We start from the raw sequence: 48,748 nt of genomic DNA, 5'->3' as shown, positions 1-48,748 counted from the left end.
ACCTAGAACCTAGAACCTAGAACCTAGAACCTAGAACCTAGAACCTAGAACCTAGAACCTAGAACCTAGAACCTAGAGGGAATTTTATGAAACTCGAAGATATTCGTCGTGAATACCTGCAAGATGCGTTGAGCGAAGAGATTTTACTCGATGATCCATTCAAACAGTTTGAAACTTGGCTTGAGCATGCGGTAGCAAGTAAACTGCCAGATCCAACGGCGATGGTGGTGGCAACGGTTGATGAAACTGGCCAGCCTTCACAGCGTATTGTGTTATTAAAGCATCTTGATGATAACGGTTTTGTATTTTTTACCAATACCGGTTCGCGTAAAGCGCAAGAGCTAAAAGGGAATAACAAAATCTGTTTGCATTTCCCGTGGCATCATATGGAACGTCAAGTTATTGTTTATGGCGAAGCGCAGCCGTTACCTACCTCTGCGGTGGCAAAATACTTTTTATCACGGCCAAAAGAAAGCCAGTTAGCAGCATGGGCGTCAGCACAAAGCCGGCCAGTTTCGTCGCGTAAAGTATTGATGGAAACCTTTGCTAATATGAAAAACAAATTTGCTAAGGGTGAAATTCCACTACCTGATTTTTGGGGCGGCTACTGTGTCGTACCGACTAAAATTGAGTTTTGGCAAGGTGGTGCGCATCGCTTGCATGACCGCTTTATGTATCAGCGTCAAGCTGATAACAGTTGGCAAATTACTCGTTTAAATCCATAAGCTGTTATGGCGTTTATTGATTCACACTGCCATTTAGACTTTACTGAATTTGATGCTGACCGCGCACAACTAATTAGCCTGTGTCAGCAGCATAACATTGAAAAACTCATCGTGCCGGGGGTTACCTTGGCGCAATCCCATGCGTTAATCGCATTTGCCGCGCAGCATGCAAATGTTCGTATTGCCGCCGGTTTACATCCTTACTTTTTAGCTGAGTATCAACCTAGCCATTTAGCGGCCATAACTGAATTTGCAGAGCAACATCACTCGCAGCTTATCGCCATTGGTGAGTGCGGTATCGACCGCAGTATTGATGACCTAGCCTTACAAACACAGATATTTGAGCATCATATCGTGCTTGCTAATCAGCTTGAGTTGCCCTTGATTGTGCACCACCGACAAAGCCATGACTTAATCGCCCAAGCATTCAAACGCTGCCAGCCTAAATTTGGTGGGGTTATTCATGCCTTTTCAGGTTCAATGCAACAAGCACAGTACTATATTAAGCACGGTTTTAAGCTTGGTGTAGGTGGGGTGATCACCTATGAGCGAGCGCAAAAGACTCGTAGTGTTGTTACTGCCTTGGCGGCTGAGTATTTAGTGCTGGAGACAGATTCACCCTCAATGCCACTGGCGGGGTTTCAAGGGCAAATTAATACGCCATTGCAGCTGCCTTTAGTGTTTGCGCAACTGTGCGAGTTAAAGCAGCTTAAAGATCAAGAACAAGGGCTTTTTGAGCAACAACTTTATGAGTCGTGTTCAGCACTTTTTCGAATATAACGATTAACCTGCCAGCGTTTTAAACCACGCCCTAATTGCCATGTAAAAATACAGGTGATCACTAACATCAATAGAACTTGGCGGCCTAAGTCATGAAAACTGCTATGGCTAGTTGCCACTGCTGAGCGCGTTAAATAGGTGATTGTAACAAAACCCAACGGGCGATTATCATCACTAATAATAGGCTCAACAAACGGCGTTTTTAGTTTACTAATGCCTGGGGTTGAATTCGGTAACTTGCCTAGTAAATGATGTGTTTGCCAATTATCGCTACTGGCAATAAGGACACCTTGCTGATCGTAAATCGTTGCCGCTAATACAAACTCATCTTTGCTAATACTATTACATAAGGCGGTCAGCTCAGGTTTGTTTTTTTCAAGCATCGGTGTTTTTGCATTAAGTGCCATAAAGCGGGTTAAGCTTTTTGCTGTGCTGTCGGCATTATCATAAAGTAATTGATGGCTTTGAAAACTACTATTAACCGCTACCCAAGTCAGTAACAAAAAGCATGCCGCAGCAATGCTTAATCGCACTAGGCGTTGCCTAAGGGATGCTGAAATAGGGTTTTTAAGATGGTTATTTTTCATAGTCACCGTTTGCGCTGCTGACAGCTTTTACTTTTGATGTTACAACTAGGCCTAACTATAACCTTAAATCCCCCTCAATGGCGAGTTAACTGTTATTTTACAGGGGAGACATTAGTATCATTTTTGGAGTCATCATGACATTGGAGCGCATTGCGAGCCTTTCATCAGAGCAATTGGCAATGCAGTTGCCGTTAGGTAAATGGTATCACTATCAAGATGCCTTAGAAGAGCACGTGAGCTTACCTAGCGATCCGCAAGGGGTGTTTAGCATTGCTTTTGCTGGGGACTTTAACGGCCAGCAATTAACCAGGATTGTGCAGTTTTTAGCACAACAGCAATTTACAGTCGCTGCAATATGCCGTTATCAGCCTGATGCAAGCTTATCGCCGGCATTGTGTTTTTATACTGATACCGCAAAAGCGAGCATTAACCCTTTAGTAATGAATGAGTTTGCGCATCCAAACGGTTTTCAGCTTGTCCAGATCAGTAAGCCACCGAGCCTAACCAGCCCTGGCTTATTGGTAATGGATATGGACTCAACCGCTATCACCATTGAGTGTATTGACGAAATAGCTCGTCTAGCTGATGTTTACGACGATGTCGCCGCGGTAACCGCACAGGCAATGGCTGGTAAGTTAGATTTTAGTGAAAGTTTGCATCAACGAGTAGCAAAACTCGCAGGGATTGAGCAAAGTTTAATTGATGAGCTTAAAAATAGCTTACCACTAATGCCTGGGATAAAAGAGTTATGCCAAGTGTTAAAACAACATAATTGGTATTTAGCCATTGCCTCAGGTGGCTTTGTGCCATTTGCCGAGCAAGTGCAGCAGCTCATTGATTTAGATGAAGTACATGCTAATGTGCTTGAGTTTAAAGATGACAAACTCACCGGTAAAGTGCTTGGTACTATTGTTGATGCGCAGCAAAAGTCGGTGGTACTTCGTAACTTACAGCAGCAGCTAAGTTTACCCACTCAACAAACAGTAGCAATCGGCGATGGCGCCAATGATTTAACCATGATGGCGGCGGCAGGGCTCGGTGTTGCAGTTCATGGCAAGCCAAAAGTGGTTGAGCAAGCACAAGCCGCCATTTGCCAGGGTTCGCTACTACAGCTGCTTTACTTACTTACCATCCCTATGGCTGAGTAATTAACTGAGCCGTTTTAACCAAATCTGCTTACGCTTATTCATTTCTTCTATCAGTTCAGCTGGTAAATCTAAATGACTAAGCGTTTCATCGGTTATATCAACCATGTCACCCACGCCTGCGACCGACCACAACGCTTCTTCAAGATCTTTGGCTTTATGCAGCGCATATTGGCTTACGTATTTTAGCTCGTTAGCTAAGTAGTCGGTATCAGGGCGACCAGTACGCGAAATATAAACACGCATTATAAATAGCAATTCTGACTTAAGGCCTTTCTTTAAAAAGAGTAGTTGAGGGGCAAAGTCATCAGTTGCGCTGCATTTACTTTTTACAGCCTCTTCGATGGTTGATTTTTTTGGATCAAAACGAATAAACAGTGTGAAAGGTAAGGGCGGATCTTGGCGGCTACGGTCTTTTATTTGTGGTGTGATCACCTCATTGATTTGCTCCGCTGATAAAAACGCATCAATGCTGGTGGTTTCATTAAGCAAGCCATAATTTTGCAAAATAATATGTAATGGACTTGCGTATAACCCTTGGCCGATTGCGCCGGTTTTAAAATGCGCCGCCTCTTTATGTAAATAAAACGGAAATTGGCACACACTTTTCGTCACCATATTTCTCAGTGCCGTTGAAAGCCCAGGCACTTTTGGTGCTTCTTCAGATACTTTTAATTTGTCTTTATTGTTTTCGATTAACTGAGTAAAAAATTTCACCCCTTCGTGTGGGTTGTCAGCAATTCGAGAGGCTTTTAAATTGATGGTGGTTAACGACTTACTGACTGCCATTACTTCGTATTTTAATTTGCTAAGCGTATGCTTTTTAGTTATTTTTTGCAGCTCAGGCAAGCTTAACTCAACAATGTCACCTTTTTGCAGCGTTACCGGTTGGCTGCATTCTATTTGCAATCCCATCACTGAAAAATCACGACTATGGGCAATCTGTGGTTGCTCATCTTTAGTCGTTAATAGCACATCTGTTTTATACAAGTATCGCTTGTGTGAGCGCAGGTTTACGTATTCTAAATCAACGGCTTCAAGTTTAGGTGGGGTTTTATGTTTGCCATGACCAAAGCGTTTGAGTTGATTAACAATATTTTTATCGTAACTAAAACTTTGATAATGAGCCTGTTCTGCTGCGGTGCCAATCGCGGTTAAGATCAGCAAATATTTTACGTCTTTGATCATTCCTTGCACACGAGGCGAAGGCGGCTTGTTTAATTTTTCAATATCTTTGCCAGCGGTATTCGGTAAACTCAGTGGAATAAATGAGTCTTCAGGATGGCTTGGCATTAACTGCACTTTAAAACATTGCCAGCTGTCTTTTTGACTACCAAAACCAAAAAATAGCGCGCTTAATTGCGGCTCTGCTGCCAGCTCACTGCGTGTTGCCGAATAGTAATATATTTTTCCTGCTACTACATGGGTAAAGGTATATAAATATTCTTCTTTCACTTGGGCTGGGTTGTTTAACAGCTCGGCTAAACGTTGTTGATTTAAAATAGTGTATAAACACGATAGCTTGCGTTCATCACAAAAATAGCGCTGAATGAAAATATTGTTTTCAGTGGTAAGCACTAGGCTCGGATAGAGCTTGTCATTTTGCAGGCTAAAAAAGGTAAACAAGGATGTAACACGTGGAATATAATACTGCTCATAACCTTTTGAGACCACGGCATCTAAGGTGTTATCTAAATTCACTTTATAACGGCGTTTATTGCCATGAATAAAGCTTTCTAAAAACTCATCGAATTTCGCATTGTTTTCTATAAAGGTACGTTTTAGCCGCACATGGTTAAACTCTGCCGATATTTTTTCAACCGCAACAATTTCGTATTGAATACCGTTTTTTAAACCCAGCTCAAAATCTTGTTCAAGTCCCACTAAGCGTAGTCCAAGCAATTGACCTTTTTTGACCTGATAGCGAGGCGACAGCTTTATTTTTGCGCCACTTAAAGAAATATCAGAGGTGGTGGCTGCGATGGTATTGTCTTTGCTCAACTCCACCGTGATCTTGATTGAATAGTTCATCCGCTCTTCACGGCGGCTTTCATAAGAGGCAAACTTAATAACCTGACAGTCTAATTGTTGTTCGTTTTGTTGTTCAGGTTGTTTTGCTTGTTCAGCCGCTTTTTTTTGCATTACACGGTGGTTGTTATCGGTATTCATGACGGCTTCATATACTGCAAGAGTATAACCACCATGACGTTTTATGGCTTTTTCGAATACCGCAATGGCGGTTTCATCCATAAAATGCTGCTTGCCATCATATTCATAAGGTTTTACTTGGCCAGTTACTTGGCCGCGTAAATCAATAAAGCGAGCAATGGGTTGCGATAAGCGTGACATTTCCATCTTGATCAAGAACTGCTCAGGCTTGGTCAGGCCTGCTGTTTTTGATTTAAAGATCGTGTCAAATTTGGCATTACCTAAATACGATTTAAGTTCGTCAACCAAACTTTCGTATTTCAGTAGAATGTCTTCAGTCATTTATAAAACCATCACCGTCTATTCTAAAAAGTTGGTATACTACGTGAGTATTTATACACTCTCTTGGGTGCTGGTTTGCAGCATAGTGAATGTAATGAACTACCATCTTTAATTTTTATTATTTGAATTCAGTATGAAATTGCCAAATTAATGGCTTATTACTTTAATTTTAGGATCAAAAGTCCAAGCAAAAAATATTAAGCAAAAAGTATGCCCTAAACATAAAAGTAAATAACGCTGCTTTTATATAACTCGATTGTGGCGTTGATTTGCCTAGTTGGCAAGGTCAATATTCGACAACCGAGCACAGTATGGCAAACTAGTATTAACATAAATTAATTCAAAATGACGAATATAGGCAAAAGTTAATGGCAAAAGCGGCAAAAGTAGAATTTGTTTGTACCGAATGTGGTATGAACTATCAGCGCTGGCAAGGGCAGTGTCGCTGTGGCGCATGGAACACCTTAGCCGAATTTAAACCCTCCGCAGGGCAAACTAAAAAAGCAGCAGCGCGCAGTGTTGTTGGTGGTTATGCCGGTGGTGTGGGTGGCGGTTCTAAAAAAATTAACGACATCACAACCACTGAAGCAGAAAAGCAACTCACCGGTATTGGCGAACTCGACCGAGTATTATCCGGCGGCGTTACCACAGGCTCTGTAAATATTATTTCCGGTGACCCAGGTGCTGGTAAAACTACGTTATTGTCGGACTTAGTGGCACGCATGTCACAACGTATGCCATCACTTTATTGCACCGCGGAAGAGTCATTATCGCAATTTAAAAACCGAGTTAATCGCTTAAAGCTCGATTACAACCCTGACGAACTGTATTTATTATCAGAAACCAGCGTTGAAACCATTATCGAAGAGCTTGAAAAAAATAAAATCAAGTTTGCAGTGATCGACTCCATTCAAGCGGTTGTTACTGATACCGCTAACGGCAGCCCAGGCTCACCATCGCAAGTTAAAAGTGCTGCGCAAGCGCTGACACAGTACTGCAAGCAAAACGATGTCACTATGTTTATCATCGCCCATGTAAATAAAAACAATGAAATAGCGGGACCGCAAACTTTAGTGCACATTGTTGATGCGCTATTACACATAGACACTAACGACGGGCAAATTCGTACTTTACGGGCTAATAAAAACCGTTTTGGTGATATCGACACTGTGGGTATTTTTAGAATGTGTGAGCGCGGTATGCTCAGTGTAGATAACCCAAGTGAAATCTTTTTATCGGGCTCAAGCACCGATTCGCCAGGTTCTACGATCACCTGTATTCGCAAAGGTAACCGTAATTTATTATTAGAAATTCAATGTTTAACCACAGAAACAGAGGCTGAGTTTCCACAGCGAGTGTGTGTAGGTTTAAACATGAACCGGATAAAAATGTTGACCGGTATTTTGCGCAAACACACTAAAACCAAAATCTTTCACGATACCTTTTTTAATATTGTAGGCGGGCTGAGGATTGATGAAACTGAAACCTGCATCGATTTAGCGCTAGTAACTGCTTTGCTCAGTAGCTTAAATGAATTTGTGGTGCCACGTACAACCTGCATAATGGGCGAGCTGAGCTTAAATGGCGATGTACGGCCAATCGATAGTGGTGTGCCGCGCGTTAAAGAAGCCGCACAACACGGTTTTACCGAAATATTTATTCCATTTCGCAACTACCATAAATCAATGGAAGGACTGGGCGCTAAAATCACGCCGGTTAAAACAGTGCACGAGCTACTAAGTTTAATTAATTAGCAATGGGGGCGCTTTAGTTCCCCTAATGAACGCAAGCCCTTACCAAAGCTATTATTGAATGATACGCTTAGGAAAATTTTTAGTATAAAGCATGGCCATAATCAGCTTGGCTATAAATAGAAAAGTAATAAGGAAATAGAATGAAAAAACTCGCAATTGTTGCCGTTGTTGTTGCCGCTGCAATCGGTGGCGTTAGCTACGCAAATCACGCACTGACACAGGAAGTGAAAGTAGAAGTTGATCGTCAGCTAGCACTGATGAACCAACAAATGGGCATGACAGCCAGCTATGAAGATATCTCGGCGAGCATATTTGGTCAAAGCGTAGAAATCTCTAATATGGTGATCACAGGTTTTGATCAGCAAGCTGTCGCTAATATTGCGAGCATTGAAGTCTCAGGATACGAAACCGATAAAATCGCGCCACGTACCGAGCTGACAATTAAAAACTTTACCTTTAGCGATCACTTTTTAGCACAGCTACCAGATGATGCTAATAATAACCTTGCCTCTGCCAGCTACGATTTACACACCTTGATGAACTACGATGAAAAATCAGGGGATAGCGATATCGACTTTGCGCTTAATGCTAAAAATATTGTAGGCCTTAATTTTAACTTAGGTCTAGCAAAATCAACCGCACTGATGAATGCGTCATTAGCGCTTAGTAAAATGCAGCAAGAGTTAGGCGCACAACAGCCAACTTTAGAGCAGCAGCTACAGCAACAAACCATCATGATGGAAGCACTTTCAGAGCTTGAACCGCGCAGCATTGAAATAGCCTTAAAAGATGAAGGTGAATTTAAAACATTAGTAGAGCAAGCACTTGAAAAGCAAGGTATGACGCTAGAGCAAATGCAGCAAATGGTCGACATGCAGCTACAGCAAGCCCCTGTTAGTAAAGAACTGGGCGAAGCGATTAAAAACTTCACGCAAGGCTTAAGCTCATTAACCGTGTCAGCAAGCTTGCCAGAAGGGCAAACCATGACCGAAATTAACCAACAGATCTTCACCCTAATGGGGCAACCAGAAGAGCTGGCCAAGTTTATAAATTTAAAAGCGAAGGGCGAATAATAGCTGTCAGCTATCAGCCTTAAGCTGTCAGTTTAAGACAGCGATAGTTTTGAGTTATTTGAAAGCGCGAGTTTATCTCGCGCTTTTTTGTTGGGTGATTTTAGGGATTAGGAGCTAGGTTTTAGGCGTAAGGTGCTAGGAAAAACCAGAGCAGTTCGGTGTTAAATTTATCATCGTAGATTGTGGTTCAGAGCAACGAAACCCAATAGTGAAAGAGTAAAACTGAGTGATGGTTTCAAGGTGAAAACCGACGTTGATATAGGTTTAGGATAATGACTTATTGAATAATAAAGCTGTTGTTTGCTCCCATATTCAGGAAAATGAGCGACACGCGTATATTTTTCCATTTAGCTTTGCTTGAAGATAATAGAAAACTTCGTGATAGTAATACCTTAGATAATTTGTTAAAACTGTGTAAAGTATAATTATGATTGTGGTCTGAGCTGAAATATCCGCCCTTCGCGCACTATAAAATGGTTATGTTTTTTGAGGAAATATGGATATACAGAAAGTCACCACAGCAGAGGTTTTACCCATTAGGCATCGAGTTTTATGGCCTGATAAATCGCCTTCATTTTGTGAAGTGGATGGCGATGAATTGGCGACACATTACGGTGCGTTTACTGGCGGTAAGTTGGTCTGCGTGGCATCTGTTTATAAAAACGCTCAAGAGGCAAGACTTAGAAAGTTCGCAACGCTACCTGATTATCAAGGGCAAGGAATAGGCTCTAAGGTTATAGAACACCTAGTTTGTGATTTAAAGCGAGCACAAGTGAATTACTTCTGGTGTGACGCTCGAACTTCAGCAATTTCCTTTTATCAAAAATTTGGATTGTACGTTGAAGGAAATGAGTTTCAAAAGTCAGGTGTTTCGTATTTCAAAATGTCAGTTTCGTGGGAGTAGTAGCCACAAACATATCAAGCAATTTAAGCAGACAGTCAACGCTTGGCATTTTCAACTCGGTTTGGTTTTAGTCTTAGGTGGTAAATTTGAGTGTGCTGGTAGCGTTGTCAGCTACTTAATTGGGCGTTATATTTCAAGGAGGATTCAGGTTGTTATTTCCAGTTTTAGAGACAAACCGCTTAAAGCTAGACAAATTATCTAGAGAAGATTCGAATAGTTTATTTGAGTTGTTCTCGAACAATTCAGTTGTCGAATATTACGATCTGGAAGCTTTTACTGAAGTGTCCCAAGCGAGTAATTTAATAGAATTCTTTAATTCTCGCTTTGAAGAAAACTCTGGTATTCGTTGGGCTATTCGTCTAAAAGAAACAAATCAACTTATCGGGACTTGTGGTTTTAATACTTGGAGTCCTAAAATGAAAAATGCAGTTCTTGGATATGATTTATTGCCTAAATATTGGAGTATGGGTTTTACCACTGAAGCCGTTCATCGAATAGTCAAAGCGGCATTTTTAGGTGAGCTATCTTGCGGTGAACTTAACCGTATACAAGGTGATACTGTTCCGGGAAACTTAGCATCTGAATTGCTTCTTCTAAAAGTTGGGTTCAAAGAGGAAGGCATAAGGCGTCAAAGTGGTTACTGGAAAAATCAGTTTCACGATCTTAAATGCTTTGGGCTAATAAAGTCCGAGTATATTGAAATATAATCGGGTAGCCGGAGGTCTCTAACCTCCAGCCCCACACCACCCATCATGCACTTTTTATTAACAGGAAGTGCAATGGGCGATTCATCTCCCGTAATGAATATTGATCCAAATACCTCTCAATGACGCTAAACCTTGTGACGCTAGATAGTCATTGCCTAGCGCAATGTTAATTCCTTTTTTACAAGGGCCTTCGCTTCCAAGCGCCTACTTTTGGTACTGGTGATACCACAGGCTATGGCTAGTCTCTCACTGACCCCCAATTTCATTAAACTGCGTACTTTAGTGCGTGCTATACCTTACAGAGCTTCATTGTCTCCAGTAGCACATTCTTACTCTACGGTGGATCCAGTGATCTAAATCCACCGTTAGCTGATAAGCGTTGGCTAGTAGATAATAGGCGCAAATACTTCGTGAGTTTAGAATTTGTTTTACTCTAAAGCGCAGCGTCTCTTAACCTCTTTGTGAATAATTCACTAAATTTTTTTGCACAAAGAGAAGGGAATGAGAAGAAAATGAGGATGAACTTGAAGGCTAATATTGGCATGCGTAACACGATGCATTAAGAAAGGTAAGTCCTCATCATCTTAAATAAGCCACTCAAACATCTGTAATACCTTCCAAAATGCCAATTAACGTAACAGCAAACCCTCTTTTTATATTTTACGTAAAATCAAAGTAACTAATTGAATCAAAATAGGAACTCGGCTATGGTTTATGCATCAATAAAAATAAATTAAAAACGAGTTACTCTACAGCCTCGTTATGTGTATGAATGGAGTTTGGCATGGATGAATCAGCTTGGAATCACTTTGCTAAGTTATGTGCGCCTAAATTTAGCGAGTGCACATTTAAAGATGAGCTATTGGTTAAGTGCAGTGGAGACGAAAAATTAGCAGCTGTTATCTTTTATCAAACGCAGTTAAATGCTCTCAAATGGATGAATAAAAGTATTCCTGCCCTAGGTAATAAAACACCATTAAAAAGTGTATTAACACAACCATCTAAGTTAAAGTCGGTTTTGATTTCTATGGCGTAAAATACACATAACACATATGAGCCTTAACTCTGTCAATAGGCAATAGTGTTTTTTTTGACCGTTTTTATAAATTGACGGTCAATTAAAAATCAATAAACAAATTCGTTTACTTCGTCTGTCGATGCGGCTGTTAAGCAACTAGCTTACGCAAGGCTTTAGCTGAATTAAAAGCCTGCTTGATTTAAATTAACAGCTCTTTCATTTTTTACTTGCCACTTGCCACTTGCCACTTGCCACTTGCCACTTGCCACTTGCCACCTGCTCTCGCTCTAGCAGCTTTTTATTTATTCGGGTATCATCTGCGCAACTTTGATTATCAGTTGCTATTTATGACCACGTTAAGTGCCAAGGAAAATATTCAAGCCATTGTTAAGGCGATTAAAGCTGAAGAAGCCAAGCTTCGTCAAAAGCATCCGTTATTAGCCCATCAAAATACTATCGGGATGGCTATTTTATTATTATCACTCGGTGCGTTAATTGGCGTTGGCGCGCTTTATTACTTTGCTATTATCCCCGCGTGGTTATGTATTATTTTAGCGGCCATTGCTGCGTCAATTTCCCACGAGCTTGAACACGACCTGATCCATAAACAGTATTTTAGTAACCAGCCATTTTTACATAATTTTATGATGCTAACGGTGTGGCTAATGCGGCCTAATACAATCAGTCCGTGGTATCGCCGTAAAATGCATTTACACCACCATAAAGTATCGGGCACTGAACAAGATTTAGAAGAGCGATTAGTGGGTAACGGTATTAAAAACCCATTGCTTCGAGCCTTAGTTATCGTTGATGGTTTGCTTGGCCTTTTAGTTAATGCAAAACGTTTTAGTAAAGAAATTAAAGGCTTTAGCTTTTTGAAAGTGTTTAATGCTGGTTTCCCGGTAACTACCGCGTACTTTGCAATTTTATACAGTGTTATTGTGTTTCACTTGGTTAATTTATTTGTGCCACTGGCAGCAAGCTCGCCAGAGTTTGTGCTAGATATTATGGCAGTGTTTGAGTTTTTAATGGTGGTATTGGTTGTACCTAATATTGTGCGCTCTAGTTCGCTTAACTTTGTTACTTCATCAATGCATTATTATGGTGGCGTTAATAACATGCTGGAACAAACCCATGTTTTAACGAGTCGTTTGTTTGCACCATTTAACTTATTTTGCTTTAACTTTGGTCATACCCATACTATTCATCATTTTGTGCCAAACCAGCCGTTTTATTTACGCCAAATGATCAGCAAGAAAGTGCTTGAGGTAATGAAAAAACACGGTGTTCGCTTTAATGATTTTGCCAGTATCAAACAGGCAAATCGTTATCAGGCTTCTTAATACCTAGGTGCAAATTACTAATTGACCTCAAGCTAAGTTAAGGTTTTAAGGTTGTTATCTAACTCAATATTTAGATAACAACTATGAACCTTAATCAAATCACTTTACCTGTCACTGACATCGAAAAAGCAAATCAATTTTACTTGGCTATGGGCTTTACACAAATTGTAAAAACGGATCATTACTCACGTTTTGAATGCGCTAATAAAGCCACATTTTCTTTGTTATTAACCGATGATGCGTTCAGTAATGGCGCGGTTATATACTTTGAAAGCGAAGAACTAGAAAAGTGGGTTGTCTCCTTAAAAGCTAAGGGCTTTGAGTTTGAATCAGCGATCACCGAGCAGCGTTACTTATGGCGAGAAACGGTGTTAAAAGACCCATCAGGCAATAAAATTAAACTTTATTGGGCGGGATGTAATCGGCTGAATCCACCTTGGCGAGTTGAAATTATAGATTGATCGTATTTTTGCTCTATCGGGTATAAAGGTATTTTGCAAAAGAGTCTGTTATGTTTGATAGTGGCCAAGTGTCTAGAATCATCGAGATGGCGTGGGAAGATCGCACGCCATTTGAAGCAATCGAAAGTCTATATGGTTTAAATCATTCTCAGCTAGTTAATTTTATGCGCGACAATATCTCATCGGGTTCGTTTAAAGTATGGCGTAAGCGCCATGCTGGCCGCACAACAAAACATTTAAAATTACGCAATCCCGCTATTATGCGCAGCCACTGTAAAACCCAGTATAAAAACCGTTAATGGCATGAAAAGAGTGTTGAATATAGCCTGTTATTTGACGTAAAGTTGCTAATCATTATACGGCTAAAATTTAATTTAGGGATTACTATGCAAATTACCGGACGTTGTCATTGTGGTGAGGTTACTTACCACGCCGAAGTCGATGAAGATAAAGTAATAAACTGCCATTGCACGGACTGCCAAATTATCGCAAGTGCGCCATTTCGCACTGTGGTTATATCTCACCCTAATGCGGTGACGTTTACTGCAGCTGCGCCGAAAGAATATATAAAAACAGCCGAAAGTGGTAATAAGCGTGCACAGGGGTTTTGTGGTAATTGCGGCACCTCTTTATACGCCACCTCAGTTGGCGAGGGCGATAAAATTTATGGCTTACGTGTCGGCGCTGTTGAACAGCGTGAGCAACTTATCCCTAAAGCACAAATTTGGTGTCGTTCAAGCCCCACTTGGCTAAAACAGCTAAACAGTATAACTGGCTTTGACACTGTGCCTTAAGCGGTTAACTTTGTTTTTAGATCAAACTATGCATGCGCTAACAGCTTTGCAAAAGATACGTTAGCGCGCATTGCTACATCAATATCTGCTTTTATAGCTAATGAATTAATCACAGTATTTATGTGAGCCACCTCAAATTGTGAATCCAGACATACCGCCAAATGCTCCTGAAGTTGGCTGGTAAAATTATCATCTACTGCCAGCGCGCCTAACTTGATTACTAAAAGACACTGTGGGGAAAGATTGTTATTAACTGTATTTAAGTGAGTTATCTTGGTTTGCTTAATCTGTTGCTCTACCAGTTTGCAGCTATTTGGCAGTTTTTGTAAGCATATTTGTTTAAGCACATTGAGGCTGTTTAATACTCTAGGTTGGCCAATATAACTAACCATGTAAGAAAATGTGCTATTAAGCTCATCAATCGTCAGTCCTTTATCTAGCCCTTCGATTAGTACACTTCTTAGCCTGTATAATTCCCCCATTGCTGCAAGGGCTGCAATAGCGGCAACAAGTGAATATTTTGTGTGATTATTTACTTTAAGCATAATGTCTCTTTAAAGATTAAATTGTTCAAAAGCAAAAATATCGCAATCGGTAAGCGTTATCCTAGGCTGTTTAAAATAGTGTGTAGAGAAGTGAGTTATTAGTGTTTTTAGGGTGATAATGTGTCAGTGCATCGATATGCCTGAGCGAATATTTATTATTACTGATAATTGCAAAATGTGTTTGTTAAAACCAATGTGTTTTTTGCCTAAAACAACAGATCATGCTTGTTATTAATATTTATTATTATGCTTAGTGCTAAGCTTGGACTATAAAATGATGACGTTAATTTAAGACATGATGAGTAACAAACAAATCCTAACAGGATCCGTATTGGCAGTGGCAACACAAGACGGCATTTTTAATACCGAAATAGCAGCATTGACTTTAGTTAGGCGCAGCAAAGTGTCTGAGCCTATGCCATGTGTTTATGGGCTTGGTTTAGGCGTGACAGTGCAAGGGGGGAAGCGCGTTACCTTGGGCGAAGATATTTATGATTATGCAGAAGGGCAAACATTAGTGGCCTCTGTAGATGTGCCAGTTGTTAGCCATATTACCTCTGCCTCTGTGCAGCGACCTTTTTTAGGGTTGCATTTAAGTTTAGACAGTAAAGTACTAGGCCAAGCGGTTGCCAATATGGATTTTAATGATCAATACAACAACACTCGTCAAAGTGCTATGTCGGTGGTGGATGCTGATGACGGTATTTTAGATGCTATTAATAGACTCATTAGGTTACTAAAAGAACCACAGCTGATCCCTTTAGTTGCGCCTTTAATTCAAGAAGAGATTGTTTTTCGATTGTTACAAAGCCCGCATAGTTATCAGTTAAGGCAAATAGTAACTGCGGGATCAGCAAGCCAAAAAATAGCTAAAATTCTCTATTGGCTTAAACAAAATTATAAAGATGATTTTTCGATCGTGGATTTAGCTGCTGAGGCACATATGAGTGAGTCAACATTTCGCCAGCATTTTCGAGAAGTGACTAAACTCAGTCCTTTGCAATATATTAAAAACTTACGCTTACAAGAGGCAAGACAGTTAATGCTGAATCAGCGCCTTGATGCGAATACGGCAGCTTTGCAAGTAGGCTATGAAAGTGCTTCTCAATTTAGCCGTGAGTACACACGATTTTTTGGCCGTCCACCGCTCAAAGATATAAATGCATTGCGTTTAAGCAATGCATTTTTTTAGGCGTGCAGGTTAGCTAGTTTTGCTATTTGTCATGGTGATATTGCGACCACCTAAATAACCAAATATTGCACATAATGCACTGGCAAAGGCGCATAACCACAAGGTGGTTGTCCAATTACCAGAGTAACTATGTAAAGCTCCTGCGATAATAGGCCCTGAGGCGGCAAGTAAGTAACCTAAACACTGCGCCATACCTGAAAGCGATGTGGCTTGTTGGGTATCATGCGTACGTAAGCTAATAAACGACAAACCTAAAATAAAGCAGGCGCCTGAGCAAAACCCTAAGGTTACCGCCCACACACTAGCAAACTCAGGTAAATAAAGCAGCCCAAGAGAGCATGTAGCAGCGATTAATGCTAACAAGCTGGTTAAAATTCGTTGATCTTTAAGCTTTGCTAACAGCGGGATTAAGATAATACCAGGGACTGCTGACGCGACTTGAAAGGCGCCTTGTAGTGCGCCTGCATGCTGAGCTGTATGGCCACCTTCAATCAAAATGCTCGGTAACCAGCCAATCATGATGTAGGTAAAAAATGAGTTTAAGCCAAGCAGTAAAGTAATTTGCCAAGCAAGCGCTTCGTGCCAAACTTTGTTGCTGTTAACACTCGCCAGTAGATCTTTGGTGGGCTTGGTATGTAATTTTAACTGCGGTAGCCAAACAACAATGCTCACTATTGTCAGCAGCCCGTAAGATGCTAAAGCAAGTTGCCAGCCGATATTTTTATATTCAGCCAAAGGAATAATTAGAGCAGCATAACTGCCACCAAAAATACCCATCGCCAGTACATAAGTAGAGGTCATTACCGCCACTTTATGTGGGAAGTCACGCTTAATTAAACTCGGTAACAGCACGTTACCAATTGCGATACCAACACCTATGATAGCGGTGCCTAAATACAACATTGTGACAGAATCAATTAACCGTGACGAAAGCCCTAGGCCAATCAAAATAAGTGCGATAAATAACGATATTTCCAAGCCTTGCTTTTTAGCTAAGCTGGCTGCCATTGGGCTTGCCAGTGCAAAGGCAATTAACGGCAAAGTAGTGAGCATGCCGGCTTGAGAAGGCGTTAAAGCAAAGCTCAAGATAATTTGCTCAAGCACAGGCGCAATGCCTGTAACCGGCGCGCGTAAGTTAGCAGCAATAAAGATAATGCCTAAAATTAAAATAGCAGAAGAAAAAGTAGTTCTTTTAATGGCAGTTGAGTTCAAAACTAAAATCATCAATAACAAAGAGGGAGCGCAATTATAACTCAGCACTCGTGACGTAGATATTAAATGGGATGAATAGACCTTTATTCAAAAAAATTAACCCCACTTTTTAAAGTCATCCGTTTATAGCCTTAGTGATCCCCATTTGATATACAACAAGGTGACTTTATGAATAACAAAATTAGTAACACCCAACCAATTAATTTGCGTTTAACTGTGTTGAGCCTCGCGGTGATAGTGGGGTTAGCTGGCTGTGAGCAAAGTGCGCAACGTGAGGTTAATGAACAACAAGCTCAAAAAAACAGTGCAGAAAAGACTGACCAAAATGATGAACAGCAATTAGAGTTACAAGTGCAAACAAAGCAGAGGCAAAACGCCATAAGTTATGCAGCAATGTCTCAAAGAATGCCTCAAGCAATACCTCAAGCAATGCCGCAAGGGATGATGGATGCAAGTGTTGCTATGCAGCGGCCGATATTACAGCCGGTGCCGCCAGCCCCATTTGATGACGTAGTCTTTGAGTCAGAGCAAGATCGTGAAAATTATTTAAAATCTCAGCAGAACCCGGTTAAACAAACTGTCACTGAGCCGGTATCTACTTTCTCAATCGATGTAGACACCGGCAGTTACAGTAATACTCGTAGAATGTTAAATATGGGGCAGCTGCCGCCAAGTGATGCGGTACGCGAAGAAGCTTTTATTAACTATTTTGATTATGACTACAGTGCGCCTGAAACTATCAGCACACCGTTTAAGGTGCATACTGAGGTTGCAACGGCGCCTTGGAATGAGCATCGCCAATTACTTAAAATTGGCATTAAGGGTTTTGAAATTGAAAAAGCTGATTTAAAAGCGGCGAATTTAGTGTTTTTACTGGATGTATCTGGCTCTATGAATGCGCCAAATAAGTTACCCTTATTAAAAACCAGTTTAACCATGCTAACTAAGCAATTGGATGAAAATGATTCTGTTGCCATTGTGGTGTATGCCGGAGCCGCAGGTGTGGTATTGCCTGCAACCAAAGGTAATGATCAACAAGCTATCAGCGCAGCGTTAGATAAACTGGCCGCAGGCGGTTCAACAAATGGCGAGCAAGGTATAGAGCTTGCGTATCAAATAGCACAGCAGAACTTTAAAAAAGAGGGTATTAATCGGGTGATTTTAGCCACTGACGGCGACTTTAATGTAGGCATGCAATCAGTTGATGAACTCAAAGAGCTGGTGGCTGCAAAGCGCAAAACGGGCGTTGCACTGACCACACTTGGCTTTGGCCAAGGTAACTATAATGATGGCTTAATGGAGCAACTCGCTAATATTGGCAACGGCCAACATGCGTATATTGATAACATTAACGAAGCACGAAAAGTGCTGGTTGATGAGCTTAGTAGTACCATGCAAATTATTGCCAAAGATGTCAAAATTCAGGTGGAGTTTAATCCTCAGCAGGTCGCTGAGTACCGGTTAATTGGTTATCAAAACCGTATGCTTGCCAGTGAAGACTTTAATAACGATAAGGTTGATGCCGCAGAGCTCGGAGCTGGGCACACCGTAACTGCGCTGTATGAAATAACTTTAGCGGATTCTGAGCATAAACAAATAGATGAACTGCGTTATCAGTCTGAAATAAACGAGAAACAGACGACAAGAAATGAGTTGGCGTTTGTCAAAGTCCGTTATAAAGAGCCTGACGCCGAGCAAAGCAAGTTGCTGACTCAAGCTATTAGCAATGACAAAATTCAGCCTTTATCGCAAGCCAGTTTCGACTTTAAATTTGCCGCGGCAGTGGCTGGTTTTGCCCAGTTATTAAAAGGTGCAAAATATACAGGAGACTGGCAGTATGAAGATTGCGCTAAATTGGCAACTACTAACAAAGGCATAGACACATTTGGCTATCGTAGTGAGTTTGTGCAACTCGTTAATAATGCCGCGGCATTGTAATTAGGACATTATGACAGAACTAGCTGATGAGCAATTAATGTTGAGTTATGGGCAAGGCGATGTACAGGCTTTTACCCAGCTGTACCTGCGCCATAAAAATAGCTTATATCGTTATTTTTTACGCCAGTGTGCAAGCGTGCAAGTGGCTGAAGAGCTCTATCAAGAAGTCTGGAATAAGCTAATAAAAGCGCGCTCACAGTATCAAGTGAGCGCCAAATTTACTACTTGGCTGTATCGTATTGCCCACAATGAATTGATTGATCATTACCGCCGCACTGGTACACAAAACAAATGGCTTGAGAGCGATAATCAAGACATTGAAATTACCGAATTTGCTGATCATAACAATCAATCAGATACTAAAAAACTTGAGCTGGAGCAACAAGCAGCGCAGTTAAAAGTATGCCTAGCGCAATTGCCCCGAGAGCAAAAAGAAGCGTTTTTACTCAAACACGAAGCTGATTTTACCCTCAAAGAAATTGCCGAATTAGTGGTAGAAACAACTGAAAATATCAAAAGCCGCATTCGTTACGCGCAAGCCAAGCTAAAGCATTGTATCAAGTATAAATTGGAGACTAACAATGAGCGATAAGTTAACCAGCGACGATATTGCTTCACTTTATAAGCATGGTGCAACGGAGCAACCAAGCGTACAACTTGATGAACGAATATTAAAACGCGCAGCAGATGACATGACTGCTAATAAAGTAACCCCAATTCATAAATCTAAGCGCTTTTATCAAACTTGGTATGGGCAATTATCTACTGCGGCATCACTGGTGTTAGTTGCCGTTTTATATGTGCAAAATACCGATCAGTATCTTAGTCCGTCAGAGACAATCAAAGAGCGGCAAATTTTAAACGATGAACAAAACGCTACAGCACCAGAGGCTGCGTTTGAAATAATGCCAAGCGAAGCGCAAGAGCAAGCTCCAACTCAAACAATGCAATTAAAACAAACCCAGCAGCGTCAACGTAGTGAAAAAATGGTTGGAAGGCAATTTGAAGCACAAAGCATGGCAGCTAAAAGTGAGCTTTTAGCAGAACTTGAAATTATCACCGCAGAGGTGGCGAATAAATTTAAGCGCATAGATACATTGATTGCTGATGGTGAAACAACCGCCGCTAAAGCTCAGCTTGTTGAATTATTAGCAGCGCACCCCGAACTCAAGGTGCACTTAAATGAGCAATATAAACAGCTATTACAGTAAAATATAATCTGTTTATGTTCGCTATATGGCGAACTCAAGCTAGGTAGCTACCAAGCGTAACTTGCTGAGAACATAATATTACGTGGTCTCCCTGGAAAATAACGGTCGCCAGTAAAGCTGGTGTAATCGGCGCGTTCAGCATAAGCGGCATCAAATAGATTATTAATGCGTGCTGTTAACTTTAGTTGCTCAGTGACTTGCCAAGCCCCGCGTAAATTAATTAAATCATGGCCGTCATAGCTGTGTAGGTTTTCAGGGTCGGTAAAATAATCACTAACATGATGCCATTCAATCGCAGCGAGGGTGTTATTGGTGACTTGCCAGTTAGCTTGGAAGTTGGCGATATTACGTGGTGCTGTGTCTATATCGTTACCGTTAATGTTTACTCCAGATAAAACTTGGTTATAGTCGTAGGTGTGCACCGCATGGCTTGCAGCAAGGGCCAGTTGAAGCGACTGGGTAAGTTGATAATCCAGCTCAAGTTCAATACCTCGGTGCTGGGTTTGGCCATCATTAATGGTAAAAAAGTCACTGTCGCGAAAGATCACGTTTTGTTTATTCATCGCATACGCAGAGACCACATAGTGCAGTTGTTGGTATTGCCCTTTGAGGCCCACTTCTAGATTGTCTGCGGTTTCAGGTTCTAGATCAGCCACTTGTTGTTCGCGCTGTAGCTGGTAAAGTTCAGCCGCTTGCGGCGCACGGTAACCGCGAGATAGGTTTGCATATAAATAATTATCGTCACTGAGTTGATAACTCAGGCCAAGCTTTGGCGAGGTGTTGGTAAATTTATTTTCGCCACTTGGCGGGCGCGAGTAACGACAACCGCCAAATCCACATTCGTTGCCATTCTCGTTAGTGCGACCAGCCAGCATATTATTGGTGTAGTCGTAATCAAGCTGCTCAAAGCGTGCGCCTAAACTGATAGCGAGTTGCTGCCATTGCCAATCAAGGCTAATAAAAGGCGCGATAAGCGTACTATTTACATCGTAATCGTAATGCTTACCTTGGGGTACTGTAGCGACTAAAAATGCTGAACCTTGGGTTGGCTCATCTTGATATTGGAGAAAGTCAGCACGGGTATATTCGCTGTCTAGCCCTAAATTAATAGTTAATTCGTTTGAATACACATGTTGCCAAAGTGATTGAATACCAACGCCGTTTTGGCTGTTTTCTTCAAGCGGTGTGCCCGGCAAAAAGTGCTTAAAAAAGGTCATGCTCTGGTTGCGAACATAAGGAGTAATGGTGAGCGTATTTTTCTCGGTTTGCCACTGCACCTTTGACCAAAGCCGAAATGAGCGGGCTTTTCTAAATGCATCAGGGTCAAAATTTTGCTGGGCTATTTCATCGTCTTTATAACTTTCAAAGCCTTCAATAAATCCGGCAGTTTTTTGATCTAAGTGGGTGTAACTAAGCCCAGTAGTAATAGCGAGGTCATCATTTGTATAACGATGACGTAAGTTGAGTTTTTCTTGGTCGACGCTTTCATCATCACGGTAGCCGCTATCGCGAGTGACACTGGCATTGATACCAAATCCTTGGTTGCCTAAATCTTTTCCGCTACGCAATTTGAACCGGTTGTAACCGTAAGAGCCTAAATCAACGCCGAGTAAGTGCTCATCATAAGTGGTATCTGGTGTGATCACATTAATCACGCCATGTACTGCATTGGAGCCGTAAAGGGCGGAGCCTGGGCCTTTTAAAACTTCAACGCGCTCGGCCATTTCAGTGTGGGCTTCAAATAACTCATTGATATTACAAAAGCCTGCAGCACGCAGTGGAATACCATCTTCAGCCGTTAAGATCCCACCGCATGCGCCAGCCCCAGAAAGTACAGGGGAGCGCAGTGCGGGCAAATATTCTTGACCATTGCCATGTTGTACATTGGCACCAGCGACTTGCTTTAATACTTGCTCGATATGGGTCGGTGCGATTAAATCTAACTGCGCTTTAGTGATACTGCTTATTACTAAAGGTAGCGGATCGGCGCTAACGTCAACCCGAGACGCTGTGGTGGTAATGCGTTCAATGTTGGGGTTTTGTTGCTGACTTAACCCTTCACAGCTTATAAGTAACAACGGGATTGCAATTAATGAGCGCATTATTTTTCCTAAGCAATTGAATTATTTAATCGAGCGTAAAGGTAACAACTCTTATTCCTAGAGGCAATCATCATAAGGTGAATTGCTGCGTAACGCGGCATTGCTGAACAAACACCTCATCGTGGCTGACTAAAATAAAGCTGCCAGTAAAGTCAGCCAAATTTTGCGCAAGATGTTGTTTGTTTGCCAAGTCTAGATGGTTATCGGGTTCATCGAGTAACAGTAAATAGTCTGCGGCATTTTGCGCGGCAATTAGCATCGCTAACTGCATGCTCTCGCCACCGCTGAGTTGGTTTATTCGTCGATATACATCATCGCCTTTGAAACCAATATTCGCCAGTAAGTGCCGTATTGCTTGTAGTTTAAGGTGGCAGTGTGCCTCTAACGCTTTTACTAAACTGTGACTAGCGGTTAAAAAAGAGCAATGTTGGTCAATATAAAGTACCTTACTGTTTAATTGAATGGCCGCTGATACGCATGATTTTGTAGATTCACTAATCATCCTCAGTAGCGTTGATTTACCTGAGCCATTTGGCCCTGCAATATGTAATTTATCACCACTGTTAATTTGTAAGGTCACAGGATTTTTACTACAACCATAGGGTAAGCAAAGCTTATCAATAAACAGTAAGCGTTTATTGCTGGTGGGTTGGCTGAACTTTAACTTTCGTTCAATATTATCTGGCAGTTGCTGTTTTAGCTGTTGTTGCTTTTTGGCTAACGCATCAAACTTTGCTGAAGCTAAGCGCTCATTAGCGCCTTTACTTGCCTGCGCACTATTTTTGTTAAAATCTAACATGACTTTAGGTTGACTGGCACTGCTGCGGTGTTTATTACCTTGTGCGGCTCTTTGTTGTGCTTTTTCATGGTTAATTTGGGTTTGCTGTTGGTGCCTTTTTTGCTCTTTTGCTAAGTGATTTATTTGTTTAACGAGCGCCATTTGTTGCAGCGATTTTTGTTGGCAAAAATGCTGATAGTTACCGGTTTCGTAATGGCTACCAAGGTTGTTTAACTCAATGATAGCGTCGCAGTGATCAAGTAATAAACAATCATGGCTAACAATTACTACTTGGCCTTTAAACGCATGCAATTGTGTAATTAACCACAGCTTTGCTGCTTGGTCTAAATGATTACTTGGTTCATCTAAAATCAGTAAATCAGGCTGTGCTTGCAATGCACAATAGAGCGTTAAACACCGCTGCTGGCCGGGGCTCAAATGGCTAACCGGGGTCGCTAATGGCGCTTTAATAGCTAAGCTTAACAGCTGTTGTTGATAATTTTGCTCACATAACCAATCGTCGCCTACCAATGCAAAATCAGCCTCAGCAATGCTCCCGTGACTAATACGTGCAAGAGCTGCCAACTTTTTATCTATCCCTAACAGTTGGGCAATGGTGTTAGTTGAGTCTTGTAAATAATGATCACTTAATTGCAGTTGTGTCACGATTAAACGCGTGCCGCTAAACTCAACATGTCCGGTACTCGGTTGTTGTTGGTTTGCCAATATACTCACCAATATTGATTTTCCGCTGCCATTAGCGCCGATAATCGCGGTGAGCTTTTCGTTGATTGAAAAGTTAAGCTGGTTAAATTGTACATGGCCATCAGGGTGTTGATAGCTTAAATTGTGGATGTGTAATGACTGCATAATGCCTCTGGAGTCAGCAGGGCATGGCGCGCAAAGCAATTAAAATTAACGAGCTATCGTTAAATTGATAGCAAGAGATATGACGAATTTTGCGCCCACTAACCCTGTAAATTCAAAAAATAAAAACGAATTTCAACAGGTGTTAGTTATTCATTAATGCGCAAACTCCAATAAGGTAAGTGAGTAAATAGTATACGAATATATCGTGAGTTGTCAGCCTATTTTTATTATTTTTTTGTTTTACTGCATTTTTATTTTTCTTTTGAATAAAGCTAACTAATTGTTTGTTAAAACACAAAACTGTAAGTGCTCACTATCTTTACAATGTTTACAATTCCTTTCATATTTCATTCAGGCAGACTTGTTAGGCTTTAGCTATTCACACAGATTATGCTAGGAAGTAACGATGAATAAATTAATCCCCTTGTCTTTGGCTGTACTTGGTTTGGGCCTATTACCGTTTGCAGCAAGCGCTAAGCACGAGCGCGAACATGACCGTTATGAACACCGCCACGAGCATCGTCATGAGCATAAAAAGCACAGTAAAAAGCATCATAAAAAATATTATAAAAAACACCGTAAGTCTGCATACTATAAACAGTTGCCGCCGGGTTTATACAAGAAAGTAGGCTACGGGCATGGTTTGCCGCCGGGTTGGTACAAGAAATATCATCGTGGCGATCGCCTTGATAGAGATATTTATCGTCGAGGTCGAGTGATAGAGCGCCATGACCGAAAGGGCCTAGTTTTATTGCAAGTTGATGATCAACTGATCCATTTAGTGCATGACACTCGAGAGATCCTTTCGATTGTCACTCGTCACTAAATTTTTACAAAGCCACAATTGAGTGCTGGATTATTTACCTTACTTCATAACATGTTCAGTCATTATTGCTATTCTTTAAATGAGTTAAATAGGGAGTAAAATTATGAAAGCACTGATATCCATGGCTTTGCTTGGTTTAGTACTTTGCAGCGGCGCAGCTGTTGCAAAAAGTGATAACCATGACAAAGACAAAAATAAAGGCAAAGGAAGCTTACCACCAGGGTTGCAAAAGAAAGTTGATAATGGTGGTCAATTGCCTCCTGGTTGGCAAAAAAAATACCATAAAGGTGATAGGTTAGATGATGATATTTATCGTCATGGTCGAGTTATCAAACCGATAGACCGTGATGGTCGTATTACCATTGAAATCGACGATACCATCATCCATATGGTGCATGACACTCGCGAAATTTTGTCGATTTTAAGTCGCTATTAGTAATAACTAGTGTATAAAAAATACTAGCCAATATTGCTGTTGGCTAGTACTTCTAATGGTTATTTTAAAGTGCTAAAGTTCTTCTTTAAGGAATTATAAAAAGAATAACTAATTACTATGCACACTTTTATTAAAACGCATTTTCATCTTAAAACACTTATTAGTCTCGTTTTGCTCACCTCAATTGGTAGCGCCTCTGCGAATAGCGCTTTTGAAAAAGGTGTTGTTGAAAAAACGTATACACCAGCACAAATTATTGAGAATAAAAATGAAAGCTTTCCAAAAAGTTATAGCGGGTCACGGCTAGAAGGTTGGGCTTTACTCTCTTACGTGGTTGCTAAAGATGGATCAGTTAATGATATTGAAGTGATCAGTCACTCGGCTGTTGTAGATACTCAAGCTGAAGCGCAGCGCTATTTAAATAACTTAGTTTTTAGCTCAGCAATCAAGGGTGAACAAGCTGTTGAGAGTGGTTATTTATTTACTTATCAAGCGGGTAAATATTTTACTGGTTATGCTAATGATAAAGCGAGCCGAGGCTTTATCAGTGGCTATGATGACGTTAACACTTTAATTAAAGAGAAAAATTTTAAAGAGGCTGAACTTGAACTCGCACAGCTTTTTACTGATCATACTAAAAATACCGCAGAGCAAGCTTTGTTTGCATGGCTAAAAAGCCAGTTTTACTATTTTCAGCAACAGTGGCAAGGTTTTGATGAACAAGTAAAAGTCGCCTATTTGTTACGTGCGCAATTACCAACAGATCTTCATTATACTGTGGTAAAAAGTGCGTTGCAGTGGTTTATTTATAAGCAAGATTTTTACCTAGCGTACAACGCAATAAACTCCCTTGGGAAGATTGAAGGTAAAGTATTTACTAATGAAAATAAGCTCGCTACGACAAAACAAGTTGATGAGCTATTAGCTCAAACAACGGTGATAAATACAGAAATTACACTTCATGATCAGCAAGTTGACTATATTTCCTTATCACGCGCTAATATTGTGTTAGAAAATGCTCAAAATCTGGAGCTAGTTGAGCTTAGATGTGCAAATCAAGTGGTTAAGTTTAGCCCATCAAAACAGATAGCGTATGCGGTTGATCCCGCTAGCAGACGATGCGGTTTATTACTTAAGTCTAGAAAATCCGAGCAGATCACGTTAACTCAAACGGGTGAAATAATAGTTGGTTTGTCAGACTATTAATGATCGGCAATACTTATTGTGAGAATTAGCGAGGAATATAATTTCCTTACTAATTCTCATCCTCTTGCACTGCATAACGCCAGCCTTTAAAGACTAAGCGACTTGCTGAGCCTGAAGAACCGTTATTACCAGTGCTTACATTACCTAGTGCGGTATCGTAGTGAATACCGCCGGCACCTGATACATTTACCGTGTTACCTAACACTGAGCCTTTAAAGCCAACTGCCGAATTTATTTCAACATGACTATTGGGTGCGTAAATAACGGCGTAAACTTGCTCAGTGCCACCAGAAAAGCTCACGCCAGTACCAGCACCGGCATAATTGCTATAAATGCTAAACACTGGTTTGCCTTGCGCTGTAATACCATTTGCGGGAGTATAAACTTGCGCACCGCCACCAACGTTAAACTTACCCTGAATTATGATAGTTAAGCTGCTTTGCTCTGGGATAGTCAGCGAGCTTGCCCCATCCATTGTAAAATCACCTTGTACAAAAAGAGTGGCGTGGTGGTTTTCTTTAACCGTTAAATGACCTTTAATGCTGATATTATCAAAATAAATAATCTCAGTTGGTTTTTCTAAAAAGCGCGTTGATTGCGCGGTTATATCGCCATCGGGTGTGCTTGCATTATCAACTAAAAACTCTGCTTTGCTAGTGTGTAGTTGCAGATGATCGCCTTTGCCTGAGCCACTAATGTATAAATCTTGGTAGTTATTTACTGGATCATCTAAGTCATTGATCGCGTGGTCGATACTCAGTGGATCGCAACTCGTAGTACCACTGGCAGCGCCATCGTCAGCAAAGTCTATTTTTTTCACTGGCGTAATGGTATCAATCACCAGTGGTGGGGACGTTTTATAAGGTGCGCGGTTATACTCAGGGGTTTCACCAGTAAAGCGGCCTTTACCTAAATAACGTAAATCATCGTTGCTAATTGTGCTGCCCCATTGGGTAAGTGCAACATCGCCTAATACCCTGACACCACCGCTGACGGTGCCACCTGTTTGACTATAATTGCCATGGCTTTGCACGCCGCCTAAAATAGTCGGTTGGTTAACCGTAGTATCACCTTGGCTAAGTACTTTGCCATCAATTGTGTTACCTGTGATATCAATATTAGCACCCGATGTAACATTACCACCGACATAAGTTTGTTTTAGAGTAATATCCCCATTTGCCTGAATATTGCCAGCGACGCTGCCACTTTGTTGGCTGTAATAGAGATACGCCGTTACATCGCCACCAATTTTGCTATTGTTTGGTAAACTTAAATAGCCATTCGAATGTACGTTACCACTGATATCGGCAGAGCCAGTAAGTTTAATACTATTGGAGGCAATTACATCACCAAAAATTTTCCCATTGCCTGATAAAACAATGGTGCTATCCCCATCCAAAGTTTGTACAAAAGCTTGTTCGCTAATATTTTGGCTACCATCACTAAGGCTTGCGTTGTAATCGCCCAATGATGAATCATAACTGTCGATTTTACCGCTACCGCTGAGACTGATACCTGAGCAGCCGGTGATCCCTGGTGAAAATGGCGATTTACCAGTCTTGCCTGGTGTTTGCACAAATTCAAAAATAGCTTCTAAATTAGCTTCGCCCTCAAAGCGGTTACCTGTGCTGGCAATCACTAATTCACCATTTTTATTCACGGTCAAATTGGCATTAAATGCAGTGTCAGCTAGTTCACCAGTGCCATTAATATGGGCGCTTTGATTTACTAAATCTTCTAAACTTTGTGTTGGATCATTGAGTAACTGTTGGTTGAGTTGCTGCATACTTGCGTACACACCTTTTTCAGCCATTAAGCGGGCATTGATCTGCTTTTGATAATTACCGCTGAGGCGCTCTTGAATAATTGTGTCACGCAGTGAACTTAGGACCACCAAAGTTGCCATTGAGGTGAGTATTAACACCGTAATAAGGGTAAAGCCTTTTGAGTTCTTCATTAAGCACAGCCCTGTGGTTGTTCACTAAGCCAGCTTTGGCCGCTAGGTAAAATACACAGTTGCATATCAGCGGTGCTGCTATCATGATCGGTTACTGTGATTTGATAAGCTTTGTTTAGCTCTCCCTTTGCTGATACGCTCAAAGTTGGTAAATCGATAGTAATGCTTGCATGTTGAATCGTAAATTCCTGTAATGTCGTGGTAATGCCATCTATATGAGTCGTTGCCAGCCAGTGATCGGGCTTAGCCTGTAATTTCACGGTTTGATTGCGTTTAACCGCTTCACTGCGTGAGTATTTATAGACGCTTTGCAACTGATTAGCATGAGTAACAAGGCGATCATGTTTGATAAACGTCATATAGTTGGGTGCCGCAAGCAATGCCATAATACTAATAACGGCAACCACTATCATCAGTTCTAGTAAAGTAAAGCCGCGCATTAGCCATTCCAACAGTTATCAGTTTGAGCTGTTTGCTGGCCACTGTGATTAATTGTTAACGTACCGCAACTATCAGCTGCTTTAGGTGTAGCGGTTAATTTATAAGTAATATTATCTGATCTATAGTTAAATTTATAGTATTCAGTATCTTGTGCCGAAAAACCCTCCGGATAAGCACCGTTTCGGCTATAGCTACGCTCTAATATGGCGCTGTTTTGGATCATGACTTGTTGAATATCTGCACGGCGGGCTTTTAGCATATACTCGTTATATCTAGGCATCGCAACGCTAAACAAAATGCCTAAAATAGCAATAACTATGATCAGCTCAACTAAAGTGAAGCCGTTTTGTTGAAAATAACGATAACTGCGCATAATGGGGGAAACACCTAAAAAGTTCGACACAAAGCGGTTCCGTGGCGAGTTTATAAATCCTTTTTAGATGTTCATATTTTATGCCGGTTTGCACATTAAATATGCAATCAGGTGCGATGAGTTTGTAAATGCTGGTTACATGTGTGGTTTTTTTGTTTTCATAACAGATTCATTCGCAGCTGGTATGCTAGTAATAATTAAATCAGTATATTAGTAAATCTCATAACCTGAGTTCAGGTTTATAAAAATAACAAGGAATCAAGTGTGCTTATTTTATTTACCATTACCTCGATCCTCTTACTTATTGCCAGCGTGCTGCCACTTTCCTATAGTCAGCATTATATGGTTAGAGGTGGTGACTTTATTCGGCTGCAAGTATGCTACGGCGCGATTTTTAACTTATTGATAATTATTAGCTATGCCGTTTTTGTAACGAGTTCACAGCCACTTATAGCGCTGATAGTTGTGAATCTATTAGTGCTTATACTGCAAGGTTATTGGATTTATCCCTATTGTTGGTTTGCTCGCCATGAAGTAAAAAACAGCGACCCTCAAGCGGCTCACAGTGTGCGTATTATGAGTGCTAATGTGTTGATGTCGAATCATCAAAGTGAAGCATTGATAACCTTGGTGAAGCAACATCAGCCTGATTTATTGATCACACTAGAAAGTGATCTCTGGTGGCAAAACCAGCTCGCAGCGCTACATAACGACTACCCGTACCGTATTGCATGCCCGAAAGATAACCGCTACGGCATGCATGTGTTCAGCAAGTATAAAATTATCCAATATCAGGTGTGTGAACTTGTTTCAGATGATATTCCTTCGATTCATATGTTGTTTGAAAACGATGATGGCTTGCAGATGCAAGGCCACTTTATTCACCCAGAGCCGCCAAGCCCAACTGAAAAAGATAGCTCGCGAGAGCGTGATAGCGAATTAATTATTGTTGCTAAAGCGGTTAAAGACCCGATTAGGCCTGTCATTGTGGCAGGGGATTTAAATGATGTTGCATGGTCGCGCAGCACTCAGTTGTTTATGAAACTCAGCGGTTTTTTAGATCCACGTAAAGGCAGGGGCTTTTTTAATACTTTTCATGCGGGTTACTTTTTTATGCGCTGGCCATTGGATCATTTATTCCACAGTTCAGGCTTTACCGTTAAGCGTATCAAACGCTTAGCTAAATATGGTTCTGATCATTTTGCTTTATTAACGGAGCTTGTTTATGAAGATGCACAGCAGCAATCACTGACCGAAAAAGATGAAGATACCGATGAAATTGCGCAGGATTTAAAAATTAATGGTGTTAATAAACGTCAAGTGCCAACATTTAAAAGTAGCAAGGGCCTCTAACGGCCCTTGTGTTTATTTGCAATCTTAGGTGTTGATCATAATGGTTTTAATATTCACGAATTCACGAATACCAAAGCCGCCATGCTCCCGACCATAACCACTGTCTTTAACCCCGCCAAATGGTAGGTTTGGTTGAGCGAGGCCATACCTGTTGATGTTAACCATACCGGTATCAAAGTGTTTTTTCGCAAGTTCAATGGCTTTCTTCTCATCTTTAGAGAATATACCGCCACCTAAACCATAGCGGGAGTCGTTAGCAATACGCATTGCATCTTCGTTATCTTTAGCTTTGATAAGTGAAGCTACAGGACCAAATAACTCATCATCGTAGGCGGGCATACCCGGCGATAAATTCTCAATTAAGGTGGCTGGATAGTAAAAACCTGTTTGCTTAGGAATTTCGCCGCCTACAACTACTTTAGCGCCAGCCTTAACCGACTCTTGTACTTGGTCATGAATTTTGTCTCTTAAATCTTCACGTGCCATTGGCCCAAGATCTGTATCTTCGTCCATAGGATCGCCAAGTTTAAGCGCCTTAAATTGCTCAACAATACCCGCTTTAAACTCGTCATATAGAGCATCAACGACTACGAAACGCTTTGCTGATACACATGTTTGACCGTTATTGATCATACGACCTTGCACGCAGGTTTTAATTGCCAGTGCTAAATCGGCATCGTCTAGCACTAAGTAGGCGTCGTTACTACCAAGTTCTAAAACGGTTTTTTTCACTTGCTTACCTGCCTGCTCAGCCACTTTTTTACCTGTACCGTCACTGCCGGTAAAGGTCACACCACGAATTGCTCGGTGGCTGATCAGCTCACTGGCTGTTTTGCCATCAATCAGTAAGTTTTTAAATACATGATTAGGGAAACCTGCATCCGCAAACATCTGCTCTATTTTCTCAGCCATTCCAAACACATTACCAGCGTGTTTGAGCACCGCTGTATTACCCGCCATAATATTTGTCACGGCGTAGCGTACTACTTGGTAAAGTGGAAAGTTCCAAGGTTGTATGCCAAGTAAAACGCCAGTCGGTTGATAAGTAATGATAGCGTGGCCATTTTCCATTGAGCGCTCTTCATCAGCTAGCTGAGTTTGGCCGTGTTCGGCACTGTAGCGGCAAATTGCTGCGCAAAGCTCAACTTCTTGTAATCCTTGCGCATAAAGTTTACCCATCTCTTGGGTCATCAGTGTTGCTAGTGACTCTTTTTGCTGCTCAAATACATGGGCTAATTGGTTTAAGTGCTTAGCGCGCTCGGTCAATGAGGTGTGGCGCCATTGTAAAAATGCTTGGTGGCTTTTATCTATCTCATTTTTTGCTTGCTCTAGGTTGAGCAGAGTATAGTCTGCAATAGTTTGCTCAGTCGCAGGATTAATGGTGCTTACTGTGTTAGTCATCTTTATCTCCTTACAAATTATATTAAGTAAGCAGTGTGCAAAGCTAACACCAACTCTGCGCCAAATTATTTAACTGTTTTAAGTTATTGCTATAAAACAATTTTTGTTTTTTGAAAACATTTTTATTACTCAGCTATTATTTTTGTATCGGTAAAAAGTTCAGATGGCTGAAAAAGTTACAAGGAGAAAGTTATGGTGTTATCTTTATTTAATACTCAACGATCGCTCATTCAGGCGCCAATGGCGGGGGTGCAAGACTTTCGTTTAGCGGCGGCAGTGAGTAACGCCGGTGGCTTAGGGTCATTACCTTGTGCCATGCTCTCTAAAGAGCAGTTGTTGAGTGAGCTCAGCAGCTTGACTAAAGCCACTGAAAAGCCCTACAACCTCAACTTTTTTTGCCATACACCGGCCAGCTATACGCAACTGCAAAAACAGCAGTGGCACCAATTGCTTGCGCCTTACTTTGATGAACTGAATATTGACGACACAACGTTAGGGATGGCGGCTTCCCGTCAGCCAATTGATGCAGACACTGTCGCACTTATTGCGCCCTTCAAACCACCTGTTGTCAGTTTTCATTTTGGCTTACCAGCTAGTGATATTATGCAGCAAATTAAAAGCTGGGGTGGCAAAGTGATTTCTACGGCGACCACTGTTGATGAAGCTAAGTGGCTAGAAGCGAATGGGGCCGATGCCGTTATAGCACAAGGTTTAGAAGCCGGCGGCCATAGAGGGCACTTTTTATCAATGGACTTAAGTTTACAGCAGCCAACGGCGGTATTGGTTGAGCAATGTGTGCGGGAGCTAAATATTGCTGTAATCGCTGCAGGCGGCATTGCAACTGTTGATGATGTAAAACAAATGTACTCACTGGGCGCTGCTTTAGTCCAAGTAGGTAGCGCGTATTTGTTGTGCCAAGAAGCAACAACGTCAGCGCTGCACCGCGACGCTATTTTACAGCAGTCAACGAATAGCACGGCACTGACAACGATTTTTTCTGGGCGCGCAGCTCGTGGAATTGAAAACCGTATTATGCGCGAACTTGGCACTATGCCAGAGCAAGCCCCAGCCTTTCCATTTGCCAGTATTGCACTTAGTGCATTGCGAGCTAAATCAGAAGCGCAAGGTAAAAGTGATTTCTCGCCGTTATGGTGCGGGGAAAAATATATTGTAAGAGATAGTTTTAGCGCCGCAGAGATCACTAAACAGTTGACCGAAAATGCGTGATATTAAAATACTGGCGCTCGGTGATAGCTATCAAAATATAGCGCAGTCGATATTATTAAAATGTAACCATCAGTTTGCTGTAAAAACATTTTCTCGTGGTGAAGTACTATTACCACAAGGGCAAAAGCAGCAATATGGCTATTTAATATTAGAAGGGGTATTAGCTGCATTACACACTTCAGCAGAGGGCGGGCAAAAATGCAAAGAGTTTTATTTTCAAGGTGAGTTTGCGCTTTTATACGGTAACTGGCTAACAGATTCTCAAGCGCTTTATCAGATACAAGTGGTTAAGACCGCGCAGTTAATCGCAGTGCCGTTAGCTATCTTGGAACAACCTGATTGGCAGCAACTCAAACAGCAATTAATAACTCAGCAATTAGTATTTAAAGAAGCAAAGGAAGCTTTTTTATTACTAAATACTCCGGAGCAGCGCTATCGCTATTTGTTAGCGCAAAAACCACATTGGCTGGCACAATTAACCTTAACAGAAGTTGCAATGTATATCGGTGTTTCAGCCATTTCTTTATCACGAATTCGCCAGCGTCTTAACTTAAGTTAAGGCGCTCTAGGGGTTAGTTAAATTAGACTGCTGTTTTTTTCAGGAGTCGTTATGTTTTTAGTTTCACAATGTCTAGTTGCTATCGCTACTTTATTAGACTTGGCGTCGTTTCAATTTAAATCACGAAAATTAATATTACTGTGTTTATTCAGTTCTGTGTTATTAACTGCTGCGCATTTTTTCTTGCTAGAGAAAATAAGTGCTAGTTTGTTAATGTTAATTGCCGCAGTACGCTATTTTTATTGTATTTTTAACCGTAGTCAGTGGGCTATGCTGGGCTTTATGTTGCTAAGTACTGTGGCTGTTGCATTAAGTTGGCAGGATTGGCTAAGCGGCTTGGCATTGCTTGCAACATTAATACAAACGTTTGCTTCTTTTCAACCGCGAGATGTTCTGTTGCGACTGTTCATGGTGCTCGGCACTACAGTGTGGATAAGCCACAATATACTGGTGGGGTCACCGATGGCAGTGTTGATGGAATGTTTGTTTTTGCTCAGTAATCTGGTTGGGTTATTACGCTTTTATTTATGGACTGAAGAAGCTAAGGCACTAGATTAGCTTCTTTACAGCGCTGTTAGCTGTTAACACTAAAGTTGTTTCGCTATTTCTTTTAATAAATAAGTCTCGCGAATAATCGACAAGCCTTGCTTATCACTGTTTGCCAACGTCCGCTCATTATGAGCAATTGCATCAAATATATTGACCCACTTTGCAGTCATGCCATTTTGTTGCTCATAGTGTTCTAGTTGCGCTTGGCCTAACTCTTCATCAATGCTGCAATAATAGCAGTAAGATTTTATACGGATCACAGCAAAATCATCTTTATACCAAGGGCGGTATTCTTCATAGAGGCCAAACTCGCGAAGTATTTTTATATTCTGGGCGCCAGTTTCTTCTTGTAGTTCGCGAATAAGCCCTTGTTCGATGCTTTCACCGTCATCGATCCCACCTCCTGGCAGGCTGTAATCTTCATAGCGGGCAGTATACATAAGTAAAATTTTATCACCCTTTAGAGTTATAGCGCGTCCTGTTAGGCGCTTAAACTGGCGAGGGTCTTTGGCATTAACACTAGGATGAATTGCTGTTTTAAGTAATCGCATAGCTTTCCTAACTATAAATATTTTAAAGAATTATATCGCAAAAGTGATCAATAATTTTTTTTGCTACGTAAGCTGTCGGTTAAGAATAAATCCTGTAGTATAAAAGGATTAATGTGTTAGGCTCAATAATGATAAAAGCATAGGGATTTTTTCATGTTAAACATACTTTTAGTTGATGATGATAATGAGTTTAGTGAGGTTGTTTGTCATATAGTTGAGTTTTTAGGGCATAACATCAATACTGCGGCAAATTTGGCCGAAGCAGAGCAGTGGTTTGTTAATAATCATTTTGACCACGTTTTCCTTGATTTTATGTTGCCAGACGGCAGCGGTTTGCATTTAGTTGAGCATCTTAAAAGCATTGGTCAAAAGCCTAAAATAACCCTTATTTCTGGCCACCCTTCAGTAAAAGGTAAATTAGCTGAAATGTGTGAGCCAAATGTCGGCCATTTGGTTAAACCTTTACAACGCGAAGATATTGAACGTGTTTTAAACCCAAAAAAAGCGCCTGCTAAGAAAAAAACAACACCGAGTATTAAAAAACATTTTGGTACCTTAATAGGCGAATCAGCGCCAATGCAGCAGCTCTATACCATGATTGAACGCGTTGCAAATACCAGTGCTAACGTGATGTTAATGGGTGAAAGTGGTGCTGGTAAAGAAGTGGTGGCGCAGGCGATTCATAATGCCAGCGCGTGCAGTGGCCCATTAGTGGCAACTAACTGTGGCGCACTGTCAAAAGAGCTGATCGGTAGTGAGTTGTTCGGCCATGAAAAAGGCGCATTTACAGGCGCTATTGCACGAAAAGACGGTGTCTTTGAGCAAGCAACTGGCGGCACGTTATTTTTAGATGAAGTAACTGAAATGCCAATAGATATGCAACCTAATTTACTGCGTGTACTAGAAACTAAAAAGGTTACTCGAGTCGGCGGTAGTAAAGAAAACGCGGTTGATTGTCGAGTCATCTCTGCTACAAACCGTTCGCTGGAAGACCTAGCGCAAAATAACATTATTCGCGAAGACATTTACTTTCGTCTAGCGGTATTTCCGATTGATATTCCGCCACTACGTGAGCGTAAAGAAGACATCAGTTTACTGGCTAACGCATTTTTAGAGCAGTTAAATGACGAAAATAATACCGATTTTCAGTGGCAAGCTAATCAGTTAAAACTGCTTGAAAGTTACGATTGGCCAGGCAATGTGCGAGAGCTTCGCCATGCCATACATCGGGCTTTTATTATGAGCGATCCAAAAGGTAAAACCATTACCTTGCCTGCTAATTTGGAATCACCGTTCTCACGGATAAATAAGCAAACTCAGGTGAATCAAGTGAGTGCCGGGCAAACTATTGAAGAAGTCGAAAAAGAGCTGATCCATGCCACATTAGACAAAGTACAAGGTAATAAAACCCTAGCGGCACAGATGCTGGGAATAAGTACAAAAACGTTGTACAACCGCTTGAATGCATATGGCGGGATTGGCGAATATAGTTAGTTAATTTCGGTAGGAGAAATATGAGTAATAACGAACCGTTAAATAAACTCGTTCACGATGCACGAGCACCGCTTAATCGTATATCAATGAATGCGGAACTAATCAAATTGGTACTTGAAAATGATATGCCAAAAGATAAAGCGTTAGCAGCATTAGATAAAATAATTAGTAATTGCCAACAATGCAGTGACAGTTTGCAAAAAATCGCTGATTCAGATGTGACTCAATAAACAGTTTTTAAGGGAAAATCAATGAAGCTAAAAAAGCAACAAGGTAGAACCAATGTAATGTGGGCTAGCTTTATTGCTATAGTGCTATGTATTGTGGTTGGTAATGCTATTTTGGCTATGAATACTATTCAAAGCCTTACGCAAACTCAGCAACGCTTAGACGACACTGGGATGCTTAATACCGCTATTGAAAAGCTTCACCTTTCTATTGTGCAGGCAGAATCAGGTCAGCGCGGTTTTTTATTGACCGGTGATGAAGCGTATTTAGCACCGTATTACGATGCTGTCTCGCAACTCAATTCACAAGCAAAGCTGGTAAAAGGCTTACGTACTGAGATTGACGGTCAAGCTGATAAAGTCGCTCGTTTATTATTTTTAGTCGATGATAAAGTAGCAATCTTAACTCGAACTGCTGATTTAGCATTGGCTGACAATGAACGCCGTGCATATTACTTATTAGAAACTCATCAAGGGCGTAAGATTTACGAGGAAATTCGCTTACTCGCTGATGAAATTCAGGATGCCGAATCAGCTTTTAAACTTGCGCAATTTAGAAAGCTAGGACAGATCAAAAAAGAGGCCAAAGTCACTTTTGCGATTACCGCTGTGACGAGTGCGCTATTGATTATTGGTATGTTTGTGTTAACCCGAATCAACTTACGTAGTGCAGCAAAGTACCGTGAAGAGCTGGAATATCAAAATGAAACCTTGGCTGCTAAAGTCACCGAGCGTACCCAAGAGCTGACCTTATATTCGGATGAACTGAGTCGCTCTAACCGTGAGCTTGAAGAGTTTGCATTTGTTGCAAGTCATGATTTACAAGAGCCACTGCGCAAAATTCAGGCGTTTAGCGATCGCTTAGAAACGATGTTTAAAGATGAGCTAGGTGAAAAAGGCATCGATTATATTGCACGAATGAAAAACGCAGCGCAACGAATGTCTAATTTAATAAATGACTTATTGCAGTTCTCGCGAGTCACCACTCGCGGCAAAGACTTTGTTGATACCGACTTGCAAAAGGTGCTTGAGGAAATATTAGGTGATCTGGAAATCGCGATAAACGAATCAAATGCGCAAATAAATATTGCAGAAATGCCAGTCATACAAGCGGATCCGAGTCAGATGGAGCAGCTGTTTTTAAACTTAATTTCAAACGCAGTGAAGTTTAGACGCCCAGGTGTAGCGCCGATAGTTAATATTGATTACACACATAAAATTGAATTCAGTGAAGATTATAATACCGATATAGAGTGGCAAATAGTTACGGTGAAAGACAATGGTATTGGTTTTTCACCAGAGTACACGGACAAAATTTTTGTCCCGTTTCAGCGCTTACACGGACGCTCAGAATACAAAGGCACCGGTATTGGTTTATCGGTTTGTCGACGAATTGTAGAGCGTCATGGCGGCACTATAACAGCTCAAAGCGAAGCGGGTGAGGGTGCAACCTTCATCATAAAACTACCTGTGGAAAGTGAACTTTTCACACTGCAAGGAGAGGCTTAAATGCCGTTCACTAAAGTAAAGCCAATCACCATTTTAATGGCTGATGATGACGAAGATGATCGTTTGTTAACCCAAGATGCTCTAGCCGAAAGTCGAGTATTAAACGAGTTACATTTTGTTGAAGATGGTGTTGAGTTGTTAGAGTACCTTGAACGTAAAGGTAAGTTTGAAAACAGAGATTCATCACCGCGACCTAGTTTGATTTTATTAGATTTAAATATGCCGCGCATGGATGGTCGAGAGGCACTGCAAGCAATCAAATCAAACCCGAACTTAAAAGGTATTCCTGTTGTGATTTTAACCACCTCAAAGCAAGAGGAAGATATGGTTAAAGGTTATGACTTGGGCGCTGCCTCTTATATCACTAAACCGGTGACTTTTGATGGCCTAGTTGATTTGATGAAAACACTGGGTAAATACTGGGTTGAGTTTGTTGAATTACCGAGCACCTACAACGATTAGAAAATAGTAATAAAACTGGAGACACTATGTTAGATAAGGCAACTAAGCTGCTACTTGTTGAAGATGATGAAGACGATTACATTCTTACCTGTGATTATCTTGAACAGCTTAGTTCCCATACATTTGATATACAGTGGGTCAGTGAGCCCAAGCAGGCAGTGCAACTATTAAGTCAAAACTTGCATGATATCTGCCTGCTTGATTACCGGTTAGGTGCATCGGATGGCCTTGCGGTATTAAAGCAAGCGGTCGAAAATGGCTTCACCGGACCAATTATTATGCTTACCGGGCAGTCAGATGATGAACTCGACTCGGCGGCATTGGACGCTGGCGCAGTTGATTACCTAGTTAAAAACGAAATGAGCAGTAGCCGTTTTGCGCGCTCAATTCGTTATGCATTAGCACGGCGAGACATAGAAGATGAGCGTATTGAGCGCTTAAAAGCGGAAGCCGAAAATCGTTCTAAAGACCGCTTTTTAGCCCATTTGAGTCATGAGTTGCGCACGCCTTTATCTTCCATTCTAGGCTATACCGAACTACTCATGCACAGTGACTTTAATGAGCATGCCAATACTGAGCTCGGGGTTATTTACCGTAACGGTAAACACTTATTAAGCTTGTTGAATGATGTGCTTGACCTCTCGAAAATAGCCGCTGATAAATTAGAGCTTAGTTGCAGTGATGTAAATCTTGATAGCCTGATGGCCGATGTGTTTACCCTGATGCGAGTGTCTGCGCTTGATAAAGGCCTATCATTGCGCTTTGAGTCATTACAACCCTTGCCGTTAGTAGTGAGCATTGACGCGACGCGGTTTCGCCAAATTCTAATTAATATAATTAACAACGCGATTAAATTTACCGAGCAAGGCGAGATCATCATTAGCGCTTGGACAAAAGTCGTTGATGGCACAGAGATGCTGTTTTTGAGTATTAAAGACTCAGGGATGGGTATTGCTTCTGAAAAACAAGCGCTGATATTTAAGCCGTTTGAACAAATAGCTGATGTTGAATCGCGCTCTGTTGGAGGTGCAGGTTTAGGGCTGGCGATTTGTTCAGAGTTATTGAGCCGCATGCAAGGCGGTATTTCCTTAGAATCTGAAATAGGCAAGGGCTCTGAGTTTACTATTTCCTTGTATCCGGGCAATATTCAAGCTGTAGAAAGGCACTTATTAAAGCTTGATTTAACCCCTAATATGCAGCAAAAAACGGCACCGTGTAAGGTTAGCGGCCGAGTGTTAGTGGTTGACGATTTACGTGATTTACGAATACTCGTAGGGCATATGATCTCCTCTGCGGGGGCAAAAGTTGATTATGCCGAGCATGGTAAACAAGCGCTTGATAAAGTCGCTAAAGCGCAGCAGCAAGGCAATCCATACGATATTGTTTATTTAGATATTCATATGCCAGTGATGGGGGGTAAAGAAACTGCGATTGAACTGAGAAAAGCGGGATTTGCCGGCGCCATTATTGCGCTCACAGCCGCAACCATGAAGGGCATTCATAGCGAACTTACGGCACTTGGTTTTAATGATGTGATCGGGAAACCTGTTGATGCTAGTCTACTGTATTTGTGCTTACAAACGTACTTAACTGATAACAGCCAAAATAGTACTGAGGCTTTGCCACCTGTAGATGTTGTACAGAGTAAAATGCGTTTTTTACTGGTTGAAGATGATGCCGATGCGGCGCAAATTACCCAATTATTACTTGAAAGCTTGGGGGTACAAACCAGTATTGCTACCAGCTATGAGCACTGTGTTGCTACCTTAAAAGGGGATAGCAACTTTGATAAGGTTTTGTTAGATATGCATTTACCTGATGGTAGTGGTTTAGAATTAGCGGGCTATATTAAGCAGCATTACCCTCATTTATCACGTGTTATTGTCAGTGGTATGCAGCCTGAGCCGTTGCAACTAGAGCAACTGAATATTGAACATGTTTTATTAAAACCAATAAATCTTGCTTTGCTAACCCAACTTATTGAGGGTTAGCAAGTACTGATTGGCGAATGATTAATTCCGGTTCAAATAACGTTTGTAATGGCGGTGTGTTTTTTTGATAAACGTTACTCAAAACCCAATCCGCAGCCATGCGACCCATTTCATTTATGGGGTAATTTATGGTACTCAGTGGGGGGTAAACATGGCGGGTAAAAAACACATTATCATAACCCATAATCGATAATTGTTCGGGTAATTTAAGCTTACATTCTCTTGCTGTTGCCATCGCGCCGGTGGCCATTTCATCATTGGCGCAGATCAGAGCCGTGAATGTTGTTTCGCTGTTATGGAGATGCTTAAAGCCCGCTGCGCCGCTGTCTTCCATAAAGTCACCTTGATACAGTAATTGTTCATTAAAGCTCAAGTTATACTCTGCAAGGGCTTGCTTATGGCCGGTTAAGCGATCTTGGGCATCTTTTTTCCACAGTGGACCACTGATATAAGCAATATCGGTATGACCTTGTTCTAAGACGTGTTTAGCGGCTAAGTAGCCCCCTTTGACATTGTCTAAAATAATACAGCGTGATGATAATTCTGCAATATAGCGGTTGATCAGTACAAAAGGGGTTTTTCCTTTACTTAGCGCTATTAAGTAGTCATCACTAATAGCCTCAACATGTAAAATCAAACCATCACAATTACGGCTAATTAAAAATTCGATAGCTTGTTGCTCTCGTTCTTCATTACTGTGGCCCGCGGCGATGATCACATGCTTGCCTTGCTTGCGAAAAGCGGTTTCGATACCACTCATCATAGGGCCATAAAAAGGGCCGTGCAGCTCGGAAACAAGTAACCCTACGCTATTTGAGCAATTTGATGCTAACGATTGGGCTATAGAATTTGGCCTATAGCCAAGCTCAGTCATTGCGCGAGTTACTTTTTCACGAGTTGCATCGCTGACATTAGCATTGTTATTCATCACTCTTGAGACGGTTGCTAACGATACGCCTGCAAGTTTTGACACCTCATAAATGGTGGCCATGCAATTCCTTGTTAAATACGACTTTTAACTGCGAGCTCAGCTGTTATTTGCTGAACAGTTTGATTATCAAGAATATACCTTTTCATAATTAATGCGACAAGTATGCTGCCAATTGCTGGAAATAAGGTAAATGAAATTAAAATACCATCGCGAGTTGGCTCGCTTAACGCGGTATTTGCTTGGTAGCCATAATAAGCCAATAACCAGCCCGCGATAGCGCCACCTAAAGCAAGGCCTAGTTTAATGAAAAATACCACGCTGGCATATACTAGACCTGTTAAACGGTGACCATTTTGCCACTGTCCATAATCAATGGTGTCGGCCATTTTTGCCCATAATAATGGGGTCGCCATTTGTGTAACAAAGCACCACAAAAAGTAAATAGCAAAAGCCCATATAAGTTGTTCGCCGGGTAGCCAAAAAGCAACGCAACTTATAATAGCGGATAAGTATTGTAAGTAAATATAGGCGGTTTTTTTGTCAACGCGCTTACTCAAAGGTTGCGCACAGGCACAGCCTAGAATATTGCCGATCATACCGATGGTTACAAATGCGGTGACCAGCTCACCCTCACCAAGCACATACTTTACATAGTAAATTGCTAAAGTGGTACGTAAAACCATACTGGTTAATAGCATCAAAGAAGCCGCACAGAGTACTTTAAATGGGCCATTTTGCCAGAGCGTATTCATTTGTTGTTTGAGGTTTAGTTGCTTATTTTGTTGAGCGGTTACACGCTCTTTGGTAAAGCGAAAGCAGATCAAAAACAACGCCACACCTAAGCAACTCATGATCACCATTGTAAGCTGATAGCCCAGTGCATTATCGCCTTTACCAAGCCAGTTAACTAACGGCATAGTGCAACTACTGATAATTAATCCACCCAACATACCAAATACAAAGCGATAAGATTGGATTGATACCCGCTCAGTGGGATCTTTACTAAGCACACCACCTAGCGCTGAATAAGGAATATTAATCGCGGTATAGACCAGCATTAATAGCGTATACGTTACAAATGCGTAGATCACTTTACCGGTGTCGCTGAGATCTGGCGTGGTGAAGGTAATAATACTGATCACCCCAAATGGTAATGCTAACCATAATAGATAGGGTCGGTAACTGCCGTATTTAGTCCGAGTGGAGTCGGTCAGCGAGCCCATGAGTGGATCGGTGACCGCATCAATGACACGCACCACTAAGAACAGAGTGCCGACGATTGCAGGCGATATACCAAAAATATCAGTATAGAAAAAAGTCAAAAATAGCATTACGGTTTGAAAAATGATGTTACTGGCAGTATCACCTAAGCCATAGGCTATTTTTTCTTTTTTAGTTAGCATAATTGGCACTCAATATTATTATTATTTTTTACGTTGTTGCAGTAAGTTGCGATATTGTTTAGCGCTTTCTTTAAGTATCCGTTGTTGATTTGAATAGTCAATATAAACCAGTCCAAAGCGTTTTTCATAGCCGTATGCCCACTCAAAGTTGTCCATTAAGCTCCATGCAAAATACCCTTGAACATCAACACCTTGTTGTATAGCATCATGAACAGCATTAAGATGCGTATGATAGTAGCTAACTCTTTCGAGGTCTGCTACTTGTCCTTCTTGTAAGTGGTCAGCCATAGCCGCGCCATTTTCGGTCACATACACTTTAGGTAATTGGTATTGCTCATTTAATGACACTAATAACTCTGTTAAACCTTGTGGATATACTTCCCAGCCCATATCAGTCACTGGCACATTTTCAATATTCGCTTCGGCAAACCAGTTATCTTCGGTGCTTTGGTAGTGGATCCGGGTATAGTAATTAACACCAATAAAATCAATTTTTTGACTAATAATTGCCATGTCACCGGGGGCGATTATTGGTTTTACATTCTCATTTAGTTGCTTAACTAAGTCTGGGTATTGCCCTTCTAATACGGCTTTGATGTACCACTGATTATGGTATTGATCAGCAATCTTTGCAGCGGTTTCATCGGCTGCGGTAAGCGGGTAGCTGGGGCTAAAGTTAAGCACAATCCCGGCTTCAGTATTGGGGCAGTTTTTCCGCAATACTTGCATCGCAAGACCATGGGCTAAAAGCAAATGGTGGGCAGCTTGACGACCAGCTTGTTGACTTTTTATCCCTGGCGCATGAACTCCTATTTCGTACCCTAAGTAAGCGCTGCAAAAGGGTTCGTTTAAGGTGGCGTACGAATCCACTAATCCTGCCAATTCTTTACTTACTACATCTGCATAGGCTGCAAAAGTATAAGCGGTGTCGCGATTTTGCCAACCACCTTGATCTTCCAAATGTTGTGGTAGATCCCAGTGATAAAGGGTGACATAGGTTTTAATATTACGTGCTTTTAACGCTATTAATAAATCACGATAAAATCCTATGCCTTGTTTATTCACTGTGCCATCTTGATGCAATACGCGCGGCCATGAAATTGATAGCCGATATGCGTCCACAGCTAAGTTGGCGATCATTTCAATATCTTGTTGCCATAAATTGACATGATCACAGGCAATATCGCCATGGCTATTATCAGCAATTGCCTCAGGTTGTGTGCAAAAGGTATCCCAAATACAAGGGAGACGGGTGTCACGTGCCCCTTCAATTTGAAACGAAGCAGTTGCTACGCCAAATACAAATTGCGGCGTTAGCATGGGGGAATTAGATGGCAGTGATATAGTTTTAAATTCGCTCAAGGTGCACCTTTTAACTTTCAGTAGTAGCAATCGCTTTATATTTATTTTGTAGACAGCATAGCCGCTCAATGTAAGCGCTTACAAGTTTTTTGTAAATAAATTGCTAAATTCGATTTATATGTTATAAATGTAAGCGCTTACATTTTATGTTGCAACTATTATTTGCTTTTATAATTTCAATAAAAAAGCACTACTGTAGTTGTAATAAACTGATAATTAAAAACAATTAGAGATTTAATATGGCAAATGTCACACACACTTTGGCAGAGAACGAACAGAGCCAGCAACCTATGAGCAAGCAAACGTTTGCTTTAACCTCGTTGACCACACTGTTTTTTATGTGGGGATTTATTACCTGCTTAAATGATATTTTGATCCCGTATTTAAAAGGTATGTTCTCGCTTAATTACACGCAGGCTATGCTAATTCAATTTTGCTTTTTTGGTGCCTACTTTGTGATGTCTATCCCTGCGGGCAAGCTGGTGAGTAAAATAGGTTATCAGTTTGGTATTGTGGTCGGGCTTATCGTTGCCGCTATTGGTTGTGCTTTGTTTTATCCTGCAGCAGTAGCGCATGTTTATGAACTGTTTTTACTGGCGTTGTTTGTATTAGCGTCGGGTATTACTATTTTACAAGTATCAGCAAATCCGTATGTTAGTGTACTTGGCTCAGCTAAAACAGCTTCATCACGCTTAACCATGACCCAAGCGTTCAATTCACTAGGTACTACCATAGCGCCTATTTTTGGTGGTTGGTTAATTTTAACTGAAGTGAGCCAAGCAACTGCAGAGCAAGTTAAATTCCCTTATTTAATGCTTTCAGCCAGTTTATTAGTACTTGCGGTTATCTTCGCATTTTTAAAGCTGCCTAAATTAGGTAAAGCAACGGATTCAGAAGCCGAAAATCAACAGGTTGAAGGGTTTGTGGATTTAGGCAGTGTGTGGCAATACCGTCACTTACTTTTTGGCGCGTTAGGCATCTTTGTTTATGTGGGTGCTGAGGTTGCCATTGGTAGCTTCTTAGTTGGCTTTTTAACGCTTGATCATATAAGCAGTTTAACCGAGCAGCAAGCAGCTCATTATATTAGTTATTACTTTGCCGGCGCGATGATAGGCCGCTTTATTGGCGCAGTGGTAATGCAAAAATTTGATGCCGGAAAAGTGCTAGCTTGTCATGGCTTACTTGCCATTGTACTGATTATTATGGCAATGACGGGGCAAGGTGGATTCGCCATGTGGGCGCTTTTACTGGTTGGTTTGTGTAACTCAATTATGTTCCCAACTATTTTTAGCTTAGCGTTGCAAGGGCTTGGTAAATACACTTCACAAGGCTCTGGTATTCTTTGTTTAGCAATTGTTGGCGGTGCGATCATTCCATTATTACAAGGTGTGCTCGCTGATAATATTGGTGTGCAGTTAGCGCTGTTGTTACCAATAGGTTGTTATTTATATATCACTTACTTTGCGCTGTTTGGCTCAAAAGTATCTTCTACTCGTCATTCATAATTAGGTATAAAACATGATATTAAAAAAACCATTCACACTTACTGCGCTAATGATGGCGGCCATAGCGATGAACGGCTGCTCAGGGCCTGAAAAAATGCAAACGAGTAAAGTAGTTGATAATGAAATTTGGCCAAAAATAGCAACCGGTATTAACGATGATGCCGATATGGAAGCGGCCATTGCTAAATTAATCAATAGCATGACACTTGAGCAAAAAATTGCGCAAATGATCCAACCAGAAATTCGCGATATTACAGTGGAAGATATGCGTAAATATGGCTTTGGTTCTTATCTAAATGGCGGCGGGGCGTTTCCTAATAATAATAAACATGCCACAGCAGCTGATTGGATAGAGCTCGCAGAAAAAATGTATCAAGCATCAGTCGATGATTCCCTTGATGGCATTAATATTCCGACTATGTGGGGAACTGATGCAGTTCATGGTCATAACAATGTAATTGGCGCAACCTTGTTCCCACATAATATAGGTTTAGGTGCGACAAATAACCCTGCATTAATTGAAAAAATAGCCGCAGCAACGGCGCAAGAAGTCATGGTAACAGGCATTGATTGGGTATTTGCACCAACTGTAGCAGTAGTGCGCGACGACCGTTGGGGCCGTACTTACGAAGGGTATTCAGAAGATCCTGAAATTGTGCGTGATTATTCAGCGGCAATCGTAAAAGGTCTGCAAGGTGCGGTTGATAAAGATTTCTTATCTGATAAACGCGTGATCAGTACCGTTAAGCACTTTTTAGGTGATGGTGGTACGCAAGGTGGTGATGACCAAGGCGACAACATCGCATCAGAACAAGAACTTTTTGACATTCATGCACAAGGTTATGTTGGCGGTTTAGGCGCGGGCGCGCAAACGGTTATGGCGTCATTTAATAGTTGGCATGGTGAAAAAATTCATGGCAGCAAATACTTATTGACCGATGTACTGAAAGGCAAAATGGGCTTTGATGGTTTTGTCGTAGGTGACTGGAATGGTCACGGGCAAATCGATGGTTGTACAAATGGTAACTGTGCACAAGCGGCGAACGCTGGTTTAGATGTGTATATGGTGCCAACCGATGCTTGGAAACCTCTTTACGAAAATTTAATTGCTCAAGTAAAAAGTGGCGATATTGCGCAAAGCCGAATTGATGATGCCGTGACTCGTATTTTACGTGTGAAAATGCGTGCAGGTTTATTTGATAAGCCAAGCCCAGCACAGCGCCCGCTATCGGGGAAAACTGAGGTTATTGGCAGTGCAGAACACCGTGCTATTGCAAAACAAGCGGTTCGTGAGTCATTAGTATTACTTAAAAATAAACAACAGCTATTACCTCTTTCACCTAAAGCAAACGTGCTGGTAGCAGGTTTAGGCGCCGACAACATTGGTATGCAATCAGGTGGTTGGAGTATTACATGGCAAGGTACTGGTAACGAAAATAGCGATTTCCCAGGCGGCACCTCTATTTTTGATGGTATTGAACGCACTGTTAAGCAAGCAGGCGGGCAAGTTCAGTATGACTTAAGCGGGCAGTTCAATACTCGTCCAGATGTTGCGATTGTAGTGTTTGGTGAACAACCTTACGCAGAAGGTAATGGCGACCTAGATAACCTTGAATATCAACGTGGTAATAAAACAGATCTCGCCTTATTACGTAAGTTTAAAAAAGCGGGTATTCCGGTTGTATCACTGTTTATTAGTGGCCGCCCAATGTGGGTAAATGCAGAACTGAATGCCAGTGATGCCTTTGTTGCTACTTGGCTGCCAGGTAGTGAAGGAGATGCGATTAGTGACGTGTTATTCGCCAATGTTGATGGTTCTGTAAATCATGACTTTAAAGGCAAATTATCATTCTCATGGCCTAACAATCCAATCGACAATGCAAATCGAGGGGATGCTGATTACTCGCCGTTGTTGCCGTATGGTTTTGGTTTAACCTACACAGATAAAAATACCTTAAGTGATGATTTAACAGAGCAAAGCCAAGTTACACAGCAACTTGAAGACTTAGTGTTATTCGAACGTGCAGTTAAAGCGCCGTGGAGCTTACAGCTGCAAAGTGGTGAGCAACAAAAAACCATGGCAAGCAGCCGAGAGTCAGTTGGTGCTGTGAGTGTTAAAACCTTTGATAAAGACGTGCAAGAAGATGCGCGTGCTATCACTTTTACCGGTGAAGAGCTGGCTGCGGTACGTTTAATGGCTGCATTTCCATCTGACTTACGCTCTTTTGTTGAAAAGCAAGGGCAACTACAGATGCAGATCAAAGTCGACAAAGCAGGCACCAGCCCATTGTGGTTAGGTATGCAATGTGGTGATGATTGCCAAGGTAAATTAGATATTACCGAACAACTAAATAATGATTCACAGTGGCAAACACTGAATATTGATTTAGCGTGTTTTGCTGAGCAAAATGTAAACCTTGGTCAAGTGTTCTCACCATGGCAATTAAGCACCGAAGGTGATTGGCAACTATCAATTGCTAAATTAGCAGTAAGCACTGAACATGCACAGGAATCAGCTATTTTATGTCAATAAAAACTCCTGCAATTATCCTGTTGGCAGGCGCACTTAGCGCCTGCCAACAGGTAGAACAAACAGAACCTGTCACTGCCAGTTTAGGTGAAGGCTGGCAACTCGTTTGGCAAGATGAATTTAATGGCTCACAAATTGACTCACAAAAGTGGCAGCATGAAGTCAATTGTCGTGGTGGCGGAAATGACGAGAAGCAGTGTTATACCGCAAGAGCCCAAAATAGTTTTGTTGAGCAAGGGTTGTTACATTTAGTTGCCATTAAAGAGCAATACACAGGTCCTAAATTTAATCGCGACGATGTTAGTAGCGATGCTGAGCGCTCACTCACCCAAACCCAGCCATTTACTTCTGCACGGTTACGCAGCAAGGGCTTAGGGGATTGGCGATATGGTCGCTTTGAAATACGCGCAAAACTGCCTGCTGGTCAAGGCGCATGGCCTGCGATTTGGATGCTGCCTACCGATTGGGAGTATGGCCGCTGGGCCTCTTCTGGCGAAATCGATATTATGGAAGCGGTAAATCTTAAAGTACCAACTGATGACAAAACAGCGCCAGCGGGCACTTTAGAGAGTCGTGTTCATGGTACCTTGCATTATGGTGCGCCAGCCCCTAAAAATGTATACAGTGGCACAGCGTATACATTTTCTGGGGATCAAAATCCAGCAGATATGTTTCATACTTATGCCCTTGAGTGGCAGCAAGATGAAATGCGCTGGTATGTGGATGATATTCACTTTGCCACCTTTAAAAGTGAGCAATGGCATTCAGCCAGCGAACAAGCGGATGGTACGTTAGTAGAAAATCCCGGCTTTGCGCCATTTGATAA

Annotated in this window: 46 protein-coding genes; 31 read left to right on the top strand and 15 right to left on the bottom strand. The window is 41.4% G+C overall.

Features of this window, described 5'->3' with window-relative positions:
- Positions 1 to 86: 86 nt before the first annotated feature.
- Positions 87 to 725 (top strand): pyridoxamine 5'-phosphate oxidase, encoded by a 639-nt coding sequence (pdxH, locus tag V7783_RS19135; RefSeq protein ID WP_335680090.1) that lies wholly within the window; start codon positions 87 to 89, stop codon positions 723 to 725.
- A 6-nt stretch (positions 726 to 731) separates the two neighbouring features.
- The gene (locus V7783_RS19130; RefSeq protein WP_335680089.1) at positions 732 to 1,505 is read left to right on the top strand and encodes a TatD family hydrolase; all 774 of its coding nucleotides are present in this window, start codon (positions 732 to 734) and stop codon (positions 1,503 to 1,505) included.
- Here V7783_RS19130 and V7783_RS19125 read toward each other — a convergent pair.
- Positions 1,472 to 2,092: an AhpA/YtjB family protein gene (locus V7783_RS19125; protein ID WP_335680088.1), complete on the bottom strand. Its 621-nt coding sequence runs from the start codon at positions 2,090 to 2,092 to the stop codon at positions 1,472 to 1,474. The two genes, V7783_RS19130 and V7783_RS19125, sit on opposite strands and share 34 nt — an antisense overlap.
- Positions 2,093 to 2,226: 134 nt before the next feature.
- Here V7783_RS19125 and serB point away from each other — a divergent pair, with 134 nt between their 5' ends.
- Complete coding sequence (gene serB / locus V7783_RS19120; RefSeq protein WP_335680087.1) at positions 2,227 to 3,240, top strand: phosphoserine phosphatase SerB; 1,014 nt, start codon at positions 2,227 to 2,229, stop codon at positions 3,238 to 3,240.
- On the opposite strand, the gene V7783_RS19115 is transcribed toward serB, so the two are convergent.
- Positions 3,241 to 5,727, bottom strand: a complete 2,487-nt coding sequence (locus V7783_RS19115; RefSeq protein ID WP_335680086.1) for a PilZ domain-containing protein — start codon at positions 5,725 to 5,727, stop codon at positions 3,241 to 3,243.
- A gap of 368 nt (positions 5,728 to 6,095) precedes the next feature.
- Between V7783_RS19115 and radA the strand changes: the two genes are divergently transcribed.
- The 4 genes from radA to V7783_RS19095 all read left to right on the top strand — a co-directional run bounded on the left by radA (position 6,096) and on the right by V7783_RS19095 (position 10,165).
- A complete protein-coding gene (gene radA, locus V7783_RS19110; protein ID WP_335680085.1) occupies positions 6,096 to 7,481 on the top strand; it encodes a DNA repair protein RadA in 1,386 nt (461 codons plus the stop codon).
- A 140-nt stretch (positions 7,482 to 7,621) separates the two neighbouring features.
- The gene (locus V7783_RS19105) at positions 7,622 to 8,554 is read left to right on the top strand and encodes a hypothetical protein (RefSeq protein WP_335680084.1); all 933 of its coding nucleotides are present in this window, start codon (positions 7,622 to 7,624) and stop codon (positions 8,552 to 8,554) included.
- Positions 8,555 to 9,050: 496 nt separating this feature from the next.
- Positions 9,051 to 9,458, top strand: a complete 408-nt coding sequence (locus V7783_RS19100) for a GNAT family N-acetyltransferase (protein ID WP_335680083.1) — start codon at positions 9,051 to 9,053, stop codon at positions 9,456 to 9,458.
- A 149-nt stretch (positions 9,459 to 9,607) separates the two neighbouring features.
- Positions 9,608 to 10,165, top strand: coding sequence for a GNAT family N-acetyltransferase (locus V7783_RS19095; RefSeq protein ID WP_335680082.1), 558 nt, complete (start codon positions 9,608 to 9,610; stop codon positions 10,163 to 10,165).
- A 306-nt stretch (positions 10,166 to 10,471) separates the two neighbouring features.
- Here the strand turns inward: V7783_RS19095 and V7783_RS19090 are convergent, their stop codons facing one another.
- Positions 10,472 to 10,528: a hypothetical protein gene (locus V7783_RS19090; RefSeq protein ID WP_335680093.1), complete on the bottom strand. Its 57-nt coding sequence runs from the start codon at positions 10,526 to 10,528 to the stop codon at positions 10,472 to 10,474.
- 421 nt (positions 10,529 to 10,949) lie between these two features.
- Here V7783_RS19090 and V7783_RS19085 point away from each other — a divergent pair, with 421 nt between their 5' ends.
- The 5 genes from V7783_RS19085 (at position 10,950) to V7783_RS19065 (ending at position 13,781) form a co-directional block, all read left to right on the top strand.
- Positions 10,950 to 11,201, top strand: coding sequence for a hypothetical protein (locus tag V7783_RS19085; RefSeq protein WP_335680081.1), 252 nt, complete (start codon positions 10,950 to 10,952; stop codon positions 11,199 to 11,201).
- A 329-nt stretch (positions 11,202 to 11,530) separates the two neighbouring features.
- The gene (locus tag V7783_RS19080) at positions 11,531 to 12,526 is read left to right on the top strand and encodes a fatty acid desaturase (protein ID WP_335680080.1); all 996 of its coding nucleotides are present in this window, start codon (positions 11,531 to 11,533) and stop codon (positions 12,524 to 12,526) included.
- Between the two features lie 83 nt (positions 12,527 to 12,609).
- Positions 12,610 to 12,987, top strand: a complete 378-nt coding sequence (locus V7783_RS19075; protein ID WP_335680079.1) for a VOC family protein — start codon at positions 12,610 to 12,612, stop codon at positions 12,985 to 12,987.
- Between the two features lie 50 nt (positions 12,988 to 13,037).
- On the top strand, positions 13,038 to 13,286 hold the full coding sequence (locus tag V7783_RS19070) for a TIGR03643 family protein (protein ID WP_335680078.1): 249 nt from the start codon (positions 13,038 to 13,040) through the stop codon (positions 13,284 to 13,286).
- An 87-nt stretch (positions 13,287 to 13,373) separates the two neighbouring features.
- On the top strand, positions 13,374 to 13,781 hold the full coding sequence (locus V7783_RS19065) for a GFA family protein (RefSeq protein ID WP_335680077.1): 408 nt from the start codon (positions 13,374 to 13,376) through the stop codon (positions 13,779 to 13,781).
- Between the two features lie 26 nt (positions 13,782 to 13,807).
- Here the strand turns inward: V7783_RS19065 and V7783_RS19060 are convergent, their stop codons facing one another.
- The gene (locus V7783_RS19060; protein WP_335680076.1) at positions 13,808 to 14,326 is read right to left on the bottom strand and encodes a carboxymuconolactone decarboxylase family protein; all 519 of its coding nucleotides are present in this window, start codon (positions 14,324 to 14,326) and stop codon (positions 13,808 to 13,810) included.
- Positions 14,327 to 14,663: 337 nt separating this feature from the next.
- Between V7783_RS19060 and V7783_RS19055 the strand changes: the two genes are divergently transcribed.
- Positions 14,664 to 15,518 (top strand): AraC family transcriptional regulator, encoded by an 855-nt coding sequence (locus V7783_RS19055; protein WP_335680092.1) that lies wholly within the window; start codon positions 14,664 to 14,666, stop codon positions 15,516 to 15,518.
- A 9-nt stretch (positions 15,519 to 15,527) separates the two neighbouring features.
- Here V7783_RS19055 and V7783_RS19050 read toward each other — a convergent pair whose 3' ends face one another.
- A complete protein-coding gene (locus V7783_RS19050) occupies positions 15,528 to 16,742 on the bottom strand; it encodes an MFS transporter (protein ID WP_335680075.1) in 1,215 nt (404 codons plus the stop codon).
- 156 nt (positions 16,743 to 16,898) lie between these two features.
- On the opposite strand from V7783_RS19050, the gene V7783_RS19045 reads away from it, so the two are divergent.
- The 3 genes from V7783_RS19045 to V7783_RS19035 are packed head-to-tail and all read left to right on the top strand — an operon-like array spanning position 16,899 to position 19,879.
- Positions 16,899 to 18,668, top strand: a complete 1,770-nt coding sequence (locus V7783_RS19045; RefSeq protein ID WP_335680074.1) for a vWA domain-containing protein — start codon at positions 16,899 to 16,901, stop codon at positions 18,666 to 18,668.
- 10 nt (positions 18,669 to 18,678) lie between these two features.
- Complete coding sequence (locus V7783_RS19040) at positions 18,679 to 19,260, top strand: sigma-70 family RNA polymerase sigma factor (protein WP_335680073.1); 582 nt, start codon at positions 18,679 to 18,681, stop codon at positions 19,258 to 19,260.
- Complete coding sequence (locus tag V7783_RS19035) at positions 19,250 to 19,879, top strand: hypothetical protein (protein ID WP_335680072.1); 630 nt, start codon at positions 19,250 to 19,252, stop codon at positions 19,877 to 19,879. The genes V7783_RS19040 and V7783_RS19035 overlap by 11 nt, the downstream gene beginning before the upstream one ends.
- Positions 19,880 to 19,926: 47 nt before the next feature.
- Here the strand turns inward: V7783_RS19035 and V7783_RS19030 are convergent, their stop codons facing one another.
- Together V7783_RS19030 and V7783_RS19025 are read right to left on the bottom strand one after the other, a co-directional pair.
- Positions 19,927 to 21,981 carry a TonB-dependent receptor gene (locus V7783_RS19030; protein ID WP_335680071.1) on the bottom strand — a complete coding sequence of 685 codons (2,055 nt, stop codon included), beginning with the start codon at positions 21,979 to 21,981 and terminating at the stop codon, positions 19,927 to 19,929.
- 70 nt (positions 21,982 to 22,051) lie between these two features.
- Entirely contained in the window at positions 22,052 to 23,629 is a 1,578-nt protein-coding gene (locus V7783_RS19025; RefSeq protein WP_335680070.1) for an ATP-binding cassette domain-containing protein, read from the bottom strand.
- A gap of 406 nt (positions 23,630 to 24,035) precedes the next feature.
- Here V7783_RS19025 and V7783_RS19020 point away from each other — a divergent pair, with 406 nt between their 5' ends.
- The 3 genes from V7783_RS19020 (at position 24,036) to V7783_RS19010 (ending at position 26,097) form a co-directional block, all read left to right on the top strand.
- Entirely contained in the window at positions 24,036 to 24,455 is a 420-nt protein-coding gene (locus V7783_RS19020; protein ID WP_335680069.1) for a hypothetical protein, read from the top strand.
- Between the two features lie 103 nt (positions 24,456 to 24,558).
- Positions 24,559 to 24,891 carry a hypothetical protein gene (locus tag V7783_RS19015; protein ID WP_335680068.1) on the top strand — a complete coding sequence of 111 codons (333 nt, stop codon included), beginning with the start codon at positions 24,559 to 24,561 and terminating at the stop codon, positions 24,889 to 24,891.
- Positions 24,892 to 25,008: 117 nt separating this feature from the next.
- Entirely contained in the window at positions 25,009 to 26,097 is a 1,089-nt protein-coding gene (locus tag V7783_RS19010; RefSeq protein WP_335680067.1) for an energy transducer TonB, read from the top strand.
- A 49-nt stretch (positions 26,098 to 26,146) separates the two neighbouring features.
- On the opposite strand, the gene V7783_RS19005 is transcribed toward V7783_RS19010, so the two are convergent.
- From V7783_RS19005 to V7783_RS18995, 3 genes are read right to left on the bottom strand one after another with little or no spacing between them, the layout of a single operon-like run.
- The gene (locus tag V7783_RS19005) at positions 26,147 to 28,054 is read right to left on the bottom strand and encodes a DUF7305 domain-containing protein (RefSeq protein WP_335680066.1); all 1,908 of its coding nucleotides are present in this window, start codon (positions 28,052 to 28,054) and stop codon (positions 26,147 to 26,149) included.
- A complete protein-coding gene (locus V7783_RS19000; protein WP_335680065.1) occupies positions 28,054 to 28,494 on the bottom strand; it encodes a GspH/FimT family pseudopilin in 441 nt (146 codons plus the stop codon). Before V7783_RS19000 ends, V7783_RS19005 begins: the two co-directional genes overlap by 1 nt.
- On the bottom strand, positions 28,494 to 28,898 hold the full coding sequence (locus V7783_RS18995) for a type IV pilin protein (protein WP_335680064.1): 405 nt from the start codon (positions 28,896 to 28,898) through the stop codon (positions 28,494 to 28,496). The genes V7783_RS19000 and V7783_RS18995 overlap by 1 nt, the downstream gene beginning before the upstream one ends.
- Positions 28,899 to 29,132: 234 nt before the next feature.
- Here V7783_RS18995 and V7783_RS18990 point away from each other — a divergent pair, with 234 nt between their 5' ends.
- Positions 29,133 to 30,221, top strand: a complete 1,089-nt coding sequence (locus V7783_RS18990) for an endonuclease/exonuclease/phosphatase family protein (protein WP_335680063.1) — start codon at positions 29,133 to 29,135, stop codon at positions 30,219 to 30,221.
- Positions 30,222 to 30,245: 24 nt separating this feature from the next.
- On the opposite strand, the gene V7783_RS18985 is transcribed toward V7783_RS18990, so the two are convergent.
- The gene (locus V7783_RS18985) at positions 30,246 to 31,622 is read right to left on the bottom strand and encodes an NAD-dependent succinate-semialdehyde dehydrogenase (RefSeq protein WP_335680062.1); all 1,377 of its coding nucleotides are present in this window, start codon (positions 31,620 to 31,622) and stop codon (positions 30,246 to 30,248) included.
- A gap of 192 nt (positions 31,623 to 31,814) precedes the next feature.
- Between V7783_RS18985 and V7783_RS18980 the strand changes: the two genes are divergently transcribed.
- The 3 genes from V7783_RS18980 to V7783_RS18970 are packed head-to-tail and all read left to right on the top strand — an operon-like array spanning position 31,815 to position 33,966.
- A complete protein-coding gene (locus tag V7783_RS18980; protein ID WP_335680061.1) occupies positions 31,815 to 32,849 on the top strand; it encodes an NAD(P)H-dependent flavin oxidoreductase in 1,035 nt (344 codons plus the stop codon).
- Positions 32,842 to 33,408 carry a Crp/Fnr family transcriptional regulator gene (locus V7783_RS18975; RefSeq protein ID WP_335680060.1) on the top strand — a complete coding sequence of 189 codons (567 nt, stop codon included), beginning with the start codon at positions 32,842 to 32,844 and terminating at the stop codon, positions 33,406 to 33,408. Before V7783_RS18980 ends, V7783_RS18975 begins: the two co-directional genes overlap by 8 nt.
- Positions 33,409 to 33,459: 51 nt before the next feature.
- Positions 33,460 to 33,966 (top strand): YgjV family protein, encoded by a 507-nt coding sequence (locus V7783_RS18970; protein WP_335680059.1) that lies wholly within the window; start codon positions 33,460 to 33,462, stop codon positions 33,964 to 33,966.
- Positions 33,967 to 33,995: 29 nt separating this feature from the next.
- Here the strand turns inward: V7783_RS18970 and V7783_RS18965 are convergent, their stop codons facing one another.
- The gene (locus V7783_RS18965) at positions 33,996 to 34,508 is read right to left on the bottom strand and encodes an NUDIX hydrolase (protein WP_335680058.1); all 513 of its coding nucleotides are present in this window, start codon (positions 34,506 to 34,508) and stop codon (positions 33,996 to 33,998) included.
- A gap of 153 nt (positions 34,509 to 34,661) precedes the next feature.
- Here V7783_RS18965 and V7783_RS18960 point away from each other — a divergent pair, with 153 nt between their 5' ends.
- The 5 genes from V7783_RS18960 to V7783_RS18940 are packed head-to-tail and all read left to right on the top strand — an operon-like array spanning position 34,662 to position 40,191.
- On the top strand, positions 34,662 to 36,002 hold the full coding sequence (locus V7783_RS18960) for a sigma-54-dependent transcriptional regulator (RefSeq protein ID WP_335680057.1): 1,341 nt from the start codon (positions 34,662 to 34,664) through the stop codon (positions 36,000 to 36,002).
- 20 nt (positions 36,003 to 36,022) lie between these two features.
- On the top strand, positions 36,023 to 36,232 hold the full coding sequence (locus V7783_RS18955) for a histidine kinase (protein WP_335680056.1): 210 nt from the start codon (positions 36,023 to 36,025) through the stop codon (positions 36,230 to 36,232).
- A 21-nt stretch (positions 36,233 to 36,253) separates the two neighbouring features.
- The gene (locus V7783_RS18950) at positions 36,254 to 37,738 is read left to right on the top strand and encodes a sensor histidine kinase (RefSeq protein WP_335680055.1); all 1,485 of its coding nucleotides are present in this window, start codon (positions 36,254 to 36,256) and stop codon (positions 37,736 to 37,738) included.
- On the top strand, positions 37,739 to 38,200 hold the full coding sequence (locus V7783_RS18945; RefSeq protein WP_335680054.1) for a response regulator: 462 nt from the start codon (positions 37,739 to 37,741) through the stop codon (positions 38,198 to 38,200).
- Positions 38,201 to 38,226: 26 nt separating this feature from the next.
- Entirely contained in the window at positions 38,227 to 40,191 is a 1,965-nt protein-coding gene (locus V7783_RS18940) for a response regulator (protein ID WP_335680053.1), read from the top strand.
- On the opposite strand, the gene V7783_RS18935 is transcribed toward V7783_RS18940, so the two are convergent.
- Genes V7783_RS18935 through V7783_RS18925 form a run of 3 tightly spaced genes read right to left on the bottom strand, consistent with a single transcriptional unit; the run spans position 40,178 to position 43,845 of the window.
- A complete protein-coding gene (locus V7783_RS18935) occupies positions 40,178 to 41,182 on the bottom strand; it encodes a LacI family DNA-binding transcriptional regulator (RefSeq protein ID WP_335680052.1) in 1,005 nt (334 codons plus the stop codon). The genes V7783_RS18940 and V7783_RS18935 overlap by 14 nt on opposite strands.
- 11 nt (positions 41,183 to 41,193) lie before the next feature.
- The gene (locus V7783_RS18930) at positions 41,194 to 42,525 is read right to left on the bottom strand and encodes a glycoside-pentoside-hexuronide (GPH):cation symporter (RefSeq protein WP_335680051.1); all 1,332 of its coding nucleotides are present in this window, start codon (positions 42,523 to 42,525) and stop codon (positions 41,194 to 41,196) included.
- A 21-nt stretch (positions 42,526 to 42,546) separates the two neighbouring features.
- Positions 42,547 to 43,845, bottom strand: a complete 1,299-nt coding sequence (locus V7783_RS18925) for a GH1 family beta-glucosidase (protein ID WP_335680091.1) — start codon at positions 43,843 to 43,845, stop codon at positions 42,547 to 42,549.
- Positions 43,846 to 44,126: 281 nt separating this feature from the next.
- Here V7783_RS18925 and V7783_RS18920 point away from each other — a divergent pair, with 281 nt between their 5' ends.
- The 3 genes from V7783_RS18920 to V7783_RS18910 form a co-directional block, all read left to right on the top strand.
- Positions 44,127 to 45,392: a sugar MFS transporter gene (locus V7783_RS18920; RefSeq protein WP_335680050.1), complete on the top strand. Its 1,266-nt coding sequence runs from the start codon at positions 44,127 to 44,129 to the stop codon at positions 45,390 to 45,392.
- A gap of 13 nt (positions 45,393 to 45,405) precedes the next feature.
- Positions 45,406 to 47,925 (top strand): glycoside hydrolase family 3 protein, encoded by a 2,520-nt coding sequence (locus V7783_RS18915; RefSeq protein ID WP_335680049.1) that lies wholly within the window; start codon positions 45,406 to 45,408, stop codon positions 47,923 to 47,925.
- Positions 47,916 to 48,748 (top strand): glycoside hydrolase family 16 protein (locus tag V7783_RS18910; protein WP_335680048.1); only part of this gene is annotated, 833 nt, incomplete at its 3' end. The genes V7783_RS18915 and V7783_RS18910, both read left to right, overlap by 10 nt.

It is taken from the genome of Pseudoalteromonas sp. (assembly GCF_036960685.1).
Taxonomy (GTDB): Bacteria; Pseudomonadota; Gammaproteobacteria; order Enterobacterales; family Alteromonadaceae; genus Pseudoalteromonas.
The sequence above is the reverse complement of the archived record's forward strand: the minus strand, read 5'-3'. Positions and strand labels throughout refer to the sequence as shown.

Excerpts from the sequence above, each read along its gene's own strand:
- V7783_RS18935 (WP_335680052.1), bottom strand. The coding sequence starts at position 41,182 with ATGGCCACCATTTATGAGGTGTCAAAACTTGCAGGCGTATCGTTAGCA.
- V7783_RS18925 (WP_335680091.1), bottom strand. The coding sequence starts at position 43,845 with ATGCTAACGCCGCAATTTGTATTTGGCGTAGCAACTGCTTCGTTTCAA.
- V7783_RS19115 (WP_335680086.1), bottom strand. The coding sequence starts at position 5,727 with ATGACTGAAGACATTCTACTGAAATACGAAAGTTTGGTTGACGAACTT.
- V7783_RS19130 (WP_335680089.1), top strand. The coding sequence starts at position 732 with ATGGCGTTTATTGATTCACACTGCCATTTAGACTTTACTGAATTTGAT.
- V7783_RS19125 (WP_335680088.1), bottom strand. The coding sequence starts at position 2,092 with ATGAAAAATAACCATCTTAAAAACCCTATTTCAGCATCCCTTAGGCAA.
- V7783_RS19060 (WP_335680076.1), bottom strand. The coding sequence starts at position 14,326 with ATGCTTAAAGTAAATAATCACACAAAATATTCACTTGTTGCCGCTATT.
- V7783_RS18930 (WP_335680051.1), bottom strand. The coding sequence starts at position 42,525 with ATGCTAACTAAAAAAGAAAAAATAGCCTATGGCTTAGGTGATACTGCC.
- V7783_RS18920 (WP_335680050.1), top strand. The coding sequence starts at position 44,127 with ATGGCAAATGTCACACACACTTTGGCAGAGAACGAACAGAGCCAGCAA.
- V7783_RS19020 (WP_335680069.1), top strand. The coding sequence starts at position 24,036 with ATGAATAAATTAATCCCCTTGTCTTTGGCTGTACTTGGTTTGGGCCTA.
- V7783_RS19030 (WP_335680071.1), bottom strand. The coding sequence starts at position 21,981 with ATGCGCTCATTAATTGCAATCCCGTTGTTACTTATAAGCTGTGAAGGG.
- V7783_RS19025 (WP_335680070.1), bottom strand. The coding sequence starts at position 23,629 with ATGCAGTCATTACACATCCACAATTTAAGCTATCAACACCCTGATGGC.
- V7783_RS18915 (WP_335680049.1), top strand. The coding sequence starts at position 45,406 with ATGATATTAAAAAAACCATTCACACTTACTGCGCTAATGATGGCGGCC.
- V7783_RS18950 (WP_335680055.1), top strand. The coding sequence starts at position 36,254 with ATGAAGCTAAAAAAGCAACAAGGTAGAACCAATGTAATGTGGGCTAGC.
- V7783_RS19035 (WP_335680072.1), top strand. The coding sequence starts at position 19,250 with ATGAGCGATAAGTTAACCAGCGACGATATTGCTTCACTTTATAAGCAT.
- V7783_RS18940 (WP_335680053.1), top strand. The coding sequence starts at position 38,227 with ATGTTAGATAAGGCAACTAAGCTGCTACTTGTTGAAGATGATGAAGAC.
- V7783_RS19080 (WP_335680080.1), top strand. The coding sequence starts at position 11,531 with ATGACCACGTTAAGTGCCAAGGAAAATATTCAAGCCATTGTTAAGGCG.
- V7783_RS19015 (WP_335680068.1), top strand. The coding sequence starts at position 24,559 with ATGAAAGCACTGATATCCATGGCTTTGCTTGGTTTAGTACTTTGCAGC.
- V7783_RS18945 (WP_335680054.1), top strand. The coding sequence starts at position 37,739 with ATGCCGTTCACTAAAGTAAAGCCAATCACCATTTTAATGGCTGATGAT.
- V7783_RS19000 (WP_335680065.1), bottom strand. The coding sequence starts at position 28,494 with ATGCGCGGCTTTACTTTACTAGAACTGATGATAGTGGTTGCCGTTATT.
- V7783_RS19040 (WP_335680073.1), top strand. The coding sequence starts at position 18,679 with ATGACAGAACTAGCTGATGAGCAATTAATGTTGAGTTATGGGCAAGGC.
- V7783_RS18955 (WP_335680056.1), top strand. The coding sequence starts at position 36,023 with ATGAGTAATAACGAACCGTTAAATAAACTCGTTCACGATGCACGAGCA.
- pdxH (WP_335680090.1), top strand. The coding sequence starts at position 87 with ATGAAACTCGAAGATATTCGTCGTGAATACCTGCAAGATGCGTTGAGC.
- V7783_RS18965 (WP_335680058.1), bottom strand. The coding sequence starts at position 34,508 with ATGCGATTACTTAAAACAGCAATTCATCCTAGTGTTAATGCCAAAGAC.
- V7783_RS19085 (WP_335680081.1), top strand. The coding sequence starts at position 10,950 with ATGGATGAATCAGCTTGGAATCACTTTGCTAAGTTATGTGCGCCTAAA.
- radA (WP_335680085.1), top strand. The coding sequence starts at position 6,096 with ATGGCAAAAGCGGCAAAAGTAGAATTTGTTTGTACCGAATGTGGTATG.
- V7783_RS19100 (WP_335680083.1), top strand. The coding sequence starts at position 9,051 with ATGGATATACAGAAAGTCACCACAGCAGAGGTTTTACCCATTAGGCAT.
- V7783_RS19045 (WP_335680074.1), top strand. The coding sequence starts at position 16,899 with ATGAATAACAAAATTAGTAACACCCAACCAATTAATTTGCGTTTAACT.
- V7783_RS18975 (WP_335680060.1), top strand. The coding sequence starts at position 32,842 with ATGCGTGATATTAAAATACTGGCGCTCGGTGATAGCTATCAAAATATA.
- V7783_RS18985 (WP_335680062.1), bottom strand. The coding sequence starts at position 31,622 with ATGACTAACACAGTAAGCACCATTAATCCTGCGACTGAGCAAACTATT.
- serB (WP_335680087.1), top strand. The coding sequence starts at position 2,227 with ATGACATTGGAGCGCATTGCGAGCCTTTCATCAGAGCAATTGGCAATG.
- V7783_RS19005 (WP_335680066.1), bottom strand. The coding sequence starts at position 28,054 with ATGAAGAACTCAAAAGGCTTTACCCTTATTACGGTGTTAATACTCACC.
- V7783_RS18960 (WP_335680057.1), top strand. The coding sequence starts at position 34,662 with ATGTTAAACATACTTTTAGTTGATGATGATAATGAGTTTAGTGAGGTT.
- V7783_RS19105 (WP_335680084.1), top strand. The coding sequence starts at position 7,622 with ATGAAAAAACTCGCAATTGTTGCCGTTGTTGTTGCCGCTGCAATCGGT.
- V7783_RS19010 (WP_335680067.1), top strand. The coding sequence starts at position 25,009 with ATGCACACTTTTATTAAAACGCATTTTCATCTTAAAACACTTATTAGT.
- V7783_RS19075 (WP_335680079.1), top strand. The coding sequence starts at position 12,610 with ATGAACCTTAATCAAATCACTTTACCTGTCACTGACATCGAAAAAGCA.
- V7783_RS18970 (WP_335680059.1), top strand. The coding sequence starts at position 33,460 with ATGTTTTTAGTTTCACAATGTCTAGTTGCTATCGCTACTTTATTAGAC.
- V7783_RS19070 (WP_335680078.1), top strand. The coding sequence starts at position 13,038 with ATGTTTGATAGTGGCCAAGTGTCTAGAATCATCGAGATGGCGTGGGAA.
- V7783_RS19065 (WP_335680077.1), top strand. The coding sequence starts at position 13,374 with ATGCAAATTACCGGACGTTGTCATTGTGGTGAGGTTACTTACCACGCC.
- V7783_RS19050 (WP_335680075.1), bottom strand. The coding sequence starts at position 16,742 with ATGATTTTAGTTTTGAACTCAACTGCCATTAAAAGAACTACTTTTTCT.
- V7783_RS18980 (WP_335680061.1), top strand. The coding sequence starts at position 31,815 with ATGGTGTTATCTTTATTTAATACTCAACGATCGCTCATTCAGGCGCCA.